The 57,671-nt window shown below is 63.8% G+C and carries 50 protein-coding genes (1 of these 50 running past the window's edge); 23 read left to right on the top strand and 27 right to left on the bottom strand.

Features of this window, described 5'->3' with window-relative positions; all coding sequences use genetic code 11:
* From F3H41_RS12315 to F3H41_RS12280, 8 genes are all read left to right on the top strand, one after another.
* Positions 1–779, top strand: partial view of an aldo/keto reductase gene (locus tag F3H41_RS12315; protein WP_149739185.1) — the 3' portion only. 241 nt of this gene lie to the left of the window's left edge; 779 of the gene's 1,020 nt are visible here — the last part of the coding sequence; its start codon lies beyond the left edge, outside the window; it ends in the stop codon at positions 777–779.
* Between the two features lie 317 nt (positions 780–1,096).
* A complete protein-coding gene (locus F3H41_RS12310; protein ID WP_149738988.1) occupies positions 1,097–2,086 on the top strand; it encodes an ABC transporter substrate-binding protein in 990 nt (329 codons plus the stop codon).
* Between the two features lie 221 nt (positions 2,087–2,307).
* Entirely contained in the window at positions 2,308–3,855 is a 1,548-nt protein-coding gene (locus F3H41_RS12305) for a sugar ABC transporter ATP-binding protein (protein ID WP_149738987.1), read from the top strand.
* A gap of 40 nt (positions 3,856–3,895) precedes the next feature.
* The gene (locus tag F3H41_RS12300) at positions 3,896–4,867 is read left to right on the top strand and encodes an ABC transporter permease (RefSeq protein ID WP_149738986.1); all 972 of its coding nucleotides are present in this window, start codon (positions 3,896–3,898) and stop codon (positions 4,865–4,867) included.
* Positions 4,868–4,972: 105 nt separating this feature from the next.
* Positions 4,973–5,971: a zinc-binding alcohol dehydrogenase family protein gene (locus F3H41_RS12295; RefSeq protein ID WP_149738985.1), complete on the top strand. Its 999-nt coding sequence runs from the start codon at positions 4,973–4,975 to the stop codon at positions 5,969–5,971.
* Positions 5,972–6,371: 400 nt separating this feature from the next.
* Positions 6,372–7,649, top strand: coding sequence for a polyhydroxyalkanoate depolymerase (gene phaZ / locus F3H41_RS12290; RefSeq protein WP_149738984.1), 1,278 nt, complete (start codon positions 6,372–6,374; stop codon positions 7,647–7,649).
* 112 nt (positions 7,650–7,761) lie between these two features.
* The gene (locus tag F3H41_RS12285) at positions 7,762–8,199 is read left to right on the top strand and encodes a DUF2852 domain-containing protein (protein ID WP_149738983.1); all 438 of its coding nucleotides are present in this window, start codon (positions 7,762–7,764) and stop codon (positions 8,197–8,199) included.
* A 168-nt stretch (positions 8,200–8,367) separates the two neighbouring features.
* Positions 8,368–9,141, top strand: coding sequence for a M48 family metallopeptidase (locus F3H41_RS12280; protein WP_149738982.1), 774 nt, complete (start codon positions 8,368–8,370; stop codon positions 9,139–9,141).
* 2 nt (positions 9,142–9,143) lie between these two features.
* On the opposite strand, the gene F3H41_RS12275 is transcribed toward F3H41_RS12280, so the two are convergent.
* Positions 9,144–9,338: a YqaE/Pmp3 family membrane protein gene (locus F3H41_RS12275; protein WP_149738981.1), complete on the bottom strand. Its 195-nt coding sequence runs from the start codon at positions 9,336–9,338 to the stop codon at positions 9,144–9,146.
* 124 nt (positions 9,339–9,462) lie between these two features.
* On the opposite strand from F3H41_RS12275, the gene F3H41_RS12270 reads away from it, so the two are divergent.
* Genes F3H41_RS12270 through F3H41_RS12250 form a run of 5 tightly spaced genes read left to right on the top strand, consistent with a single transcriptional unit; the run spans position 9,463 to position 14,518 of the window.
* Positions 9,463–10,137 carry a phosphoribosylanthranilate isomerase gene (locus F3H41_RS12270; protein WP_149738980.1) on the top strand — a complete coding sequence of 225 codons (675 nt, stop codon included), beginning with the start codon at positions 9,463–9,465 and terminating at the stop codon, positions 10,135–10,137.
* Entirely contained in the window at positions 10,134–11,354 is a 1,221-nt protein-coding gene (gene trpB / locus F3H41_RS12265; protein WP_149738979.1) for a tryptophan synthase subunit beta, read from the top strand. Before F3H41_RS12270 ends, trpB begins: the two co-directional genes overlap by 4 nt.
* Before the next feature lie 4 nt (positions 11,355–11,358).
* Positions 11,359–12,198, top strand: a complete 840-nt coding sequence (gene trpA, locus F3H41_RS12260; protein WP_149738978.1) for a tryptophan synthase subunit alpha — start codon at positions 11,359–11,361, stop codon at positions 12,196–12,198.
* Between the two features lie 51 nt (positions 12,199–12,249).
* Complete coding sequence (gene accD / locus F3H41_RS12255) at positions 12,250–13,173, top strand: acetyl-CoA carboxylase, carboxyltransferase subunit beta (protein WP_149738977.1); 924 nt, start codon at positions 12,250–12,252, stop codon at positions 13,171–13,173.
* Position 13,174: 1 nt separating this feature from the next.
* A complete protein-coding gene (locus F3H41_RS12250; protein ID WP_149738976.1) occupies positions 13,175–14,518 on the top strand; it encodes a folylpolyglutamate synthase/dihydrofolate synthase family protein in 1,344 nt (447 codons plus the stop codon).
* A gap of 64 nt (positions 14,519–14,582) precedes the next feature.
* On the opposite strand, the gene trxA is transcribed toward F3H41_RS12250, so the two are convergent.
* The 12 genes from trxA to F3H41_RS12190 form a co-directional block, all read right to left on the bottom strand.
* The gene (gene trxA / locus F3H41_RS12245) at positions 14,583–14,966 is read right to left on the bottom strand and encodes a thioredoxin (protein ID WP_348532493.1); all 384 of its coding nucleotides are present in this window, start codon (positions 14,964–14,966) and stop codon (positions 14,583–14,585) included.
* Positions 14,967–15,002: 36 nt separating this feature from the next.
* Positions 15,003–18,545, bottom strand: coding sequence for a double-strand break repair helicase AddA (gene addA / locus F3H41_RS12240; RefSeq protein ID WP_149738974.1), 3,543 nt, complete (start codon positions 18,543–18,545; stop codon positions 15,003–15,005).
* Positions 18,538–21,702 (bottom strand): double-strand break repair protein AddB, encoded by a 3,165-nt coding sequence (gene addB, locus F3H41_RS12235; protein WP_149738973.1) that lies wholly within the window; start codon positions 21,700–21,702, stop codon positions 18,538–18,540. The genes addA and addB overlap by 8 nt, the downstream gene beginning before the upstream one ends.
* Entirely contained in the window at positions 21,699–22,430 is a 732-nt protein-coding gene (locus tag F3H41_RS12230; RefSeq protein WP_149738972.1) for a nucleotidyltransferase family protein, read from the bottom strand. The genes addB and F3H41_RS12230 overlap by 4 nt, the downstream gene beginning before the upstream one ends.
* Before the next feature lie 9 nt (positions 22,431–22,439).
* Positions 22,440–23,939 carry a tRNA (adenosine(37)-N6)-threonylcarbamoyltransferase complex ATPase subunit type 1 TsaE gene (gene tsaE, locus F3H41_RS12225; RefSeq protein ID WP_244616179.1) on the bottom strand — a complete coding sequence of 500 codons (1,500 nt, stop codon included), beginning with the start codon at positions 23,937–23,939 and terminating at the stop codon, positions 22,440–22,442.
* Positions 23,939–26,437 carry a PAS domain-containing sensor histidine kinase gene (locus F3H41_RS12220; RefSeq protein ID WP_149738970.1) on the bottom strand — a complete coding sequence of 833 codons (2,499 nt, stop codon included), beginning with the start codon at positions 26,435–26,437 and terminating at the stop codon, positions 23,939–23,941. Before F3H41_RS12220 ends, tsaE begins: the two co-directional genes overlap by 1 nt.
* 381 nt (positions 26,438–26,818) lie before the next feature.
* Positions 26,819–28,216, bottom strand: a complete 1,398-nt coding sequence (ahcY, locus tag F3H41_RS12215; protein ID WP_149738969.1) for an adenosylhomocysteinase — start codon at positions 28,214–28,216, stop codon at positions 26,819–26,821.
* 246 nt (positions 28,217–28,462) lie between these two features.
* On the bottom strand, positions 28,463–28,735 hold the full coding sequence (locus F3H41_RS12210; RefSeq protein ID WP_149738968.1) for an HPr family phosphocarrier protein: 273 nt from the start codon (positions 28,733–28,735) through the stop codon (positions 28,463–28,465).
* 16 nt (positions 28,736–28,751) lie between these two features.
* A complete protein-coding gene (locus F3H41_RS12205) occupies positions 28,752–29,153 on the bottom strand; it encodes a PTS sugar transporter subunit IIA (protein WP_149738967.1) in 402 nt (133 codons plus the stop codon).
* A gap of 153 nt (positions 29,154–29,306) precedes the next feature.
* The gene (locus tag F3H41_RS12200; RefSeq protein ID WP_149738966.1) at positions 29,307–29,780 is read right to left on the bottom strand and encodes an HPr kinase/phosphorylase; all 474 of its coding nucleotides are present in this window, start codon (positions 29,778–29,780) and stop codon (positions 29,307–29,309) included.
* Positions 29,781–29,790: 10 nt separating this feature from the next.
* Positions 29,791–31,530 (bottom strand): sensor histidine kinase, encoded by a 1,740-nt coding sequence (locus tag F3H41_RS12195; protein WP_244616183.1) that lies wholly within the window; start codon positions 31,528–31,530, stop codon positions 29,791–29,793.
* A gap of 207 nt (positions 31,531–31,737) precedes the next feature.
* Positions 31,738–32,463, bottom strand: coding sequence for a response regulator transcription factor (locus tag F3H41_RS12190; RefSeq protein ID WP_149738964.1), 726 nt, complete (start codon positions 32,461–32,463; stop codon positions 31,738–31,740).
* Positions 32,464–32,793: 330 nt separating this feature from the next.
* Between F3H41_RS12190 and F3H41_RS12185 the strand changes: the two genes are divergently transcribed.
* The 3 genes from F3H41_RS12185 to F3H41_RS12175 all read left to right on the top strand — a co-directional run bounded on the left by F3H41_RS12185 (position 32,794) and on the right by F3H41_RS12175 (position 35,743).
* Positions 32,794–34,404 (top strand): phosphoenolpyruvate carboxykinase, encoded by a 1,611-nt coding sequence (locus tag F3H41_RS12185; protein WP_149738963.1) that lies wholly within the window; start codon positions 32,794–32,796, stop codon positions 34,402–34,404.
* Between the two features lie 144 nt (positions 34,405–34,548).
* Positions 34,549–34,983 (top strand): alternative ribosome rescue aminoacyl-tRNA hydrolase ArfB, encoded by a 435-nt coding sequence (arfB, locus tag F3H41_RS12180; RefSeq protein ID WP_149738962.1) that lies wholly within the window; start codon positions 34,549–34,551, stop codon positions 34,981–34,983.
* Between the two features lie 148 nt (positions 34,984–35,131).
* The gene (locus F3H41_RS12175; RefSeq protein WP_149738961.1) at positions 35,132–35,743 is read left to right on the top strand and encodes an alpha-ketoglutarate-dependent dioxygenase AlkB; all 612 of its coding nucleotides are present in this window, start codon (positions 35,132–35,134) and stop codon (positions 35,741–35,743) included.
* A gap of 9 nt (positions 35,744–35,752) precedes the next feature.
* Here F3H41_RS12175 and coaA read toward each other — a convergent pair whose 3' ends face one another.
* The 7 genes from coaA to hisB are packed head-to-tail and all read right to left on the bottom strand — an operon-like array spanning position 35,753 to position 40,366.
* Positions 35,753–36,742 (bottom strand): type I pantothenate kinase, encoded by a 990-nt coding sequence (gene coaA, locus F3H41_RS12170; protein WP_149738960.1) that lies wholly within the window; start codon positions 36,740–36,742, stop codon positions 35,753–35,755.
* A 7-nt stretch (positions 36,743–36,749) separates the two neighbouring features.
* On the bottom strand, positions 36,750–37,070 hold the full coding sequence (locus F3H41_RS12165) for a phosphoribosyl-ATP diphosphatase (RefSeq protein ID WP_149738959.1): 321 nt from the start codon (positions 37,068–37,070) through the stop codon (positions 36,750–36,752).
* Positions 37,071–37,083: 13 nt separating this feature from the next.
* A complete protein-coding gene (gene hisF, locus F3H41_RS12160; protein WP_149738958.1) occupies positions 37,084–37,860 on the bottom strand; it encodes an imidazole glycerol phosphate synthase subunit HisF in 777 nt (258 codons plus the stop codon).
* Positions 37,857–38,603 carry a 1-(5-phosphoribosyl)-5-[(5-phosphoribosylamino)methylideneamino]imidazole-4-carboxamide isomerase gene (gene hisA / locus F3H41_RS12155; protein WP_149738957.1) on the bottom strand — a complete coding sequence of 249 codons (747 nt, stop codon included), beginning with the start codon at positions 38,601–38,603 and terminating at the stop codon, positions 37,857–37,859. The genes hisF and hisA overlap by 4 nt, the downstream gene beginning before the upstream one ends.
* A gap of 1 nt (position 38,604) precedes the next feature.
* On the bottom strand, positions 38,605–39,255 hold the full coding sequence (gene hisH, locus F3H41_RS12150; RefSeq protein WP_149738956.1) for an imidazole glycerol phosphate synthase subunit HisH: 651 nt from the start codon (positions 39,253–39,255) through the stop codon (positions 38,605–38,607).
* The gene (locus F3H41_RS12145) at positions 39,255–39,746 is read right to left on the bottom strand and encodes a DUF2628 domain-containing protein (protein WP_149738955.1); all 492 of its coding nucleotides are present in this window, start codon (positions 39,744–39,746) and stop codon (positions 39,255–39,257) included. The genes hisH and F3H41_RS12145 overlap by 1 nt, the downstream gene beginning before the upstream one ends.
* Positions 39,747–39,760: 14 nt before the next feature.
* A complete protein-coding gene (hisB, locus tag F3H41_RS12140) occupies positions 39,761–40,366 on the bottom strand; it encodes an imidazoleglycerol-phosphate dehydratase HisB (RefSeq protein ID WP_149738954.1) in 606 nt (201 codons plus the stop codon).
* A 177-nt stretch (positions 40,367–40,543) separates the two neighbouring features.
* Between hisB and hslV the strand changes: the two genes are divergently transcribed.
* From hslV to F3H41_RS12120, 4 genes are all read left to right on the top strand, one after another.
* On the top strand, positions 40,544–41,101 hold the full coding sequence (gene hslV / locus F3H41_RS12135; RefSeq protein WP_149738953.1) for an ATP-dependent protease subunit HslV: 558 nt from the start codon (positions 40,544–40,546) through the stop codon (positions 41,099–41,101).
* Positions 41,102–41,185: 84 nt separating this feature from the next.
* On the top strand, positions 41,186–42,493 hold the full coding sequence (hslU, locus tag F3H41_RS12130) for an ATP-dependent protease ATPase subunit HslU (RefSeq protein ID WP_149738952.1): 1,308 nt from the start codon (positions 41,186–41,188) through the stop codon (positions 42,491–42,493).
* Between the two features lie 174 nt (positions 42,494–42,667).
* Positions 42,668–43,624, top strand: coding sequence for a DUF1402 family protein (locus F3H41_RS12125; protein WP_149738951.1), 957 nt, complete (start codon positions 42,668–42,670; stop codon positions 43,622–43,624).
* 53 nt (positions 43,625–43,677) lie between these two features.
* Complete coding sequence (locus tag F3H41_RS12120; RefSeq protein WP_149739184.1) at positions 43,678–45,096, top strand: cytochrome P450; 1,419 nt, start codon at positions 43,678–43,680, stop codon at positions 45,094–45,096.
* Here F3H41_RS12120 and F3H41_RS12115 read toward each other — a convergent pair.
* Positions 45,056–45,655: a hypothetical protein gene (locus F3H41_RS12115; protein WP_149738950.1), complete on the bottom strand. Its 600-nt coding sequence runs from the start codon at positions 45,653–45,655 to the stop codon at positions 45,056–45,058. The genes F3H41_RS12120 and F3H41_RS12115 overlap by 41 nt on opposite strands.
* A 154-nt stretch (positions 45,656–45,809) precedes the next feature.
* Here F3H41_RS12115 and F3H41_RS12110 point away from each other — a divergent pair, with 154 nt between their 5' ends.
* Positions 45,810–47,813 carry a hydantoinase/oxoprolinase family protein gene (locus F3H41_RS12110; RefSeq protein WP_149738949.1) on the top strand — a complete coding sequence of 668 codons (2,004 nt, stop codon included), beginning with the start codon at positions 45,810–45,812 and terminating at the stop codon, positions 47,811–47,813.
* A gap of 102 nt (positions 47,814–47,915) precedes the next feature.
* Positions 47,916–50,075 (top strand): malate synthase G, encoded by a 2,160-nt coding sequence (locus F3H41_RS12105; RefSeq protein WP_149738948.1) that lies wholly within the window; start codon positions 47,916–47,918, stop codon positions 50,073–50,075.
* Between the two features lie 112 nt (positions 50,076–50,187).
* Here F3H41_RS12105 and F3H41_RS12100 read toward each other — a convergent pair whose 3' ends face one another.
* The gene (locus F3H41_RS12100) at positions 50,188–50,862 is read right to left on the bottom strand and encodes a L,D-transpeptidase (RefSeq protein WP_149738947.1); all 675 of its coding nucleotides are present in this window, start codon (positions 50,860–50,862) and stop codon (positions 50,188–50,190) included.
* Positions 50,863–51,042: 180 nt separating this feature from the next.
* Between F3H41_RS12100 and F3H41_RS12095 the strand changes: the two genes are divergently transcribed.
* A complete protein-coding gene (locus tag F3H41_RS12095) occupies positions 51,043–51,582 on the top strand; it encodes an MmcB family DNA repair protein (protein ID WP_149738946.1) in 540 nt (179 codons plus the stop codon).
* Positions 51,583–51,597: 15 nt separating this feature from the next.
* On the opposite strand, the gene F3H41_RS12090 is transcribed toward F3H41_RS12095, so the two are convergent.
* From F3H41_RS12090 to F3H41_RS21435, 5 genes are all read right to left on the bottom strand, one after another.
* Positions 51,598–52,188: an ActR/PrrA/RegA family redox response regulator transcription factor gene (locus tag F3H41_RS12090; RefSeq protein ID WP_149738945.1), complete on the bottom strand. Its 591-nt coding sequence runs from the start codon at positions 52,186–52,188 to the stop codon at positions 51,598–51,600.
* 112 nt (positions 52,189–52,300) lie between these two features.
* Positions 52,301–53,602, bottom strand: a complete 1,302-nt coding sequence (locus F3H41_RS12085) for an ActS/PrrB/RegB family redox-sensitive histidine kinase (protein ID WP_149738944.1) — start codon at positions 53,600–53,602, stop codon at positions 52,301–52,303.
* A 120-nt stretch (positions 53,603–53,722) separates the two neighbouring features.
* Positions 53,723–56,221 (bottom strand): ATP-dependent helicase HrpB, encoded by a 2,499-nt coding sequence (gene hrpB / locus F3H41_RS12080; protein WP_149738943.1) that lies wholly within the window; start codon positions 56,219–56,221, stop codon positions 53,723–53,725.
* A gap of 14 nt (positions 56,222–56,235) precedes the next feature.
* Positions 56,236–57,177, bottom strand: coding sequence for an ornithine cyclodeaminase family protein (locus F3H41_RS12075; RefSeq protein WP_149738942.1), 942 nt, complete (start codon positions 57,175–57,177; stop codon positions 56,236–56,238).
* 281 nt (positions 57,178–57,458) lie between these two features.
* The coding region (locus F3H41_RS21435; protein WP_210246658.1) for a hypothetical protein at positions 57,459–57,671 on the bottom strand (213 nt) is incomplete at its 5' end.

Genomic DNA, 57,671 nt, shown 5'->3' with positions numbered 1-57,671 from the left:
CCAAGGTCGGACGACTGCTGCGGCCGGTGCCGGATGGTGCCGTCCCGGACTATTCCTACGTCAATCCGCTCTCCTTCGATGCGGACTATGATTACAGCTACGACGGCATCATGCGCTCGGTCGAGTTCAGCTATGCCCGCCTCGGTCTCAACCGTATCGATATTCTCTATGTGCACGATATCGGCGTCTATACCCACGGTGCGGAGCGCAATGCCCATCATCTACGCGCATTCCTCGACACGGGCCTAAAGGCTCTGGAGGAGCTCAAATCGTCGGGAGCGATCTCGGCCTACGGGCTCGGCGTGAACGAAGTCCCCGTTTGCCTCGACGTGCTGCGCAGTGGTGATCTCGACTGCATCCTTCTCGCCGGACGCTACACGCTGCTTGATCGCACCGCCGAAGCCGAGCTCATCCCGCTCTGCGAGAAGAAGGGCGTCTCTCTGGTGATTGGCGGGGTTTTCAATTCCGGCATCCTGGCAACCGGACCGGTCGCCGGTGCAAATTTCGACTATATGCCCGCCGAGCGTGAGGTCTTGGCGAAGGTTGAAGCGATGGAAGCCATCGCGCAGAGCCAAGGCATTACACTTGCGGCGCCCGCTCTCCAGTTTCCCCTGGGCCATCCGCTCGTTTCGACAGTGCTGTTAGGCACAGGCAATCCGCACAGCCTCAATCGCAACATGGCACTCATCAGGCCGGCTTTACCAACGAGCGCCTTCGCGGCCTACGCTGAACAAACGCTGATCGCAAAGCCGCTTGGGACAGAGGCAGTCCGGGTTTGAGAAAACGGATCGAATATTCCGATGTGATACAAAATAGAATGAAGAGATCATTTTTCTGTTGCAATTCCCCACGGCTGGGATAGCTTTCTCAGCGCCGCGGAGGAGTGAGGCTCGGTGGTCGCTTCGCGTTGATGGTCGCGCCGCCGTGGTCGGCAGTCGCAACAAACGCACGGAACGGGCGCTTGCAATCAGCCGGACGCTGGAGTAGCGTCGGACTTGGGAGTGTTTTTTATCGATAAAAACCTGAATAAGCCTGAGTGACGCGCCACAGTCAGGTTCTTGGGAGACCATCGGCGCTGTTGGAGGAGAACAACATCATGACCATCAAGACGCTTTCCGTGACCCGTCGCGCCTTTACGGCACTGGCTGGCGCCGCCATGTTCGCGACAATGTCGCCCGTCGCTTCCTTTGCGGCTGACGTCACCATCCCGATCATCGTCAAGGACACGACGTCCTTCTACTGGCAGATCGTGCTCGCCGGCGCCCGTGCCGCTGGCAAGGACCTCGGCGTGAACGTGCCGGAACTCGGCGCCCAGTCCGAAGCCGACATCAACGGCCAGATCAGCATCCTTGAAAACGCCGTTGCTGGCGCTCCGGCTGCCGTCGTCATCTCGCCGACCGAGTTCAAGGCACTCGGCAAGCCGATCGACGAAGCCGCCAAGTCCGTTCCGATCATCGGCATCGACTCCGGCGCCGATTCCAAGGCCTTCACCTCGTTCCTCACGACCGACAACGTCCAGGGTGGCCGCATCGCCGCCGATGGTCTTGCTGCCGCAATCAAGGAAGCGACCGGCAAGGAAGAAGGCGAAATCGCCATCATCACCAGCCTGCCGGGCGTCGGCTCGCTCGACCAGCGCCGCGAAGGCTTCATGGAAGAAATCAAGGCCAAATATCCCGGCCTGAAGATCGTCGCCGACAAGTATGCCGACGGTCAGGCCACCACCGGCCTCAACATGATGACCGACCTCATCACGGCCAATCCGAACCTCGTCGGCGTCTTCGCCTCGAACCTCATCATGGCGCAGGGCGTTGGCCAGGCGATCGCTGAAAACAAGCTCGGCGACAAGATCAAGGTTATCGGCTTCGACAGCGACGAAAAGACGGTGGGCTTCCTCAAGGAAGGCGTTCTTGCCGGTCTCGTCGTGCAGGACCCCTACCGCATGGGCTATGACGGCGTGAAGACGGCGCTCGCCGCATCGAAGGGCGAAAAGGTCGAAACCTTCGTGGACACGGGCGCAAACCTCGTGACCAAGGCCAACATGGCCGATCCGAAGATCGATGCCCTTCTGAACCCGAAGGTCAACTGATCCCGTCCTTGCCCGACGGTTCCGGTTCGGCGGAACCGTCGCGCAGGCAGCCCTTGGCTTGATCGACGCGAGGTCGATCGACCCATCGTGATTTCTAACCTAGCGCTTGAAGTGCGGATCGGTCCGTTGCGGTTGAACGGCACTCTCACGGACCGGACAGACTGTCCGGCACGGGCGATGCCGCGTGCCGGAGGGCATCTGAGGCAAGGAGTTTCGTCATCATGGCAATCGAGGCTAATCTTGAGCGCCCGTCGAAGGGAATCCGCATCGCGGCCCATCCCGTTCCCAAGGGGCAGCCGATCCTGGAGCTGAAAGGCCTTCAGAAGAAATACGGCGCCGTCGAGGCCCTGAAGCCAGCTTCCGTGACATTCCTCTCCGGTGAAATTCACGCCATCGTCGGCGAAAACGGCGCTGGCAAGTCCACGCTGATCAAGCTTCTGACAGGCGTCATCCGCCGTACGGCCGGCGAAATCGTCTGGTGTGGCGAGAGCGTGCCGCTCGCGTCTCCCACGGAGGCCATCGATCGCGGCATCAATGCCGTGCATCAGGAAGTGGTGCTCTGCCCACATCTGACGGTGGCCGCCAACATGTTCCTCGGTGATGAGATCGACCGAGGCGGGTTGATGCGCAAGGGGGCGATGAACACGCTCGCCCAGCGCGTTCTCGACGACCTCGGGTTCAACATCCCCTCCGATGTCCTGCTCTCCAGCCTCACCATCGGTCAGCAGCAACTGGTCGCGACTGCACGCGCCGCCATGCGCGGCACGCAATTCCTGATCTTCGACGAGCCGACCGCCTATCTCACCCGCCAGGAATCGGCGCAGCTCTTCCGCCTCATTCGCCGTCTTCAGGCCGATGGCGTGACGATCGTCTATATCTCGCACCGCATGGAAGAGGTCTTCGAACTCGCCGACCGCATTTCGGTTCTGCGCGACGGAACCCATGTCGGCACGCGCCTGACCGGCGAGACGAATGAAGCGGAACTGATCTCGATGATGATCAACCGCTCCATCGAGCAGGTCTATCACAAGGAAACCTTTACGCTTGGCGCGCCCATCGTTGAAACCCGTGGTCTCTCCGGACCCGGTTTCGAAGACGTCTCGATTACCGTGCGCGCCGGCGAAATCGTCGGTCTCTACGGTCTCATCGGCGCCGGCCGCAGTGAATTCGCCCTCGGGCTCTACGGTCGCCAGAAGGTGAAGTCAGGCGAGGTCTACTGGGAAGGCCAGAAGGTCACGATCGATACCGAGCGAAAGGCCATGGACCTCGGCATCGCGCTGGCGCCGGAAAGCCGACGCGACCAGGGCCTTTGCCTCAACATGCCGATCGGCTTCAACATCAACCTTCCCGTCTTCAAGCGGCTGAGTTCCGGCCTCGTGGTCAACAGGGGCCGCGAAGCCAAGAATGCAGAGCGTCAGATCGCCGATCTCAAGATCAAGACGCCCTCGCGCGCTGTCCTGGCCTCCGCCATGTCGGGCGGCAACCAGCAGAAGATCGTCATCGGCAAGTGGCTGAGCCACGGAGCCAGGCTCTTCATCTTTGATGAACCGACCGTTGGTGTCGATGTCGGCACCAAGGCCGAGATCTACCGGCTGTTTGCCCGGCTTCTGGAAAACGGCGCGGGTATCATCCTGATCTCATCCTATCTGCCGGAGGTCTACGAACTGGCTGACCGGCTCCATGTTTTCCGTCAGGGCCGGCTTGTCGCCAGCCACGACTATCGCGCCGCCTCGCATGAGGACGTGCTGTCCGAGGCGATCGGCGTCTGAGGCGCCGCGCGAAACCGCAGACTTTTCAGGGAGAAAGAACATGAGCGTCGAGACGACCGATACCGGCCCCGCTCCGAAAAAGGGAATGAACATACTTTTCGGCCTGACGTTGCTCGGGCTGCTGCTCTTCCTCTGGCTTCTCCTGGGCGTCTCCACCAACAGCTTCTGGACATCCAACAATATCAGCAACTTGCTCCGACAGGGTGCGATGACCGCAATCCTCGCCGTCGGGCAGACCTTCGTGATCATCACGGCAGGGATCGATCTGTCCGTTGGCGCCGTGGTTGGCTTCACCAGCGTCATTGTGGCCTGGCTGCTGCAGGCCGGTGTGCCGCTGTGTGCCGCCATCGTCATCACTTTGCTGATCGGGGTGGCCATCGGCGTCTTCCACGGCTTCGGTATCGTACGTATGGGTCTGCCGGCCTTCATCATCACGCTGGCGACGCTGACCTCGCTGCGCGGCATCGGTCTGCTCCTGACCAATGGCTCGACGATCTCGATCAGCAATGAGGCCTTCACGAATTTCTCGCGTGCCGATTTCCTTGGTATTCCCAGCCTGTTCTGGATGGTGATCGTCGTTGCGATTCCCGCCTACATCTTCCTGCACATGAGCCGCTGGGGCCGCTATCTCTTTGCGGTCGGCTCCAACAGCGAAGCGGCCCGCCTCTCCGGCGTCAACGTCAACCGCACCATCTACCTCGCCTATATCCTTTCCTCCACCTGCGCCGCCTTCGTCGGTCTGCTGCTCGCCTCGCGCATCGGCATCGGCAATGCCACGCAGGCCGAAGGATGGGAGCTTCAGGCGATTGCCTCTTCGGTCATCGGCGGCACCAGCCTGTTCGGGGCGGTTGGTTCGGTGCATGGCCCGCTGCTCGGCGCCTTCATTCTTGCGACGATCAACAACGGCGCCAACCTTTTGAACGTCAATTCCTTCTGGCAGCGCATCATCACAGGCGCGCTGATCATCATCATCGTCTACTTCGACCAGCTGCGTCGGCGTGGCACGCGCTGAGAATCCGGCTCAGGACCGCAGGGCGGCCGGTGAAGCGGCCGCCCGCTCTCTCCTTCCGAAGCACAGAAAGGCGCTTGGTTCGGGCGACCGGCCGGCGAAATGAACATGAAGTCGATCGTCTGTGTGGAGCCGGGCCGGCTCGTTCTGGAAGACCGCCCGAGGCCACAGCTCCCGGATGAAGATTGGGTCCGTATCCGAGTGACCCATGTCGGCATCTGCGGCACCGATTATCATATCTATCAGGGCAAACATCCCTTCCTGCAATATCCACGCGTCATGGGCCACGAAGTCTCCGGCGTCGTGATCGAAAATGCGGTGGCGGCGGGCCTGGAGGAGGGCACGCCCGTCATCATCAATCCCTACATTTCCTGCGGCGCCTGCCATGCCTGCAACATCGGCAAGCCCAATTGCTGCATGTCCATCAAAGTGCTGGGCGTCCATACGGACGGCGCCTTCTGCGAGGAGATCGTTCTGCCGGCCGGCAATGTTTCTCCGGCTATTGGCCTGTCGTCGGAGGCCTCTGCCACCGTCGAGTTTCTGGCCATCGGGGCGCACGCGGTTCGCCGCTCGCAGGCGACCTCAGGCAGTCGCGCGCTCGTCATCGGTGCCGGCCCCATCGGCCTCGGCGCAGCCTTGTTCGCCCGCATCGCCGGTCAGTCCGTGACCCTTCTGGATACCAGCCAAGAGCGCCTCGACATGGCTCGGGAACGGTTCGGCTTCGACGACGTCCGTCGTCTTGGCGGCGAGCGCCCGGTGGAATCGACGAGCTTCGATACCGTCTATGATGCGACCGGCAATGCCGCGTCGATGGAGTCGGCCTTCGCCTACGTCGCCCATGGCGGCGCGCTCGTTCTGGTCGGGCTGGTCAAGGACGACCTGCGCTTCTCGGATCCAGAGTTTCACAAGCGCGAGATGATGCTGATCGCCAGCCGCAATGCGGTGAAGGCGGATTTCGAACATGTGGCCGCCGCTCTCAGCGATGGCCGCGTCTCGGCCGATGCCCTCATCACTCACCGCACCAGCATCGATCGTCTGACGGACACTTTCCCCGGTTGGGCTGAGACCCGTTCGGGACTCATCAAGGCCATGGTCAGTCTGGGCTGATGGGCGTCGTCCGCCGATACAACCTAAAAACCTTCGATAACGGGCCTATCAGGCATCTGACTTTTGTCGACTCCAAAGGTGTTGTTTCCCGTGAAACAAAATGCGGCGGTTTTCCTTTACCGTTGCACAACATCCTTTTGTCAGACTACCGGCGAAAAGGCATGTGGTGGACGCACGCGCGTTCAAGCTCAAGCAAGCTTCAACGTTGAACTTCACATTGTTGTCAGCGCCGCGAGAGTTTAATGTCCGGCGGTGATGCAGAATGAGACGGCATTGAAATGCGCCGGCAAGCTCCCGGGACATCCGGTCCGGGATACCCCTGTCGGTAGAAGGGAAGTGAAAGCGGGAAAAAACACCAAGCGCCGCGCAGCAGCCGCGACCCCGCCCAAGGAGCCAGTTTATGTTCTACCAGTTGTACGAACTGAACCACGCAATGATGGCGCCCTACCGCGCCGCCTCCGAGGCCATGCGCCTTGCCTATTCCAATCCGATGAACCCCCTCTCCCACACTTCCTTCGGCCGGGCCGCCGCGGCCGGTTTAGAAGTCTTCGAACGAACGACACGCCGATACGGCAAGCCGGTCTTCGGCCTGGACGAGACCATGATCGATGGCCGCGCCGTGCCGGTGGCCGAGCGGATCGTCTGGCGCCAGCCCTTCTGCAATCTCATCCATTTCAAGCGCGAATTGCCCAAGGGGCGTCCTGCCGATCCGAAAGTCCTCGTCGTCGCGCCCATGTCAGGCCACTATGCAACGCTGTTGCGCGGCACTGTCGAGACGCTCCTGCCGAACTCGGAAATCTACATTACCGACTGGATCGATGCGCGCATGGTGCCGCTCTCCGAAGGTGGTTTCGATCTCGACGACTACATCGACTACGTGATCGAGATGCTGCGCTTTATCGGCCCGAACACCCATGTGATCGCCGTCTGTCAGCCGGCCGTGCCGGTTCTGGCCGCCGTTGCCGTCATGGAAGGGCGCAAGGACGCAAATGCGCCCGCCTCCATGACGCTCATGGGCGGGCCGATCGACACGCGTATCAACCCGACCGCGGTCAACCAGCTTGCCAAAGAAAAGCCCCTCAGCTGGTTCCGCGACAATGTCATCATGCCGGTGCCGTGGCCGCAGCCGGGCTTCATGCGCCAAGTCTATCCAGGCTTCCTGCAGCTCTCCGGCTTCATGTCGATGAACCTCGACCGCCACGTGGTCGCCCATCGTGAGTTCTTCCAACACCTCGTCAAGAACGATGGCGATGCGGCCGAAAAGCACCGCGAATTCTACGACGAGTACCTCGCCGTGATGGACCTGACCGCAGAATTCTACCTGCAGACGGTGGAAGTCGTTTTCATGCGCCATGATCTGCCGAAGGGCGAGATGATGCACCGCGGCGAACGCGTCGACACCAGCGCCATCCGCACGGTGGCGCTTTTGACCGTCGAGGGCGAAAACGACGACATTTCCGGCGTTGGTCAGACCGAGGCGGCGCAGACCATCTGCCCGAACATTCCCGACACGATGCGCATGCATTACGTCCAGCCGGATGTCGGTCATTACGGCGTCTTCAACGGCTCCCGCTTCCGCCGCGAAATCGCCCCGCGCATTCTCGCCTTCCAGCGCGAACATGCCGTGCGCAAGACCGGCCCGGTGAAGCAGGTCATCCGCGGCGGCAAGACAGGCTGAGACAGCCTGTCCGATTTTGAGGCATCCGCGTCTTGTGCTGGGCGGGTGCCGTTCCCACCTTGTTCGCAAGGGGCCGCATGAGGCGGCCCCCTCGAAACGAGGTAAACCAATCATGAATCAATCCGCCTTGATCCGTCCGGACTGGACGCCGGCGACCGTTGCGCTGATGGTGCTCGGCTTCGTCCTGTTCTGGCCACTCGGCCTTGCCATGCTGGCCTACATCCTGTTCGGCGAGCGCTTCAAAGGCTTCAAGTCGCAGGCCAATGAAACCGTCGACGGCGTCATGCGAGGCTTCCGCGGCTTCGGTCGCCGCGGCGACTTCAAGCCGGGAACGTGGCAGGCCCGCACCGGCAACGTCGCCTTCGACGACTGGCGTGAAGCCGAACTCGCCCGCCTGGACGAGGAACGCCGCAAGCTGGACGAAATGCGCGCCGACTTTGACGCCTATGTTCGTGAACTGCGCCGCGCCAAGGACCAGGAAGACTTCGACCGCTTCATGCGCGAGCGTCGCTCCGGGGGCAACACGCCGCCGGCGCCCTATGAGGCCTGATATCAGGGTTTGGCCGGTTCGACCGGAGCCGGACAGGCGCTGAGGGAGATGGCGGCCGAGAGGCCGCCGTCTTCATCTATGTCCCCGCCACCGCTGATCGGTGTTGCCTTTGCCGTCCGGCAGGACGCCAAGGTGCCCTTCCCTCTCGAATCGGCTAGAACGAAGTCCATGTTCTTCGCCCTTCCCAAGCGCCGTCGCACGGCAGACCGAACGGCCACGGGTCCCTCGACGCGCATGCTGGACATCGCAGGCCGCCAGTTGCCGCTGACGATTCACCAGAACCCCCGCTCAACGCGCATCACCCTTCGCCTCGAGCCCGGCGGCCGCTCGGCGCGCCTTACCGTGCCGAAAAGCGTCTCGCATGCGGAGATCGAGAATTTCCTGGAGCGGCATCGCGGCTGGCTGGCGGGACGCCTGTCTCGCTTTTCCGGCGAGGCGCAGATCGAACCCGGCGGCATGCTGCCCATTCGGGGCGTGGCGCACCGCATCGTTCCGACAGGAAAGGTCCGAGGTGTGACGGAAACCGGGATGGAGGGCGAGGACGCCGTTCTCTATGTCGGCGGTGCGCCCGAGCACCTGGCGCGGCGCATTTCCGACTTCCTGAAGCGGGAGGCGAAGCGCGATCTCGATGCCTTGGCCGTACGCCATGCCGGCACCATCGGGGCGCGGATAAAGGCGATCCGCTACAAGGACACGCGTAGCCGCTGGGGCTCCTGCACCTCGGATGGCACGTTGAGCTTTTCCTGGCGCATCGTTATGGCCCCGCCCTCGGTGGTCGATTATCTCGCCGCCCATGAGGTCGCTCATCTCAAGGAGATGAACCACGGCCCGAAATTCTGGGCCATCTGCGGCGATCTGTGTCCCGGAATGGAAGAGGCACGCCGCTGGCTGAAGCGCAACGGCACCATGCTGCACGCCATCGATTTTCGCAGCGCGCGATAATCTCAGCGGCGGCTGCCGAGCGCGTCACGGATCTTCTGGTCCGTCTTGTACTGGCTGAGCGCATAGACCGACCAGATGGCGGCCGGAATCCAGCCGATCAGCGTCAGCTGAAGGATCAGGCAGATAATGCCGGCGATCGGGCGACCGATCGTGAAGAACTGCAGCCAGGGCAGGATGAGGGCGAGAAGCAGGCGCATCGACAAATCTCCGTGTTGAGACGGATATGGGATGGCAGCCGCCCGGCCGCAAGGTCGCTCTTGGAGCACTGAAATGACAGAATTCGGCTCGACTCCGTCACACTTTCATGTCACTTCCCCTCCCATGAAGCTGGATGTGAAAATCTGCGGTCTGCGAACGACGGACGCGGCTGAGAAGGCCGTCGCGCTCGGTGCAACCCATGTCGGCTTCATCTTCTTCCCAAAGAGCCCGCGCAACATCGAGCCGGACGATGCCGCTCGCATCGCAGACGCGGTGCGCGGCCGGGCAAAGATCGTCGCCGTCACCGTTGATGCCGACAATGATTTCCTTGACGAGATCGTCTATTCCCTGAAGCCGGACATCCTCCAGCTTCATGGCAAGGAAAGCCCCGACCGTGTGCTGACGGTCAAGGCGGTCTACGGCCTGCCGGTGATAAAGGCGCTTGCCATTCGCGAAGCAGACGATCTGGAAAAGATCGACCTCTATATCGGCATCGTCGATCGCTTTCTGTTCGATGCCAAGCCGCCGGCCGGTTCGGAACTGCCGGGCGGCAACGGGGTCAGCTTCGACTGGACCATCCTCGAGCGCCTTGACGCCGGCGTGAATTACATGCTTTCCGGTGGTCTCAACAGGGACAATGTCGCCGAAGCACTCCGCGTGACGCGGGCCCGCGCGATCGACCTCTCCTCGGCTGTGGAAAGCGCACCCGGCGTGAAGGACCTCGATCTCATGCAGCAATTTTTCGATGCGGTACGGCAGGCCGAGAAGGCGCCGGTTCCGTCAGGGAGCAGGACGTGAACGAGACAGTGAAGCCCAATTCCTTCCGAAGCGGTCCCGATCAGGACGGCCGCTTCGGCATTTTCGGCGGCCGCTTCGTGGCGGAAACGCTGATGCCGTTGATCCTCGACCTTGAGGACAAGTGGAACACCGCCAAGACCGACCCGGAATTCCAGGCGGAACTCCAGCACCTCAATACCCACTATACTGGCCGTCCCAGCCCGCTCTATTTCGCCGAGCGTCTGACGGCCGAGCTGGGCGGCGCGAAGATCTATTTCAAGCGCGACGAGCTGAACCATACGGGTTCGCACAAGATCAACAATTGCCTCGGCCAGATCCTGCTCGCCAAGCGCATGGGCAAGACCCGCATCATTGCCGAAACCGGTGCCGGTCAGCACGGTGTGGCCTCTGCCACCGTCGCCGCCCGCTTCGGCCTGCCCTGCGTGGTCTACATGGGCGCAACGGACGTCGAGCGCCAGGCGCCGAATGTCTTCCGCATGAAGCTGCTCGGCGCAGAGGTCAAGCCGGTGACTTCCGGTCAGGGCACGCTGAAGGACGCCATGAACGAGGCGCTGCGCGACTGGGTCACCAATGTCGATGACACCTATTACATGATCGGCACCGCCGCCGGCCCGCATCCCTATCCGGAGATGGTCCGGGACTTCCAGTCCGTCATCGGCCGTGAGGCGCGCGAGCAGATGCTGGCCGCTGAAGGACGCCTGCCGGATATGATCATCGCGGCCGTCGGTGGCGGCTCCAATGCCATCGGCCTCTTCCACCCCTTCCTCGATGATCCCGGCGTGAAGATCGTCGGCGTGGAAGCCGGCGGCAAGGGTCTCGACGGCGAGGAGCACTGCGCATCGCTGACGGCAGGCTCGCCGGGCGTGCTGCACGGTAACCGCACCTATCTGCTGCAGGATGGCGACGGCCAGATCAAGGAAGGTCACTCCATCTCGGCCGGCCTCGACTATCCCGGCATCGGCCCGGAACATTCCTGGCTGAAGGATGCCGGCCGTGTCGAATATGTGCCGATCATGGATGACGAAGCTCTGGCCGCCTTCCAGATGCTGACCCGCGTTGAAGGCATCATCCCGGCGCTGGAGCCGAGCCATGCGCTCGCTGAGGTCATCAAGCGCGCGCCGAAAATGGACAAGGACCAGATCATCGTGATGAACCTGTGTGGCCGCGGCGACAAGGACATCTTCACCGTCGGCAAGATTCTCGGAATGGGGCTGTAAGCACATGACCGCTCGCATGGACCAACGCTTCCGCGACGTGGCTGCCGAAGGTCGCCCCGTCCTCGTCACCTATTTCATGGGCGGCGACCCCGAATTCGACACCTCGGTCGAGATCATGCGCACGCTGGCGCATGCAGGCGCCGACATCATCGAACTTGGCATGCCCTTTTCGGACCCGATGGCCGACGGCCCGGCGATCCAGCTTGCCGGCCAGCGCGCGCTGAAAGCCGGCCAGACGCTGGCGCGCACGCTCGACATGGCCCGCGAATTCCGCAAGACGGATGCAGACACCCCGATCGTCATGATGGGCTATTACAACCCGATCTACATTTACGGCGTCGATCGTTTCGTGACGGACGCGCTGGAGGCCGGCATTGACGGCCTGATCGTGGTCGATCTGCCACCGGAAATGGACGACGAACTCTGCATCCCCGCCATCGCGAAGGGATTGAACTTCATTCGTCTGGCGACACCGACCACGGACGACAAGCGTCTGCCGACGGTGCTGAAGAACACTTCTGGCTTCGTCTACTATGTGTCGATGAACGGCATTACCGGATCGGCCCTGCCGGATCCCTCCCGCATCGGCGAAGCAGTGGCCCGCATCAAGCGGCACACGCCCCTCCCGGTCTGCGTCGGTTTCGGTGTCAAGACGGCCGAGCATGCCCGGGCGATCGGTGCTTCCGCGGACGGCGTCGTCGTTGGTACGGCCATCATCAACCAGGTCGCCTCCAGCCTCGATGCTGAGGGCCGGGCGACGGAAGCGACGGTGCCGGGCGTCGAGGCGCTTGTCAGGGGTCTCGCCACGGGCGTTCGGACCTCAAGGCTTGCAGCCGCCGAATAAATACCCACATCCTGATGCACTGTACGGCATCAGGCCTCAGGAGTGTTTCACGTGAACTGGATTACCAATTACGTTCGTCCGAAGATCAATTCGATGCTGGGTCGTCCGGATCGGGATGTGCCGGAGAACCTTTGGATCAAGTGCCCGGAAACGGGCGAGATGGTGTTTCATCGCGATCTCGAGGAAAACAAGTGGGTCGTGCCGCAGTCCGGCTACCACATGAAGATGCCGGCCAAGGCGCGCCTGAAGGATCTCTTCGACGACGGCGAATACGAAGCCTTGCCGCAGCCGAAGGTCACGCAAGATCCGCTGCGCTTCCGCGATTCCAAGAAATATACCGATCGGCTGCGCGATAGCCGCGCCAAGACGGAACTGGAAGACACGATCGTGGCGGGCCTCGGCCGCGTCAAAGGTGTCAAGCTCGTCGGCGTGGTGCATGAGTTCAACTTCATGGGCGGCTCGCTCGGCATGGCCGCCGGCGAAGCGATCATCAAGGCCTTCGAAAAGGCGATCGCGGAGAAATGCCCGCTCGTCATCTTCCCCGCCTCCGGTGGCGCACGCATGCAGGAAGGCATTCTTTCGCTGATGCAACTGCCGCGCACGACAGTTGCCGTGCAGATGCTGAAGGAAGCCGGCCTTCCATACATCGTCGTGCTGACAAACCCCACGACGGGCGGGGTTACGGCCTCCTACGCCATGCTGGGTGATGTGCATCTGGCCGAGCCTGGCGCTGAAATCTGCTTTGCCGGCAAACGCGTCATCGAGCAGACGATCCGCGAGAAACTGCCCGAAGGCTTTCAGACCGCCGAATATCTTCTGGAGCACGGCATGGTCGATATGGTGGTCAAGCGTCACGATATCCCGGAGACTTTGGCGCGGATGCTGAAAATCCTCATGAAGAAGCCGGTCGAGGCCAAAAAGATCGGCCCTACACCGGCTGCTGCGGCACCGGCTGCCGTCGCTGCAAGCCTCTGAGATGGCAGAACTGACCACCGGCAGTCTGGCCGAGGCGGAAATCAACAGGCTGCTAGGACTGCATCCAAAGGGCTTCGATCTGTCGCTCGACCGCATCAGACGGTTGCTCGATGCGCTCGGCAATCCCGAGCATCGCCTGCCGCCGGTCATTCATGTGGCCGGCACGAACGGCAAGGGCTCTGTGACGGCCTTTTGCCGTTCCATCCTGGAAGCCGCCGGCCTCAGCGTTCACGTTCACACCTCCCCCCATCTCGTCAACTGGCATGAGCGCTATCGTCTCGGCCGTCCCGGCGGCGGCGTTCTGGTGGATGATGCGACGTTGGCGGATGCAGTCAGGCGGGTCGCGGAGGCCAATGGCGGTCAGAAGATCACCGTCTTCGAAATCCTCAGCGCCGTGACCTTCCTGCTGTTTTCCGAGCAGCCCGCCGATGTCGCAGTGATCGAAGTTGGGCTCGGTGGCCGCTTTGACGCGACGAACGTCATCGACACCCCGGCCGTGTCCGTCATCATGCCGATCTCGCTCGATCATCAGGCCTATCTGGGCGATCGCGTCGAACTGATTGCGGCGGAGAAGGCGGGCATCATGAAGCGCGGTCGCCCCGTGGTCATCGGCCACCAGGAAGAGGCGGGCGCGCGGGAGGTTCTGGTGACGACGGCGGAACGGCTTGGCTGCCCGCTCTCTGTCTACGGGCAGGATTATCTTGCCTACGAAGAGCTTGGCCGGCTCATCTATCAGGATGAATCCGGCTTGATGGATCTTCCCCTGCCGCGCCTGCCGGGCCGACATCAATATGGGAACGCCGCTGCGGCCATCCGTGCCGTGCGGGCTGCCGGTTTCAACGTCGACGAAAAGGCGATCGAAAACGGCCTTACCTCGGTTCGATGGCCGGGCCGTCTTCAGCGGCTGAAGGCCGGGCCGCTGTTCGATATCGCGCCCGAGGGCAGCGAGCTGTGGGTGGATGGGGGCCACAATCCCGGCGCCGGTGTGGTGATCGCGGAAACGCTCGCCAATCTGGAAGACCGTGATCCGCGCCCTCTGTTCCTGATCATCGGCATGATCAACACCAAGGAGCCCGTCGGCTATTTCGCCGCCTTCAAGGGGCTAGCGGAGCAGGTCTTTACCGTGCCGATCCGCGACTCGGATGCCGGCATTGATCCGGTCAATCTGGCGCTCGATGCGGAAGCGGCAGGACTCACGGCTTTTCCAGCCGCCAGCGTCGGGGAAGCGCTTGAGGTCATCGACGCCATCGTCCATGACGATGAAACTCCGCCGCGCATTCTGATCGGCGGATCTCTCTACCTCGTCGGCAATGTGCTCGCCGACAACAAGACGCCTCCGACCTAAGACCGCGAACCAAAACGCCCGGCGGTGAGGCCGGGCGTTGAACGATCGATCGGGTGGGCGCGCTTTAAGCGGCGCCGGCGATCCAGGAACTTAGCGCGGTCTTCGGCAGCGCGCCGACCTTAACGTCGGAGACTTCACCAGCTTTGAAGACGGCAAGCGTCGGAATGGAGCGTACGCCATACTGGGCAGCGAGCTCCGGGTTTTCATCGATGTTAAGCTTCGCGACCTTCACCTTGCCGGCCATTTCGGAGGAGATTTCCTCGAGGCTCGGGGCGATCATCTTGCAAGGGCCACACCATTCGGCCCAGAAGTCCACCACGACCGGCTCAGCCGCGTTCAGCACTTCTTCCTGAAAATTGTTCTTGTCGACCTTAACGGTTGCCATGATGCGCTCCTTGATTTCGCGTTCGCCGGCGGGCCCGGCGTGTTTCGGTAACCTGACACTCATGTGATGCCCCGTCAGCCGAAATTCAATCTTTCTATCTCACTTTGTCGCAAGACCATCAAGGCTGCGGGCGAGCCGCTCCGGCGAAAGCCGGAAGGTCCGGGGTCCGCCGGTATAGACCAGCACGCAATCGATCACCTTATCCGGATAGAGCGGCGCAAGCAGTTCCCTGTAGATGGCGAGCTGTGCGATGTAGCCGGGCGAGATTTCCGTTTCGTCGGAGGGGATGTCCCGATTGGTCTTGAAGTCCGCGATGACGACGCGGTTTCCGTCTACCGCCAGCCGGTCCAGCCGTCCCGAAACCGCATAGTCGCGCCGCCCGAGGCGAAGCGTGCCGATCACCGAGACCTCCGCCCGGCTGCCATCTGAAAAGAGTCCGGACGATGCGGGATCCGTCAGCACCGCGAGCACCTGTTCGACTGTTCGCTGCCGCACCGCGAGCGGCCATTGTGGCACGGCGCGTTCCAGATAGCGCGTCGCGGCCACCAGTCGTTCATCCGGCTCGAAATCCGGCAGCGTCTGCAGCAACCGGTGCAGGATCGCACCGCGCAGCAAGCCAGCCGCAGCGCCCTTCTGCGGCGCGGAGAAAAGCGAGGTTGCGACCAGCGGTGGCTCGTGCCCGGCATCGACGGCGATTCCGGCGCCGGAGGGCGCCAGCGGCCGCGGCAGGCGTGTGCGGGCCGCTGGCGGCCGGAAGAGCGCTTCGGGTAGCACGGTCACGTCGCGCGCGGTGACGATCTCCGCTCCCGACGTTGCTATGGAAGGGGAAGCTGCCGCCATCCAGCGAACGCCTTCCCAGCTCTCGCCACCAGCTGTAAAGGTCGTCGCTGCCGCGCGGGGATCGGCGCCAAGCGCATCGCGCACCATCATGTGCCAGGTATCGGGAAACGCCTTCTTGCCTCGATAGCCGCACACGATCAGGCGGTCCGCCGCGCGCGTCATCCCGACATAGAGAAGCCGGCGATATTCCTGCTCGGCCGCATCCTTGAGCCGCTCGCGGTCCTCGCCCAACACCGTATGCTTGAGGCCCGGCGCCTGCCAGATCGGCACGGTCGGCGCGTCGGGTCCGTCTGCGGAGGGAAAAAGGCGAAGCGCCGGCGCATGCTGGCTGCTCATCACCTGCGCACCGCTATCGACCAGAAACACTACCGGCGCCTCGAGCCCCTTGGCGGCATGGACGGTCATGATGCGCACTTCGTTGCGCCCCTTGTCCAGCTCGCGCTTGACGGTCGGCGCCTCGCGCTCGAGCGTCGAGAGAAAAAGCTGAAGGCTGGCCGGCAGGCTCTTTTCCGTGTCGAGTGCAAAGGCCAGGAATTCGTCCAGCACGTCGCTCGCTTCGGAGCCGAGCCGGGCAAGGAAGGCGGCGCGCCCGCCCAAGGGGCCGAGAATCCGGGCAAAGAAGTCGAACGGCGTGCAGGCCCGGGCTTCCTCGATCAGCGTCTCCAGCCGTTGGCGGATCACCTCCAGGGCATCGTCATTCACGGCCATGGCGATGAGTCGCTGCCACAGGCTTTCGCCCTCTTCCCGCATCGTGGCGACGGCGGCAAGTTTATCCTCGTCGAAATTGAAGAGCGGGCTTTTCAGGAGCGCGGCGAGCGAGAGGTCGTCCGATGGCAGCAGCGCGAAGCGGCCGAGTGCCACCAGATCCTGCACCGCGATATGTTCCGTCAATACCAGGCGGTCCGCACCCGCTACGGGGATGGCCCGATCCGAACGCTTCAGCGCGCGCGTCAGGGCGGCAACGAAGGCGTCACGCTTGCGCACGAGAACGATGATGTCGCCCGGCTCCATCGGCCGGGTGACACCCTTGATCGTCACGGTTTCGCGTCCGATCCAGGCGGCCAGGCTGTTTGCCACGCGGCGTGCCAGCACATTCACCGGCGCCGTTTCCGGTGTCGCGTCGAAGGCCGCCGTCCAGTCCGCGTCCGTCTCGCCGGGTGCGGGTACCAACTGGTCCCAGACCTCGACGACACCCGGCTGGCCGATCCGGTTGGACGCATGCACCACGGGATCGCCCTGCGCCGCCAGCCCGCGCGCATTGGCGCTCGCGGCGAAAACGGTGTCCACGGCGCTCAGCACAGCCTCCGTTGAGCGAAAAGAAAGTTGCAGGCGAATGGCGCTGAAGGCCCCGCCGGCCGCGTCAATCTGGTCGGACACATCCCGCCTCTCGGCCGAGAAGCGTTCGGGCCGCGCGCCCTGGAAAGAATAGATCGACTGCTTCTCGTCGCCCACGACGAAGAGCGTCCGGTCGATGCCGCGCTGGCTGGCACCGGCAAAGAATTCGTCGGTCAGCGAGCGGATGATTTCCCATTGCCGCGGGCTCGTATCCTGCGCCTCGTCGACGAGAACATGGTCGATGCCCTGGTCGAGCTTGTAGTGAACCCAGGCGTGGATATGGCTGCGCGTCAGCAGTGTGCGGGTGCGGTTGACGAGATCCTCGAAGTCCAGAAGCCCGCGCCGCTTTTTGAGGCTCTCGTAATCGGCAATCAGATATCTGCCGAGCGAGAGCGCGGCCATAGTGGCCGCACCGAGCGAGAGCAGCGAAATCCTCTGGCCTGCCTCGACGAACCGATCGCGCAGGGACAAGAAGGCGGCGGAAAGCAAAGGATCCGCCTTCTCCATTGGCTTGGCGACGAAGCTGCCGTCGGCGCGCTTTTCGCCATCGTCCTTGGCAAAGACGGACAGCAGCGCACCGAAGCGGGCGCGCCCGATCGGCAAGGCAAGTGCTGCGACCAGCGCGGCCGCTGTTGCCTGCGGCTTGCTGCCGCCCCGCTCGCGCGCCAGATCGATCATCGCTCCGATGCGATGCGGCAGAAGCTCGGGATCAGCGAGCGCGGTATCGAAAATCTCGTCTTCGCACTCGCCGGGCAGGATGCCGAGGCTGGCACGCACAGCATCTTCAACGCCGCCGTGCCGCTCGGCATAGGCAAAGAATTCCGAAAGTGCCGTTCGTTGTCCGACGAAGGATTGCAACAGCTTGTCGAGCCCCGTTTCATCGGCAAGCCGCATCACCGTTGCAAAGACATCCGCCAGCGGCCCGTCCCGTCGCCGCGAACCGGCCAGCAGCAAGCTGCGCCGCGCCTGTTCCATCAACTCGCCCGCGGCCCGGTCGTCCAAGACGGAAAAGTGCCCGGCTACATTGGCTTCCAGCGGAAACTGGTGCAGCAACGCCTCGCAGAAGGCGTGGATCGTCTGGATCTTCAATCCGCCCGGTGTTTCCAGCGCGCGGGCAAAGAGGCGGCGCGCTTCCTTGAGCTGGATGACATCGGGCCTGCGCCGCTCGATCTCCTCGATCCGGCGTGAAAGCTCTGTGTCATCAAGGATCGCCCATTCGGCCAGCCGCTCGAAGACGCGGTTCGACATTTCCGAGGCCGCCGCCTTTGTATAGGTGAGGCAGAGAATGGCCGAGGGGCGGCAGCCGGCCAGAAGAAGGCGGATGACGCGCTGGGTCAGCACATGCGTCTTGCCGGAACCGGCATTGGCCGACACCCAGGCCGAGCGGGCGGGGTCGGAGGCAAGCCCCTGCTGCGTGCTCGTCCAGTCCAGCCAGTCCTTCGGTGCCATGCGTTCGGTTTCACTCATCGCCGCCACCCTCCCCGGGTTCGGCCGTCGACCACTCGGCAACACGCGCCAGATGGTCGTAGGGGCCGCTGCGGTCGCCCTGCATCTGCACCACGAGGCGCGATGCGAAGCCGACCTTGCCGGATCGTAGCGCCAGCACGAAGCGGCGCAACTCTCCGACCGCATCGCGCGCCAGATCTTCCGTCGTCGGCAGCGTCTCGCCCGCACGGCTCAGGCCGGGATCATTGTCGATGCGCTCCACCTCGAAGCGTTCGCCGGGTTTCAGTCGGACATAATAAAGGGAGCGCACCCTTGGCGATCCTAGACCGCGAAAGCCGCCCGCTTCCACGCCCGCGGCTTCCAGCGGCAGCTGCGGGTCGAGCAGGCTCTGCGCCTCCTTCTTCGATGGCGACGCGCCGGTCTTATAGTCGATGAGATCGACGCGGCCGTCGGCGAGAAGATCGATCCGGTCGGCAACGCCAGTAATCGCCACATCGGCTGCGCCGAGATCGAAACGGGCTCGGACTTCGGTCAGGCTGCGGGTGATACCGGGCGCGCGCCTGACCTGCCAGTCGAGAAAAGCATCACCCACCGCCCGCAGGCGCTCCCGCCAGAGGTCTTCGAGATGCGTCGGGAGGGCCGCTTCGGAAACGGCCTCCTCGATGATGGCAGACAGCTTCAGTCGCGCATCCGGTTGGCCGGCGTCGATGGTCTCGCGCACGGCGCGGTCGAAGACGGCGTGATAGAGCACGCCCCGTTCCCGCGCATCCGGCTCGTTGGCGAAGGGGTCGACGGGATGAAGACGCAGGATCCGCCGGGCATAGATGGCATAGGGATCGCGCCGAAGCGTCGAGACCTCGCTGAAGCTGAAGCTTTGCGGCTGCAGGTCGGCGGCCGGCCGGGGCTGTGGCCGCTCGGCTGGCGGTTGGCGGGGGCGCTGGTCGAGGGCGGTCGCAAAGGCTTGCCACTCGGCACCCTGGCGGCGCATCTGCGCCTCAAGCCGCTCGCCCCCCAGCGCCAGCAGCCGTTGCAGCCAGCGGGAGGCGACCGTCGGGGCAGAGCCGCTGCGCAGCGCGCGGGTCAGCATCAGCCGCGGCGCGCCGGCGGCCATCACCAGATCGTGGGCAAGCTGACCGATCCGCCGTTCCGGCGGTTCGAGGCCAATCGCGGTTTTCATCACACGCGAAAGGAAGGGGTCGTTGCGAGTCTGACCTGGCCATGCGCCCTCGTTGAGGCCGCCAAGCACGAAGAGGTCGGCGTCCTGCAGGCGCGACTCCATCGCCCCGAAAATGAAGATATGCGGATCGCGCATCGACCGCGGCTTGACCATCAACCCGGCCAGGAGGGCGTCCAGCGCATCGGCCCATTGCGCCGCGTCCGCTTCCAGCGTGCCATCCGTCTCGAAGGTCTCGCGCAAAAGGTTCGCCAGTTCTTCGCCGGCTTCCGTACCCCAGAGCGGTGTCAGCCCGGCTGTGGGGTCGGCAGCGAGGGCTTCCAGCACTTCGCTGGTCGCAACGGACCAGTCGGCAATGCTGCGCTGGTCAGCGTCGGAAAGAAGTGGCATCAGGGCGGCGGAAAGATCGCCGGCCAGCGCGTGCGCGGCGGCCATGTCCTCATCCGTCATCCCCTGCCGCCACGCGGGCGGATGGGTGTCGCGCTTGTGGTCGGCAATCGCCTGCTCGACACACCCGGCCAGTGCGGCGAACGAGAGGGGACCACGGCGATTGCGCAGCGCCAGCCGCTCCAGCGTGTCAGCCGCGCGCGCAAAGGCTTCGGCGTCGCGACCGAGACGGCAGAGCGGGTGCTTGAGGAGCGCGGCGAGGCCAGCCCGGTCCCTCCGCCGCAGGGCAAGATCGGTCACGAGCCGGATCAGGCTGCCCGGTTCCGACAAGACCAGCGGCCGGCCGCCGGAATCGTCGGCGTCAATGCCGAAGCGCTTCAGCTCGGCCGTGACGCGGCGCGCAAGGTCGCGGTCCGGCGTGATGAGGGCCGCGCGCCGATCTTCGCCCTCTTCCAGCGCGAGCCGCAGAGCCATGGCAATCACGAGCGCTTCTTCCCGCTCGTTCGCAAGCTCGACCAATGAGACATCGGCAAAGGCAGTCGCCACGGACTCCGGCTCAAGATCGGCCCGCAACGCGGTCCAGCGCTCCGTTGCCTCGACCGGCAGCATGGCGCGCGACAGGATGCGCCCGCGCATGTCGAGATGCGCCGGCGGGCGCGAGAGCACCTCGATTTCGGCGCGGGAAACGCCGAGCCGCTCGATCAGCCGCGCCAGCCCGTATTGCGGGTGGCTGCGCTCGCCAATCTGGCGTGGAGTAGACGATGCCGTTGCGGAAGAGCCGGCGGTCAGCAAAAGCCAGTCCGCATCCTCCATCTCCTGGTCGAGGCCGGGCAGAACGATCGCCCCGCGCGGGCATTGCCGCACAGCCGCGATCATGTCGGCCGTTGCAGGAATGGAGCCCGTGGATCCTGCCACGATGATGGGACCGGTCAGGCGCCCCTGCGCGATTCGCCTGGCTTCGGCGGCGAGGATCGCGTTGCGGTGGGCGGCCGAGGATGAGCGGTTCAGCTCCTTCAGCCGTTCCGGCCAGTAGAGACGGGCAATCTTTAGAAATTCCAGTGTCAGCTGCCACCAAGTCGCGTGGTCGGCGGCATCGAGCGTGTCGAGGGCCGCCCAGTCGCAACGCTCCGTTTCCATTGCATCGATCAGCGCCACGAGATCCTTCGCAAGCCACAGCGCATCGGCGGGGCTGACGGGAGCGATCAGTGGACTCTCGTCGTGTATATCGAGAATCCGGCTCGGCAGGCCGTTTCGCCAGGCAAGGATCAGCCGTGCCAGCTCGATCAGTCGCGTCGCGCCGCCAACAGGCGGCGCAAGGTCGAACGTATCGGGCAGGTCAGCATCGAAATAACCCGCATCATCGTCGGTTTCACCGAGCGCCCGGATGGTGGGCAGGATGGCGGAGCGACCGCCGAGAAGATCGACGAACTCCGATCGCAGGACGCGCACCGCGCGCCGCGTCGGCAAGAAGATCGTCGCCTCCGCCAGATCAAGCGGCTGGTCCGGGTCGTAGACAAAATCCGGGACGATGGCACCGTCCAGCAGGCGCGCCGCGAAGGTTTTCAGGAAAGGAAGGCCGGGCGGGATCGTGAAGATGTTTCCCGCTTGCGAGCTCATGCCAGCGCCTCGAAGCGTGCAATCGTCTCTTCCGCGGGGCCGATGGCATCCGGCGTGCCGACGGTGATCCATTCGCCGCTCATCTCGATTCCGTAAAGCCGGCCGGCCGCAATGGCCCTGTCGAAGTAGCGGTTGAGATTGAAAGGGGTCTGCGGCGCATCATCAAACAGGCCGGTCAGCATCGCAAGGGCGCCGGCATAGACGACCGGTCCGGCCATGCCGTCGCTGTAGCGCGACAGCCGCCCGTCCAGTCCGAGCGCAAAGTCCTTCTTGCCATTGTGGCCGGTGGTGCGCGCAAGCGGCACGCACAGCAGCAGCATGTCCATGCGAGCAGGGTCGAAGGCTGCGGCAAGGCGCGACAGATTGGAGGGCTGCCCGGAGGGCTCGCCGACCCAGAAGAGATCGGCATTCATCACGAGCACAGGTCCGGGCTCCAGCAAGGCAAGACCCTTGGCAAGTCCGCCGCCCGAATCCATCAGCTGGGCGCGTTCGTCCGAGATGAGGATATGCGGGCGCGTTCGACCGGCAAGATGCGCTTCCATCTGCTCGGGGTGATGATGGACATTGACGGCTGCCGTCTCCACACCAGCCTGGGTGAGAAGGTCAAGCACACGATCGAGCATCGGCCGGCCGCCGACGGGTACAAGCGGCTTCGGCATGCGGTCGGTGAGCGGCCGCAGGCGCGTTCCCAGTCCTGCGGCCAGGACCATGGCTTGGCGTATCGTCATCATTCCTCGTCAGCGATCTGATTCGCCGCCGAGAATAGCAGTTCGCGTCAGCCAGTCACGCAGGGGCGCGAGGACGGGATGGCGCGTTGCCGCCTCGAGATAGATGAGCGTGCGGGGCATGTGGCGCATATAGCCGGGCTTTCCGTCCCGCTGCATCAGACGAATCCAGATGCCAAGCAGCTTGCAATTGCGCTGCGCCGCCATGATCGCGATATCCCGCCGAAAGCGGCAGGTGTCGAAATCTGCCGCCGCCTGCCGTGTCTCGATATAGGTGGCAAGAAGCCGCTCGCCCATCTCCTCCGGCACGCTCACGCGTGCATCCTGCACCAGCGAGGCCACATCATAGGCGGTCGGCCCGATCATCGCATCCTGGAAGTCGAGGAGGCCGACGCGGCGGGTGAGCTGCGGCCCCGGTTGCCAGATGATGTTCGGCGAATGCACATCCCGCAACAGCAGATGCCGTTCGCCGTCCTCAAGCGTATCGATGAGATCGTCCCAGATGCCGACAAATGCCCGGATATCGTCGGGCTTGGCCGCACCGCCTTGTCTAAAGGGTAGGAACCAGTCCGTCAGAAGGCTGACCTCGATCTGCATGGCCGTGCGATCAAAAGGCGGCACCGCATGGGTGGGGCCGCCGGGAACGGGCAGATCGGTTTCCAGCGGTGCGGCATGGACGGCTGCAAGCGTGCGCGCGACGTCCGCATAGCGCGCTTCGACCGGCGCACCGTCCTCGTCCAGAATGGAACCCGTGCCGAGGTCTTCAAGCAGCAGAGTACCCTGATCGAGATCGGCCGCCAGAACATCCGGGGCGCGAAACCCCTGCCGGCGCAGATAGCCGGCGACCGCGACGAAGGGCACGACGTCCTCGGCGATATGGGCAAGCTGCTGGTAGTATTTGCCATCCCGCAGGATCGGGCCCGGTTTCGAGCGCGGTGCGTCCATCAGGATGCAAGTCGCCCCGGAAGAGGGATCGACGTAATTGTAGCCGCGCGCGGAGGCATCGCCGCCAAGCGGCCGACGGCGCGCCGTCGCCATATCGTTCGCAACGAGAAAGTCACGCAGGGCAAGCGTGCGCAAAATGCGCTCCATCGCCGGTCCTTTGCCGCTGACCGATAGATCGCGGCCGGTGCCCGCAGGCGTCAGCGTCAGCGTCACCGTGCTCTTCGGCAGCATCCCCTCCGCCCGCTCGGGCCACTCGATGAGGCAGGCGCCGTGCGCGAGCATGTCGTCGAGGCCGAGTTCGTGGAGTTCGTCGGGATCGGAGATGCGGTAGAGATCGAAATGCCCGATCGGCAGGGAAAGGGCATATTCCTGCACCAGCGTGAAGGTCGGGCTTGGAACCTCCAGGTCTGGATCGCCGGCCAAAGCGCGGATCAACGCGCGCGCCAGTGTCGATTTGCCGGCGCCGAGATCGCCAACGAGCGCCAGGCAGTCACCGGGCCTCAGCGCAAGGGCGAGATCTTCGCCGAGCCTCTGCGTCGCCTGCTCGTCTGCAAGATGGCGCGGCATCATTCGGCGGCAATGAAGCGTGAATGGAGGGATGGGCCGTTCGGAATGCGGCAGGTGACCTCCGTGCCGCGGCCTTCCTCGCTTCGGATGGATACGGTGCCGTGGTGGAGTTTGACGAAGCTCTGGACGATGGAGAGGCCGAGACCGGCCCCACCGGCAGCGCCGTGGCTTTCAAAACGGTCGAAGACGACATCCAGCACGTCCTTCGGAATGCCGGGACCGGAATCGGAGACGCGGAAGACGAAATCGGAGCCGTCGCGGGCGCAACCAAGGCGGATGACGCTCCCCTCGGGCGCGAAATTGGCGGCATTGGCGAGGAGCTTGAGCAGGATCTGCTTCAGACGGCCGTGATCGGCAATGATGCTCCCAAGCGCGCCGGGCGCCTCAATGCTGAGGGTCAGTCCACCCTCCTGCAGCCGGTCCGCCACCTGCTGACCGACATCCTCCAGCAGATCGGCAAGGTCGATCTCGCTATAGTCGAGCTCCACGATCCCCGCATCGACGGTCGCAAGATCCAGAATATCGTTGACGATGGTCAGCACCAGCGAGGACGAGGTGGAAATGTGATCGACATACTCCGCCTGCCGCTCGGACAACGTCCCGAAGGCGGGCGTCTTTAGAAGCTCGGCGAAGCCGATGATGTTGGTCAGCGGCGAGCGCAGCTCGTAGGAGACGTGCTGCACGAAGTCGTTCTTCAGCGAATCCGCAAGGCGCAGCGCCTCGTTCTTCTCCGTCAGAGCGCGCTCGACCCGCACGCTGTCGGTGGTGTTGACGAATGTCAGCATGGTCTGCGCATTGGGCAGCGGGATGATCGCGAAGTCGAGAATGAGATTGGTACGCAGCTCCAGCCGCCCCTTGCACTCCTGCCGCTCGTCATCGAAGCTGGTGATGATCGTGTTGAAGCGCTTCCAGCCGTCGGGCTGGTCATAGGCGATGGCGCAGGCCTTTTCGATCGCCTTGATGTGCGTGCCCGGCTCCACCTGCTCTTTTGTGACGCCCCAGATCGCGCGGAAGGCGGGGTTGGATAGCGTGATGCGTCCATCCGCCCCAAAGACCGCGACGCCTTCCGAGAGGTGGTCAATCGTCTCGCCTTGGACATGCAGAAGCGTGTTGTAGCGGGTTTCGAGGCTGACCTTTTCCGTCAGGTTCTCGAACACCCAGGTCACGCCACCTTGCGGGCGGGCCGTGGCGAAGGCACGCAGCGTCTGACCGTTCGGCAGGTGCCATTCGTCCGAGCGCGTGTCGATCGCCTGATAGACCGACAGCGCGTTGTCCTTCCACTGCTTCCAGTTCAAAAGCTCCGGCAACTGGCCCTCGGCGCGCAGCCGCTCGAAAACCTCGCCATTGGTCGGCTTGCGCTCAAGAAAGCCCATGTCGAGGTTCCACAGAACCTGGAAGGCCTGATTGTAGAATTGCAGGCGCTGCTCGCCGTCGAAGATCGCCACGGGTGTTGCCAGATGGTCGAGCGTCTCCGCATGGCTTTTGAGCGTGCGCTTCAGCTCCTCGCGAATCGCCTCGATCGCGGAGACATCGAGCGCAAGGCCGGCCGTGCCGTTTTTCGAGCGTGCATCCACCACGTCGTAGAAGGTGCGGTTGCCTTTCACCACAGTCGACAGCGTGCCGCGGAACGGTGTGTCATAGGTTGCTGCAGCGCGGATCTTTTCGCGGGCCACCGTGGCCAGAAGCTCGCGTCCCTCGCTGACAGCGGCCTGCGGTGTTGCCGCTTCGACGGCGTCGCTGAAGGCCTGGTTGACCCAGACGAGACGATCCTCGCGGTCCCGCTGCCACATGGGTAGGTCGATGGCGTCGCAAAGCGTGCGCAGCGTCGTCAGGGCCGCATGCAGGCTTTCCCGCTCGATCTTCAGCCCGGCCAGTTCCTCGCGCAGGTTCGTCAGCGCCACAAAGCGCACGAAGGCCTGTGATCCGGACACACGGCCCTGCGCTTCGAGGATCTGCCCGCGGCCCGTCTCGATGGCGATATCGAAACTCTGCGCCGAACTGCGCAGGCGCTCGATCGCATGTTCGAGTTCGCTGGCCGACTGCGGCTTCACCCAGCGGCCAAAGGCCAGAAAATCCGCATTCTCCTGCGGGGCGCCCGTCTCGATCGGTAGCTGGCCGAGAAATTCGGCGCGGCTGCCCTGCCCTTCCCACACGACGATGCGGCGGTTCTTGTCGCTGATCAGCGCCTCGAACCGCGATATCTGGTGATTGGCATCGGAAAGCGCGGCGCGAAGCTCGCGATTGTCCGTTTCCATGTTGCCACGCTGGCGGATCATCCAGATGGCCGAAAGCATCGCGGCGGAAATGACGCCGATCAGCACCGAAAAGATCACGATTTCTGTGGACTGGAACATGGTGGCGCGGGTTGCGGCATCGGCAGCCATCGCATCGGCTGCTAAGAGCGAACTCAGACATGTTCCAGACGCCAGGCGTCGCGTGACCGGGGCCAGATGGCCGAAGAAAAGCCGGCGTAAAGCCTTGGAAATGCCGCTCGCCATAATGTCGTCGTCCCCGTGTTCGGGTTGCGCGCCTGTTGGCACAGGTCAGCGCCGGAAAGCCTCCCCGCCGCTCGAGGTCGCTCCCGTCCCGCTTCTTCCGCCGTGCGAACGCAGCTTCTTCCACAGAAGACCCGCGCCCGCGTCTCTCCAGGGGCGAAGCGCCACGTGCAAGGCACGCCGGTGATTCGCCGTCTCGGTGACCGTTTTGCCGCATCTCGGTCGCCCGGACCTGACCATGACGTTCGTTTCCGCACCTGTCACGAATCAGCCCTCAAAACATACTTCCTCGGGCATTGAGCGGGAAGGTCGGACGCCAAAAAAGCAAACCGCGGCCCCTTTTGGAGGCCGCGGCACAAGATGTTGGGTTCGCCGTTGGACGAATTAGTAGCGGTAGTGTTCGGCCTTGAACGGACCCTCGGCGGTGACGCCGATATAGGCGGCCTGCTCGTCCGAAAGCGTCGTCAGCTTGGCGCCGAGCTTGGCGAGATGCAGGCGGGCGACCTTCTCGTCGAGGTGCTTGGGCAGCACGTAGACGTCGTTTTTGTAGGCGCCGGTGTTGGCGAAGAGTTCGATCTGCGCCAGAACCTGGTTCGAGAAGGAGGCCGACATCACGAAGGACGGGTGGCCGGTGGCGTTGCCGAGATTCAGCAGGCGGCCTTCCGAGAGCAGGATCATGCGATTGCCCTTCGGGAATTCGATCATGTCGACCTGCGGCTTGATGTTGGTCCACTTGAGATTGCGCAGCGATGCGACCTGGATCTCGTTGTCGAAGTGGCCGATGTTGCCGACGATAGCCATGTCCTTCATCTCGCGCATATGCTCGATGCGGATGACGTCCTTGTTGCCCGTCGTCGTGATGAAGATGTCGGCGGTGGAAACGACGTCCTCGAGCTGCACGACCTCAAAGCCGTCCATGGCGGCCTGAAGCGCGCAGATCGGATCGACTTCCGTGACCTTGACGCGGGCGCCGGCGCCGCGCAGCGACGCGGACGACCCCTTGCCGACGTCGCCATAGCCGCAGACGACGGCGACCTTGCCGGCCATCATCACGTCGGTGCCGCGGCGGATGCCGTCCACCAGCGATTCCTTACAGCCGTACTTGTTGTCGAATTTCGACTTGGTGACGCTGTCGTTGACGTTGATGGCCGGGAAGGGCAGCAGGCCCTTCTTGGAGAGTTCATAAAGACGGTGCACGCCGGTGGTGGTCTCTTCGGTGACGCCCTTGATGGCGTCGCGCTGCTTGGTGAACCAGCCGGGCGAGGCCTTGAGACGCTTCTTGATCTGCGCGATCAGGATCTCTTCTTCTTCCGAACCGGGGTTCGACAGCACGTCCTCGCCGGCTTCGGCGCGGGCGCCGAGCAGGATATACATGGTGGCATCGCCGCCATCATCGAGGATCATGTTGGAGAAGCCGCCATCGGCCCACTGGAAGATCTTGTCGGTGTATTCCCAATACTGCTCCAGCGTTTCGCCCTTGACGGCGAAGACCGGGATGCCGCTGGCGGCAATCGCGGCGGCGGCGTGGTCCTGGGTCGAGAAGATGTTGCACGACGCCCAGCGGACTTCGGCGCCGAGCGCCACGAGCGTCTCGATCAGCACAGCGGTCTGGATCGTCATGTGCAGCGAACCGGTGATGCGCGCACCCTTCAGTGGCTGAGCGGCGCCGAATTCCTCGCGGCAGGCCATCAGGCCCGGCATTTCCGTTTCGGCGATGGCGATTTCCTTGCGGCCGAAGTCTGCAAGGCCGATGTCGGCGACGATGTAGTCAGTGGTGCTCATTGTGATCTCCAGATCCGGATGTTGGCGGCGGTCTCACGGGATCATCATGCCCGCCGCCGATCTCTTTTGCCGGCCGGCAACCGCCGCGCTCAGCCTCGTGCCCGCTCCGGAACACCGGACAACAGGACATCGTAGGCGCTCCTCTATCAGGAAAAGCGCAAGCTGGCAATCAGGACATAAAGAGGTCTTTATATGGTTATGTGATCGTGAAGACGCGGCACTGGCTCGGCCAGTCGTCCCAGCCTCTTACATCTCCTCGCCAAAGCGATTGGCGATTAACGCCTCGAGCGCCTCGAGCGCTTCCGTCGCCTGCGGACCGCTGGCAACGACATGCACAGTGCAGCCGGGGCTCGCTGCCAACATCATCAGACCCATGATGGAGGTACCGCCGACGCTCATGCCGTCCTTGGAGACCGTGATCTCGGCATCGAACGTCTCCACGGTCTGCACGAATTTCGCCGAGGCGCGGGCATGCAGGCCGCGCTTGTTGATGATGAGAAGATCGCGCGACAAGCTCATGGGATGGGGGATGGCCTTACTTTCCGCTCAGCACGCGGCTGGCGACGTTGATATACTTGCGGCCGGCCTCGGAAGCCTCGACGAGCGCGCGCTCCATGTCGCCATCGCCGCGAACGCCTGCGAGCTTGATCAGCATGGGAAGGTTCACCCCGGCAATCACCTCGACCTCGCCGGCACGCATCACAGAGATGGCGAGGTTCGAGGGGGTTCCGCCGAACATGTCGGTGAGAACGATGACGCCCTTGCCGAGATTGGCTTCGGCCACGGCATCCAGAATATCCTTGCGCCGCTGGTCCATATCGTCCTCGGGACCGATACAGACGGTCACGATCGCCTTTTGCGGGCCAACGACATGCTCCAGCGCATGACGGAACTCCTCAGCCAGCTTGCCATGGGTGACAAGCACCAGTCCGATCATGATCCGTTTGCTCCAACTGCGACAACAAAATGACGGCGGGCCAATATCGCAATGCTGCATGCGCGTCCACCGTCAGGGCGGCCATCTTGGCAAGGAAAAGGCGAAGTGCAAGGCATAAAATGCGCGAAAGTAACGACCCGTCGCGAATCAGCGTCAGATTTGATGCCTCTGTCGCGCCAGATCGAAGATAAGTGAAAGCGGCTCGCACATTGTTCTGGGCACGCGAATGAGCGGCCGGCTAAGCCCCCCGCCGAGATCGAAACGTTCGTCATCCGGCGGCAGCCGATCGTCGCGGGCGGGGTCCACGGGCCGTACAACGAGGTCGATCCTCGCTTCATGGATGGTCTCATGGCGCAGGATGCCGGCGCCGCGAATCTCCAGCAATCCGGCGATCGCGCTCGGACCGCGCATGATCGCGGCATCTCCGGTGATGGCGATATCGAGCCGGTCGTCGCCCACCAGCGCGCTGAAGAGACCCGCGCGCCGTGCCGCCACCAGGCAGGCATAGGCAAGGGCAGACTTGCCGCTGCCGGAGGGCCCCACGATCATGATGCCGGTCTCGCCCGTGACGATGCCCGTGGCGTGGGTGTTGAAGCGTGTGGCGCTGTCGTCGGCAACCGCCGTCATGATCGCCTCCTCACGCTGGTGCGTCGAGCGGCAGCGAGAGGGTAAAGCGGGCGCCGCTAGCTTCGCCCGTCTTCTCGTCCTTCAGGTTCTCCGCCTTCAGGCTGCCGCCATGGGCCTCGGCGATCTGCCGGGAAATGGAAAGGCCGAGTCCCGAATTCTGCCCGAAATCCTCGCCGTCCGGTCGATCCGTATAAAAGCGCTCGAAGATACGATCGATGTTTTCGGCCTGGATGCCCGGCCCATTGTCGTCCACTTGCACGATGCAACGGTTTTTCGAACGCATGAGGCGGATGACGATGCGTCCGCCGGTTTCCGGCACGAAAGAACGCGCGTTCTCGATCAGGTTGGTGATGATCTGGCCGATGCGCAGTTCGTAGCCGCTGACGAGGAAGCGGGCCTTCGGATCATTTTTGCGATCGACGACGAAGTCGAGCAGCACCGGCTTTTTGTGGTTGCGGATCTGGCGGGAGATGTCGATGAGGTTCGACAGGAGGGTTTCCATGTCGAGGCTACGGGCATCGCTACGGGCCAGTTCCGCATCGAGGCGCGAGGCATCCGAAATGTCGCTGATGAGGCGGTCGAGACGGCGCACATCATGCTGGATGATGTCGAGCAGGCGCTTCTTCGATTCGTCCGAGCGCGCTAGCGGCAGCGTTTCCACGGCGCTGCGCAGCGAGGTCAGGGGGTTCTTCAACTCATGGCTGACATCGGCCGCGAAACTCTCGATCGCGTCGATCCGGTCATAGAGCGCGCTCGTCATGTCGCGCAGCGCGATGGAGAGGTTGCCGATCTCGTCCTGGCGGACGGAAAAATCCGGGATCTCTTCGCGCACCTTGGCCCCTCCACGCCGCACCCGGATCGCCGCGGCCGAGAGGCGGCGCAGCGGATTGGCGATCGTGCTCGAGAGAAGTAGCGAAAGAATGACGTTGACGAGGGCCGCTACGCCGAAGACGCGAATGATGGCGAGGCGCTCGGCATGGACAATCTTGTCGATGTCGCCGGCCTGGGTGGAGAGCAGCAGCACGCCGAGCACGGCGCGGAATCGCTGCACGGGCACGGCGACGGAAACGATCAACTCGCCTTTCTCCGTTACGCGCACGACCGCGCCGCGCACGCCAGTCAATGCATTCATCACTTCCGGATAGATCGCGCCGCTGCCCCCCGGCGGCTCACGGTAAAGCGGCAGGTTGCCCGGCTGCAGAAGACGGTTGAACCACGTGTTGAAGCGCTCGACAAGGCTTTCCGATTCCGGCTCGACGGGCGGCAGGTCGAAGCGCAGTACCTGACCGCCGCTGTAGAGGTGGCGGGAGTCGAGCAGGAGATCCGCATCGGCATCAAAGAGACGGGCGCGCGTGCGGGTCGGCGAGATCAGCCGCCGCAGGACCGGGGCCACGCGCTCCTGGATGATCGGGAAATCGAGGTCTTCATCGCGTGGCAGCGGCGTGATGCTTTGTCCGGCCTGTAGCTCCAGCAGCTTTTCGGGATCGATGGTGATCGAATTGGTGTCCACCGACGCGGAGGCGGCAATCGCGCCCGCGATGATCTCTCCCTGCGTCAGGAGGCTTTCGACGCGCGCATCGATCAGCCCCTCGCGGAACTGGTTGAGATACATGATGCCGCCGACGAGAACGACCAGTGCGACGAGATTGAAGAAGACAATGCGGCGCGTCAGGCTCGAGAAGACGGCGTTGCCGAAGATGCGGCGGATCAGGGTGAAAGGGTGCGTCCAGCGACGGCCACGGCCAAGCACGCCGCTGCGGCTTGCCGTTTCTTCCCCGTCATTGAGCTGAATGCTGTCCACCACCCGCTACTCAGCGCGAAATCAGGCTTTCGCGCCCTCTCATTCTGTTGTCGTGCTATGCCGCGCCCCTGGTGATGGGCGTTCGCGCGCCAAAAGGCAAGGCCGCGACGGGCGTCCTGCCCGGAGCGATCCCTGCCCTTGCCGGCGCGGTGCGCCTCAGGCGGCTTCCCGGAAGCGGTAACCGACACCGTAGAGCGTTTCGATCATGTCGAAGTCAGTATCGACCATCTTGAACTTCTTGCGCAGTCGCTTGATGTGGCTGTCGATGGTGCGGTCATCAACATAAACCTGTTCGTCATAGGCCGCATCCATCAGCGCGTCACGGCTTTTGACGACGCCGGGACGTTGCGCCAGCGAATGCAGAATGAGAAATTCGGTGACGGTCAGAGTCACCGGCTCGTTCTTCCAGGTGCAGGTGTGGCGCTCCTGATCCATCACGAGTTGGCCGCGCTCCAGCGAACGGGCCTGAATATCCGCCGATTTTGCGCTGCCGGCCGGCGCTGCCGCGGCAGCCTCGCGGTTGGCGGAGCGGCGCAGGATCGCCTTGACGCGCTCCACCAGCAGGCGCTGCGAAAAGGGCTTGGTGATGAAATCGTCGGCACCCATTTTCAGGCCGAAGAGTTCGTCGATTTCCTCATCCTTTGAGGTGAGGAAGATGACCGGAATATCCGACTTCTGGCGCAGGCGGCGCAGAAGCTCCATCCCGTCCATGCGCGGCATCTTGATGTCGAAGATCGCAAGGTGCGGCGGCCGGGCCAGAAGACCGTCGAGCGCTGAAGCGCCGTCGGTATAGGTCTCCACCTTGTACCCCTCCGCTTCAAGCGCGATCGATACCGATGCGAGAATGTTGCGGTCGTCGTCAACGAGGGCGATGGTCTGCATCTTTCCGGGCTCCATTCATTGTCGTTTGCCGCGCCCTGTCGTTGACGGACCCGGGCTCGTCCCTCAACGCGGCGCGTGGCGTGACGGTTACATGAGGATAAAGGTGGAACAAATTGTGGCAAGTGGCCAGAGGGATCCGGCTGTGTCTTCTGGGTGTCACCACGAAACAGCAGGCTCAAACGATTTAAAAAATACGACTATTTTATTAAATCGATTAATATACTGATATCATTCGTCTTTTAACCAAATCAAGCTTGCGGATTTAAAAAAGCCTTTCTATAGTCCTCGCAGAATTCAACGTGTTTACCTGATCGGAAGGACAAGGGGACCATGGAGGAAATCGGCATCCGCAACCCGGCGCTCGCACTCGAGGCCATCGGTTTCAGCGACCTTTCGACCGTGCGCTACAATTTTGCAGCCGCCGAGCTCTACGAGGAAGCGATCCGCAACGGCGAAGGCAAGGTTACCGCACACGGTGCCTTCAGCGCCGTCACCGGTCAGCACACGGGCCGTTCCCCCAAGGACAAGTTCGTCGTTCGCACCGCCGAGACGGAAGACCAGATCTGGTGGGACAACAACAAGCCCATGTCGCCCGAGTACTTCGAGGTGCTGCGGCAGGACATGCTGGCCCACGCCCGGGGCATGAACCTTTACGTGCAGGATCTCGTCGGCGGCGCCGATGCGGACAATGCCCTGCCGACCCGCGTCGTCACGGAATTTGCCTGGCACTCGCTCTTCATCCGCAATCTGCTGATCCGTCCGGAGCGCTCTGCGCTCGCAGCCTTCGTTCCGAAGCTGACGATCATCGACCTGCCGAGCTTCAAGGCCGATCCTGCGCGCCACGGCTGCCGCACGGAAACGGTCATCGCCTGCGACCTCGTCAATGGAATCGTCCTCATCGGCGGCACGTCCTATGCCGGCGAAATGAAGAAGTCGGTCTTCACGGTTCTGAACTACCTTCTGCCCGCCAAGGGCGTCATGCCCATGCATTGCTCGGCCAATGTCGGCCCCGATGGCGACAGCGCCGTTTTCTTCGGCCTTTCCGGCACCGGCAAGACCACGCTCTCGGCCGACCCGAAGCGCACGCTGATCGGCGATGACGAGCATGGTTGGGGCGAGCACGGCATCTTCAACTTCGAAGGTGGTTGCTACGCCAAGGCGATCCGTCTCTCGGCCGAAGCCGAACCGGAAATCTTCTCCACGACCCGCCGTTTCGGCACCGTCATGGAAAACGTCATCCTCGACGAAAACCGCGTGCCGGATTTCGACGATGGCTCTCTGACGGAAAACACCCGCTGCGCCTATCCGCTGGACTTCATCCCGAACGCCAGCGAAACGGGCACGGCCGGCCATCCTAAGACCATCATCATGCTGACCGCTGATGCCTTCGGCGTCATGCCGCCGATCGCGGAACTGACGCCCGAGCAGGCCATGTATCACTTCCTCTCCGGCTACACCGCCAAGGTCGCCGGAACGGAAAAGGGTGTGACCGAGCCCGAGGCCACGTTCTCGACCTGCTTCGGCGCGCCGTTCATGCCGCGCCATCCGGCCGAATACGGCAACCTGCTCAAAGCGCTGATCGCCCAGCACGGCGTCAAGTGCTGGCTCGTCAACACCGGCTGGACCGGTGGCGCCTATGGCGTCGGTCGCCGCATGCCCATCAAGGCCACGCGCGCCCTTCTGACCGCAGCGCTGGACGGCTCGCTCGCCTCGGCCGAATTCCGCGCCGACCCGAACTTCGGCTTCCGCGTTCCGGTTTCGGTTCCGGGCGTCGATACGGCCATCCTTGATCCACGTTCGACTTGGGCCGACAAAGGCGCCTACGACGCCCAGGCCAGGAAACTGGTCGACATGTTCGTGCGCAACTTCGAGAAGTTCGAAAGCCACGTCGATGGTTCGGTCCGCGACGCTGCTCCCGGTCTGAAGATGGCCGCAGAATAAAGTCCTCGGTGGGAGGATTCACGTGAAACCCGGTGCGCCCTCTGGCGTGCCGGGTTTTGCGTTTTCTGCCGCTCCAGCCTCACCATGCGCGACGGGTCTTTCTCCGGCGGCCGTTCCGTGGCAAGGAACCGCAAGGAGACACCGATGGCCAGCCAACCGCTGTATGTGACAGAGACAATCGTGCTTGCGGGCTGGGAACTGACCGAGCAATTCGTGCTGGCCGGGGGCCCCGGCGGTCAGAACGTCAACAAGGTCTCCACGGCAGTCCAGCTTTTCTTCAACATTCTCGCCTCTCCGGCCCTGACCGACCGGGTGAAGCGAAACGCCATCAGACTTGGCGGGCGTCGCGTGTCCAATGACGGCGTGCTGATGATCGAGGCGAGCCGCTTTCGCAGCCAGGAGCGCAATCGGGAAGATGCACGCGAACGGCTGAAGGAGCTGCTGCTCGAAGCCGCCGCCCCACCTCCGCCGCCGCGCAAGAAAACGCGCCCCACCCGTGGCTCCGTGGAACGGCGCCTGAAGGAAAAGGCAGGGCGCGGCGAGATCAAGCGCCTGCGCGGCAAATCCGACGGGGACTGATCCCGGAACCTTCGCGCCCCGTAGGGATTGGGCTGCCTGAGGTGACGCGCCTGATCCCCGCCTGACCTTGGCAAATCGCCGTAAAATGCGCACTGCCCGCGCAAACAAGCGCGGCGGGTACGCGAAACCGCCTCAACAAGGAAAATCCATGCTCGTTCTGCCCAAGGGCGTCCGTCACCTCCCAGGATATTTCGACCGCACCCAGCAGGAAGCGCTGGTCGAGGAGATCAGGTCCGTGGTCGCCGCCGCACCCCTCTATGTTCCGGAAATGCCGAAGACCGGGAAGCCCATGTCGGTGCGCATGACCAATTGCGGGACGCTTGGCTGGGTGACGGACAAGGCGCGCGGCTATCGGTATCAGCCGCTGCACCCGGCAACGGGCGAGCCCTGGCCGGCCATCCCCGCCTCGCTGATGGCGCTATGGGAGACGGTGAGTGGGGCGGAAAAAGCGCCCGAGGCGTGCCTCATCAATTTCTATGGCGAAACCGCCAAAATGGGCCTGCATCAGGACCGCGACGAAGCCGACCTCAGCTGTCCGGTTGTCTCGGTCTCGCTAGGGGATGACTGCCTGTTCCGCATCGGTGGCACCGAGCGCGGCGGGCGCACCGTCTCCTTGCGGTTGATGAGCGGCGATGTGCTCGTATTCGGGGGAGAAAGCCGCCTCGCCTTCCACGGCGTCGACCGCATCTATCCCGGCACCTCGACGCTTTTGAAGAACACCGGGCGCATCAATCTGACGCTGCGCCGCGTTACCGTGTAGCCCCGCTCGCTAAAGTTTGCGCAGCGCCACTGTCTCGGTCAGGTGATTCGGGCCCTTCTCGATGATCAAATCGGCGCGCGGCCGGGTCGGCAGGATGTTCTGCCGCAGGTTCTTCAGGTTGATGTTCGACCAGAGCCCCTCGGCAATGGCGAGCGCTGCTTCTTCCGAAATGGTCGCATAGCGATTGAAGAAGGACTCCGGGTTGCGGAACGCCGTCTCGCGCAGGTGCATGAAACGGTTGACGTACCAGCTGTGGATCAGCGTCTCGTCCGCGTCGATGTAGATCGAGAAATCGAAGAAGTCCGACACCATCGGCACGATCTTGCCATCTTCCGGCAGGTTGCGGGACTGCAGAACGTTGATGCCCTCGAAAATGAGGATGTCCGGCCGGTCGATCGTGCGGAACTGATCGGGCACCACATCATAAGTCAGGTGCGAATAGGTGGGCGCCTGCACATTCGGTTGCCCGGCCTTGATGGCGGAGAGGAAGCGCAGCAGCGCGCCGATGTCATAGCTTTCCGGAAAGCCCTTCCGGTCCATCATGTTCTGGCTCTGCAGCACCGCATTTGGATAGAGAAAGCCGTCCGTGGTGACGAGATCGACCTTCGGACTGGACGGCCAGCGCGACAGAAGCTCGGCGAGGATACGCGCCGTCGTCGATTTTCCCACCGCCACCGACCCGGCAATCCCGATCACGAACGGCGTCTTTGTCTCGTTGGGCATGTTGAGAAAGCGCTTGCGCTGCTCGTAGAGTCCCTGCGACGAGACGACATGGGCCGAGAGAAGACGCGACAGCGACAGATAGATGCGACGAACCTCTTCCAGATCGATCGGGTCGTTCAGCGATCGCAGCCGCCGCACCTCGTCTTCCGTCAGCGTCAGCGGCGTGTCGGCACGAAAGCGGGCCCATTCCTCGGCCGAAAAGAACCGAAACGGCGAATAAGTGCCGTTGTCGTAACGATCGGGAATATCAGCCGGAGCGGGATCTTTGGCCAGCATTGTCGTATCAGCTTTTCCGGCTCGCTTTTTCGTCTATGCCGGAACGGCCCGTGCGGCGCTCCAGTTCGTCATAGACATCCTGCAACGCAATTCCTGAAATTTTCAATACGACCATGAGATGATAGAGGAGATCGGCACTCTCGCTGACGATTTCGTCACGATTGCCGCCAATGGCCGCGATCACCGTTTCGACGGCTTCTTCGCCGAGCTTTTTCGCCGCGCGCCCCTGTCCCTGCGAGACGAGCTTCGCCGTCCAGGATTCCTCCGGCGACGCCTTGGCCCGGTCGGCGACGATGCTTTCGAGATGTTCGAGCGTAAAATCCGTCATGGCGCGGCCTTTCTCAGTCGAGCCGCATCGCGATACCGGCGGCTGCCATGTGCCGCTTCGCTTCGCCAATGCTGTAGGTGCCGAAATGGAAGATGGAGGCAGCAAGAACGCCCGTCGCGTGGCCCAGCTTCACACCATCCACGAGATGGTCGAGCGTGCCTACGCCACCGGATGCGATGACCGGCGCACGGACCGCATCGGCAACGGCCCGCGTCAGCGCGATATCGTAGCCGATCTTGGAGCCGTCCCGGTCCATCGAGGTCAGAAGGATTTCGCCCGCGCCGAGATCCACCACCTTGCGGGCAAAGTCGATCGCATCGATCCCGGTCGGCTGGCGCCCGCCATGGGTGAAGATCTCCCAGCGATCCGCTTCGCCCTCACCGGACACGCGCTTGGCGTCGATGGCGACGACGATGCACTGGTTGCCGAACTTGTCGGCGGCTTCGGCAATGAAGTCGGGATTTTTCACCGCCGCCGTGTTGATCGACACCTTGTCGGCACCGGCCAGCAGCAGCTTTCTGATGTCGCCGACCGCCCGCACGCCCCCGCCCACCGTCAGCGGCATGAAACACTGCTCGGCGGTCCGCGCCACGACATCAAAAATCGTCTCGCGATTGTCGGAAGATGCGGTGATATCGAGAAAGCAGAGTTCGTCCGCCCCCGCCGCATCATAGGCCCGGGCCGCTTCGACCGGATCGCCGGCATCGATGAGATCGACGAAGTTGACCCCCTTCACCACCCGTCCGTCCTTGACGTCGAGGCAGGGGATGACACGTGCCTTGAGGCTCATGACGCGTCTCCTTCGCGGGCTGCGCGGATCAGGCTGAGCGCCTCGGCCGGATCGATGCGGCCGTCATAAAGGGCGCGGCCGGAAATGGCGCCTTCCAGCTTGCGCGCGTCGGGTGCCGTGAGGCGGCGGATGTCGTCGATGGAGGCAAGGCCGCCCGAGGCGATGACGGGGATGGAGACCGCGTCGGCGAGCGCGAGCGTCGAATCCCAGTTGATGCCGGCGAGAATGCCGTCGCGGTCGATATCGGTGTAGATGATCGCTGCCACACCGGCGCCCTCGAATTTTTTCGCCAGCTCGATGACGCCGAGTTCGGAGGCTTCCGCCCAGCCTTCCACCGCCACCTTGCCGCCCTTGGCGTCGATGCCGACGGCGACCTTGCCCGGGAAGGCCTTGCAGGCCTCGATCACCAGGTCCGGCTGACGCACGGCAACGGTGCCAAGAATGACGCGGGCCAAGCCGCGCGACAGCCAGCTTTCGATATGGTCGAGCGTGCGGATGCCGCCGCCGAGCTGCACCGGGTTCTTTGTCGCCTTGAGGATCGCATCGACGGCCGCGCCGTTGACGCTTTCGCCTGCGAAGGCGCCGTTGAGATCCACCACATGCAGCCACTCGAAACCCTGCTCTTCGAAGGCGAGTGCCTGGGCGGCCGGGTCGGTGTTGTAGACGGTTGCCTGCTCCATGTCGCCGAGCTTGAGGCGCACGCACTGGCCGTCCTTGAGGTCGATGGCGGGAAAAAGGATCATGTCAGGGCTTCCAGCGCAGGAAATTCGAAATGAGGGCGAGGCCGAGCGTCTGGCTCTTTTCCGGATGGAACTGCGAGCCGGCCTTGTTGCCGCTGGCAACGAAGGCGGTCACCGGCCCGCCGTAGTCGGCGGTGGCGACCACGTCGCCGGGCCGCGTGGCCGCGAGATGATAGGAATGCACGAAATAGGCATGCAACCCGTCCGGCCCGGTCGGGATACCCTCGAACAGCGGATGCGGCTGTGCCAGCGTCAGCGTGTTCCAGCCAATCTGCGGGATTTTGAGGGCGGGATCGGTGGGCGTCATCTCCACGACATCGCCTGCGATCCAGTCGAGACCCGCCGTCACGTTCTTTTCCAATCCGCGCGAGGACATCAGTTGCATGCCGACGCAGATGCCGAGGAAGGGCCGGCCAGCGGCTTCAACCGCGTCGCGCAGCGCCTCGACCATGCCCGGCACCGCATCCAGCCCGCGCCGGCAATCGGCATAGGCGCCGACGCCCGGCAGTACGATCCGGTCGGCGCTCGCAACGCGCTCGGCCTTGTCGGTGAGCTCGATTTCGGCTGCAAGACCCGCTTCGCGGGCAGCCCGTTCGAAGGCTTTGGTGGCCGAGCGCAGATTGCCGGAGCCGTAATCAATGATGGCGACGCGCATCAGCGTTCCCCGTAATGTCCGAACAGGCCGAAGCCCGGTGTTGAAGAGGAGGGCGCCTTCCCGCCGGATGCAGCCGGCAGGACGATCGCAGTCTGGGTGCCCTGCCCTGCCGTGGCGACCGGATGCCGGCCGGCGAAGTAAAGGCTTTCCGCCGCATCGCGGCTGACATCGGCAAAGGCGGCCCGCAGGGTCCAGCCCCGTGCCTCAAGCTGCCGGGCCATCAGCGTGCGTCCCTCGAAGGCGACGAGAAGGCCGAGGGCGAGGCCGCCGAACAGCCCGATCTCGGGCCGTTGCAGTCCGGCTGCGATCCCCCAGAGGCCGAACTGAAGCAGGGCGGCGGCGATGCCGAACACCCATGCGCGCTGGCACAGAAGCCAGATGGCCGGAAAGAGAAAGGCGAGCGGCGCAAAGCCATCCTTGATGAAGACGGCATGCTCATCCCGGTCTGCGGCGCCCGGCGGGGTGAGGACGAGATAGCGGCCCATGATCATGCCCTTCCTTGGGCTCAGGCGAGCGTGCCCTTCGTGGAGGGAACGCGTCCGGCCTGGCGAGGATCGATTTCCGTCGCGGTGCGCAGCACGCGGGCGACGGCCTTGAAGCAGGTCTCGGCTATATGATGGTTGTTGGCGCCGTAGATGTTCTGCACATGCAGCGTGATGCCGGCATGCTGGGCGAGCGCCTGGAAGAATTCGCGTACCAGTTCCGTGTCGAAAGTGCCGATCTTCGGCGAGGAGAATGTAACGTTCCAGACGAGGAAGGGCCGGCCGGAGACATCCACCGCCGCCTTCGTCATCGTCTCGTCCATGGCAAGATCGAGCGAGGCATAGCGCGTGATACCCTTGCGGTCGCCAAGCGCTTTTGCGAGCGCCTGGCCGATGGCGATGCCGGTGTCCTCGACCGTGTGGTGGTCGTCCACATGCAGGTCGCCCTTGGTGCGGATCTCCATGTCGATCAGGGAATGGCGTGACAGCTGGTCGAGCATGTGGTCGAAGAAACCGACCCCCGTCTCGATCGTCGAGGTACCGGTGCCGTCGATGTTGATCGACACGGACACATCGGTCTCGTTCGTGCGGCGCGAAATGCTCGCCGTTCTCTTGTCAGCGTCCGACATCGTCTTCCCTTCCGTCAAACCTGCCGCTCCTTAACAGGGCATATCGCAAATATCCAGCCGGTTGAGGGGGCAATGGCGCGGCGGCGTCCCATGCATTGCATTCCCTGCCGCCCTGCTTACATGTGCAGCAGCACTGAAAAGAGCGGGCTGCTCCAACAAGGCCCGCAAGGAAAGACGATGAGCGAACACAATCCCTACGGAACCATGCATGCCACGACCATCATCACCGTGCGCAAGGGTGGCAAGGTTGTCATGGCCGGCGATGGCCAGGTCAGCCTTGGCCAGACCGTCATGAAGGGCAATGCCCGCAAGGTGCGCCGCATCGGCAAGGGCGACGTCATCGCCGGTTTTGCCGGCGCCACAGCAGATGCCTTCACGCTGCTCGAGCGCCTGGAAGCCAAGCTCGAGCAGTACCCCGACCAGCTGATGCGCGCGGCCGTGGAGCTGGCCAAGGACTGGCGCACCAACAAGTACCTGCGCAATCTGGAGGCCATGATGCTGGTCGCCGACAAGTCGATCACCCTGGCGATCACCGGCAATGGCGACGTTCTGGAGCCGGAACACGGCACGCTCGCCATCGGCTCGGGCGGAAACTACGCCTATGCCGCGGCCCGCGCCCTGATGGATACGGACAAGTCGGCCGAGGAGGTGGCGCGCCGCGCCATGGAAATCGCCGGCGACATCTGCGTCTACACCAACGGCAATATCGTGATGGAAGTGCTCGACGCGGCCTGAGGGAGCGACGGCACGACCGGTGAAAGTTCTGCCGCCGGATGCCAGCCTCTCCAAGGTGGCGCCAGCGGTGACGAAAGGAACGACATGAGCAATTTTTCCCCCCGCGAGATCGTGTCCGAGCTGGACCGTTTCATCATCGGCCAGAAGGATGCCAAGCGCGCGGTCGCGATTGCGCTGCGCAATCGCTGGCGTCGCCAGCAGCTGGACGACAGCCTGCGCGATGAAGTGATGCCGAAGAACATCCTGATGATCGGCCCGACCGGCGTCGGCAAGACAGAGATTTCCCGCCGCCTTGCCAAGCTCGCCGGCGCGCCCTTCATCAAGGTCGAGGCCACCAAGTTTACCGAAGTCGGCTATGTCGGCCGCGATGTGGAGCAGATCGTGCGCGATCTCGTCGAGGTCGGCATCGGCCTCGTGCGCGAGAAGAAGCGCGCCGAGGTGAAGGCGAAGGCCCATCAGAACGCCGAGGAGCGCGTTCTGGACGCGCTGGTTGGCGCCACCGCGTCGCCCGCGACCCGCGAAAGCTTCCGCAAGAAACTGCGCGCCAACGAGTTGGACGACAAGGAAATCGACGTCGAGGTCGCCGAGAACGCCTCGCCTTCCGGTGGCTTCGAGATCCCCGGCATGCCCGGCGCCAATATCGGCATCCTGAACCTCTCGGAAATGTTTGGAAAGGCCATGGGCGGTCGCACCAAGAAGGTGCGCACCACCGTGAAGGAAAGCTACCAGGTTCTTATCAACGACGAATCCGACAAGCTGCTCGACAATGAGCAGATCCAGCGCGAAGCTGTGCGTGCCGCCGAAAACGACGGCATCGTCTTCCTGGACGAGATCGACAAGATTGCCGCGCGTGACGGCGGGGTTGGTGCCGGTGTTTCACGTGAAGGCGTGCAGCGCGACCTGCTGCCGCTGGTCGAAGGCACCACGGTCGCGACAAAGTACGGCCCGGTGAAGACCGACCATATCCTCTTCATCGCGTCGGGCGCCTTCCATGTGTCGAAGCCGTCCGATCTCCTGCCGGAGCTTCAGGGCCGCCTACCGATCCGTGTCGAGCTGAAGGCGCTGACCAAGGATGATTTCCGCCGCATCCTGACGGAAACCGAGGCGAGCCTCATCCGTCAGTACAAGGCGCTGCTCGAAACCGAGGAGGTCACCCTCGACTTTACAGATGATGCCATCGACGAGCTGGCAGCCGTTGCCGTGCAGCTCAACGCCAATGTCGAAAACATCGGCGCACGGCGTCTGCAGACGGTGATGGAGCGGGTGCTGGACGAAATCTCCTTCGTTGCGCCCGACCAGCCCGGCCAGTCGGTGACGATCGATGCGGCCTATGTGAAGGCCCATGTCGGCGATCTCGCTGCCAACACCGATCTGTCGCGCTTCATCCTGTGACATTTCCGCGACCGGCGGCGGCCAAAACGCTGCCGGTCACGGAATTCTTAACCGCGACTTCCTCGACTTTGCCGCCTTTTGGGACTACCTCCCTGCGCAGTGATTGCGCCGTGCGGAACCTCCCAGAGATGGCGCGCCAGGCGCGCATGCGCCCAGACTGCCAACGGGAAGATCATGCTTCATCGCCTCAAGGCCTTCATTGCTGTCGCTGCCATCTGCCTCCTGCCCTTCGGCGCCGCTGCCGAAGGCGTGCTGAAGGTGCCGGATGGAAATCGCAATGCGGAGCAGCCGGCCATCCCGGGCGCATCGAAGCGCCGCACCAAGGCCGGCCGCACGACATTTGACGCGAAATACGACAAGGTCCATGATCTCCTGGCGAACGACAAGCGACTGATGTCGAAGATCAAGTCGACGGCGGGCGCCTATGGAATCGACCCGATCCATATCATCGGCGCCATCGTCGGCGAGCACACCTATAACGTGGACGCGTATGACCGCCTTCAATCCTATTACGTGAAGGCCGCCGCCTATGCTGGCGACAGCTTCCGCTTCGATTATGACGGCGAGAAGATCGACGAATTCGTTGATCGCCCCCAGTTTGCCGATTGCGACCGTGCCAAAGGTTCCTACCTCCTCTGGAGTTGCCGCGAACGAGTGTGGGAGACCACCTTCCGCGGCCGTGTGGTCGGCGGCAAGTCTTTCCCGGACAATCGTTTCAGCGCCGTCTTCTTCCAGCCATTCTTTGCTGGTCAAACCTTCGGGCTCGGCCAGATCAACCCGCTGACGGCCTTGATGATGACCGACGATGTCGCGCGCGTCTCCGGCTATCCGCGCCTTGATGAAAATGACGCGTCCGGCGTCTACAACGCGATCATGGATCCGGATATCTCGCTGGCCTACATGGCCGCCTCGATCCGGCGTTCCATCGACGCGTATAGACGCATTGCGCACATGGACATCTCCGGCAATCCTGGGATTACGTCCACGCTGTACAACATCGGCAATCCCGATCAGCGCGCAGCCGCCCTTGCCGCGCGCAATCGCGGTGCGGCAAACCCGGTCTGGCCGGAAGAGAATTATTACGGCTGGCTTGTCAACGATCGCATCCGGGAGCTTCGCGCGCTCCTTTGAGACCGGGTCAGACAGGGCGCCGATGGCAGGAGAGAGAAGCGCCCTTGACCAGCATGACACTGACCAGCACCGCCACGGACATAGGCGGTTTCAGCTTCGAGCCCCCGGCGCCGGTGCCGCGCACGGTGCCACCGTCTTCGCTTGAAATCCTGCGCACGGTCTGGCGCAATCCGCTGGAGTTGTGGGGCGAGCCGTCCTACACGTTGCCCTGGATTCACACCCGCTTCGTCACGCAGCGCACCATCATCGTCAATGATCCCGGCCTCATTCGCTATATCCTCGTCGAGAACGTCGCCAATTACGAAATGTCGGCCGTCCGCCGACTGATCCTCCGCCCCATCCTGCGCGACGGCCTTCTGACCGCCGAGGGCGAGATCTGGAAACGCTCGCGCAAAGCCATGGCGCCGATCTTTGCGCCGCGCCACGCCCATGGCTTTGCCGACCAGATGCTGGAGCGCAGCGAAAATTTCATCGCGCGCTATGCCGACGCGAAACGCGGTCCGCTGGAGGTCAACATTGCCGAGGACATGACCGTCCTCACCTATGAAATCCTCTCCGAAACGCTCTTCTCCGGCGAGATTGCCACCGAGACCGAAGGTTTTGCCGACGCGATCGAGGAATTGCTGCATCGCATGGGCCGAGTCGATCCCATGGATGTGCTGCTGGCACCCTCCTGGGTGCCGCGCTTTACCCGTGTCGGCGGCAAGCGTGTCATGAAGCGCTTCCAGGGCATCGTCGAGGACACGATGGAGATGCGTCGCAAGCGCCTGCGTGACGATCCCGCCGGAGCGCCGCAGGACTTCCTGACCTTCCTGATGCAGCAGGAGGGGCCGGAGGGCCTGTCCCGCGAGGAGATCGCCGACAACATCCTTACCTTCATCGGCGCCGGCCACGAAACGACGGCAAGGGCGCTTGCCTGGACGCTCTATTGTCTTGCCAACACACCCGCCTACCGTGCCCGCATGGAGGCTGAGATCGATGCCGTTCTCGCCGAAGGCGCCGCTCCCGTAACGTGGCTGGAGCGCATGCCCCAGACCCGCGCCGCCTTCGAGGAGGCGCTGCGGCTCTATCCGCCGGCACCCTCCATCAACCGCGCCGCCATTGCCGCCGATCGCTGGGTCTCGCCTACGGGCGAAGTGGTGGAGATCGATGCGGGCGTGAATGTGCTGGTCATGCCCTGGACACTGCACCGGCACGCGCTTTTGTGGGATCAGCCGCGCGTCTTTCGTCCCGAGCGCTTTCTGCCCGAAAACCGCGATCGCATTCACCGGTTCCAGTATCTTCCTTTCGGGGCCGGCCCGCGCATTTGCATCGGCGCGACCTTCGCGCTTCAGGAGGCCGTCATCGCGCTCGCCGTCCTCATGCACCGCTTCCGTTTCGACCTGTCGCCGAAGACCGAGGCCTGGCCGGTGCAGCGGCTGACCACCCAGCCTAGGGGCGGCCTGTACCTGCAGGTGACGGCCCGCCCGTGATGCGCCCGCCCGTTCCGCCCTGCACGGCATCGACGGGCGAGGCCGCCGCGCCCGGCTCCAGCGTCGGCCGCGCCGGCTTCTTGATCGTCTTGATGGCCGCGCAGGTCGCCTCTCCCACGCCCTCGCAAGGCTTGTAGATCACGATCTCGCTGCCCGCACCGTCGTCCCAGACGGCCTGCACCGCGATCGTCTCGACCGTACCGGCCGGAAAAGTCGTGTAGACGTAATCGACCGAGTCGGTCTCCGGGATCGAGAAGGGAATGTGGGGATTGCATTTGCCAAGCGGGAAGCGCTTGTCCAGCGCGTCCGAATTGATCGAGTAGCGGATTTCCGACAGCCGGCAATGCATCGTCTGCAATGGAGTGAAGTAGATGAGCTGCTTGCCCGAAAAGTTGCGGAACTGCACCCACCCCGTCGTCTTGTTCGCATCCAGCATCGCCTTGTAGATCGCGACATCGGGAAGCTGGACCTTGTACTCTTCCTCGCTGCCCTCCTGCGCAAGGACCGCAGACGCAAACAGGCTGATAATGGCAGCAAAGGCAGATGCAAGACGCAACATCGGCAGTTCCTCGCAAATCGGCGCATGGACGACGCGTCCGGCCATGGCATTTCGGTCGGGCTTGTCATATCACCGGGACCGCCCGGCAGAAAGCCGGACCGATTTTCCCGTTGCCGGCTCTTTGCGAAGGGCCGGCGCTCCAGTGGACTGAGACGTGACCGAACAGCTTCTTCTCGGCATCGATACCGGCGGCACCTATACGGATGCCGTTCTCTTCAGCGAAGCGCGCGGCGTGATTGCCAAGGCCAAGGCGTTGACCACCCGGCATGACCTGTCGGTGGGGATTGCCGGTGCCGTTGATGCGGTGCTGGCGCAGACCGAGGTTGCCGCCTCGGCCATCTCCCTCGTCTCACTCTCCACCACGCTCGCTACCAATGCGCTGGTCGAGGGACAGGGCGGCCGCGCCGGCCTCATCATGATCGGTTTCGACCCGCAGGATCTGGCCCGCGACGGCCTTGCCGAAGCGCTTGGCACCGATCCGGTCCTGTTCATCGCCGGCGGCCATAATGTGCATGGTCATGAAACGCCGCTCGACATCGACGCTCTCGATGCTGCCTTGCCGGCACTCGCCGGAACCGTCTCCTCCTTCGCTGTCGCCGGCTATTTCGCGGTCCGCAATCCCTCCCATGAGCAGCGCGTGCGCGAGCGCATCCGTGCGCTTTCGCACCTGCCCGTCACCTGCAGCCATGAACTCTCGTCGAAGCTCGGCGGCCCACGCCGGGCGCTGACGACGCTTCTGAACGCCCGGCTGGTCTCGATGATCGACCGGCTGATTGCCGCCTGCGAGGGCTTCATGGCCGCGCGCGGCATCGCGGCACCGATGATGGTGGTGCGCGGCGACGGTGCGCTGATGGCGGCCGGCCAGGCGCGGCTGCGGCCCATCGAGACCATCCTGTCCGGCCCCGCCGCTAGCCTCGTCGGCGCCCGTTACCTGACAGGCCTCGACAATGCCGTCGTCTCCGATATCGGCGGCACTACCACGGATGTCGCGGTTCTCGATGCCGGCCTGCCGCGGCTTGATGCCGAAGGTGCCGTGGTTGGCGGTTTTCGCACCATGGTCGAGGCAGTCGCCATGCGCACCTTCGGCCTTGGCGGTGATTCGGAGGTGCGCATTGATGCGCGCGGCCTTGCGGCCCGCATCGATCTCGGCCCACGTCGCCTTCTGCCGCTCAGCCTTCTGGCCCACCAGCATGGCGCCGTCGTGATCGGAGTGCTGGATCGCCAGCTGAAGGCCGCCTTTCCGGGCCGCCATGACGGACGCTTTGCGGTGCGCACCGGCCTGCCGGACAGCTTCGCCGCCGGCCTTAACGCGCAGGAGCAGACGCTCTATGCCCGCATCGGCTCCGCACCCCTGCCGCTTGGCGATCTTCTGACGACCACGCCGCAGAAGGCGACCCTGGACCGTTTGGTGGCGCGCGGCCTCGTCCACATTGCCGGCTTTACGCCCTCCGATGCCATGCACGTGCTGGGGCGCCAGGGACAGTGGGATACGACAGCTGCCTGTCTGGGCGCTTCCCTTCTGGCTCGCATCCGCGATGGCCGCGGTCAGCCCATCGCAATAAGGGAGGAAGAACTGGCGCTCGCCGTCGCCGCGCGCATGACGCGCCAGTCTTGCGATGTCATCCTTGCCTCCTGCCTTGCCGAAGACGGTGTTCCCGGTGTCGATCCGGCCCAATCGCCGGCAATTGATCGGGCTCTGGTTCACGCGCCGGGCATCGTTCGCTTTTCGCTGTCGCTCGATCGTCCGCTCGTCGGCCTCGGGGCCTCGGCGCCCGTTTATTACCCTGCGATCGCCGCTGGCCTTGGCGCAGAAGCCGCAATCCCGGCCGAGGCCGATGTCGCCAACGCCGTGGGCGCGGTGGTGGGGCAGGTCCGCGTCTCCATGACCGTCTTCGTGACGGCGCCTGAGGAAGGCCTCTTCGTCATCAATGGCGGCGGCGAGAGCCATATGCGCAACCGGGAGGACGAGGCCTTCGAGACGGCAAGGGTTCTGGCACAGGCAAAGGCACGTGCCGCCGCCATCGCCAACGGCGCCGACGAGCCTGTTGTCCATCTCGTCGAAGAGATCGACGCGCCCGAGATCGAGGGGCGGCCGAAGCTGGTCGAGGCCCGCTTCATCGCGACCGGCAGCGGGCGGCCGCGCGCCGCCCGAAATTGATTGTTTCCTATCTGGAGATAATTTTTCGCATTTTCGCACGGTTGACTGGTCATCGATCCGTGACACACTCCGCGCCACATCAGTTTGGCTCGGGAGTTCGCCATGGCATCCATCGAAAAACACGGTCTGCGGTTTGACGCAGCCCTCCATGATTTTCTTGTCTCGGAGGCGCTTCCGGGCACGGGCGTGGATCCTGAGGCCTATTTCGAAGTCTTCGGCCGGCTGGTGGCGGATCTTTCGCCGAAGAACCGCGCCCTTCTCGCGCGTCGTGATGATCTGCAGGCGCAGATCGATGCCTGGCACCGCGAGAACGGCGCGCCCAGTGACCTTGCCGCCTACGAAGCCTTCCTGCGCGAGATCGGCTACCTCCTGCCCGAGGGGCCGGCTTTCACCGTGTCCACCGACAAGGTCGATGCGGAAATCGCCACCATTGCCGGCCCGCAGCTGGTCGTGCCCGTCATGAATGCGCGGTATGCGCTGAATGCCGCCAATGCGCGCTGGGGTTCGCTCTACGACGCCCTCTACGGCACCGATGCGCTGGGTGACCTGCCCGCCGGCAAGGGCTACGACACGGCACGCGGCGCCCGCGTTGTCGCCTGGGCAAAGTCCTTCCTCGACAAGAGTCTGCCGCTCGCTGGCGGTAAGTGGGCCGACGCCACGGGCTTCGAGTTCGAAAATGGCGCGCTCTTTGTCGATACGGCCGCCGGCCGCACCGGCCTTGCCGATCCCGGCCAATATGTCGGCTTCAAGCGGGAAAGCGACACGGCCTACCGCCTCTATTTCCGCACCAACGGTTTGCACACGCTCGTCTTCATCGATCCCGACAGCCTGATCGGCAAGGACGATCCGGCCGGGATCGCCGATGTCGCGCTGGAATCGGCGATCACCGCCATCATGGACTGCGAGGATTCCGTCGCCGCCGTCGATGCCGAGGACAAGGTCACCGTCTATCGCAACTGGCTCGGCCTGATGAAGGGTGACCTGACGGAAGAAGTCACCAAGAACGGCAAGACCTTCACCCGCAAGCTCAGCGGCGATCCGACCCTCACCGGTCCGGACGGCAAGGGTGTCACCCTGCCCGGCCGCTCGCTGATGCTGGTGCGCAATGTCGGCCACCTCATGACCAATCCGGCCATTCAGGACGCCGATGGCAAGGATGTGCCGGAAGGAATCATGGATGCTATGATCACCGGCCTCATCGCCCTGCATGACATCGGGCCGAACGGTCGCCGGATGAATTCGCGCGCCGGCTCCATGTATGTCGTCAAGCCGAAGATGCACGGCCCGGAAGAGGTAGCCTTTGCCTGCGAGATCTTCACCCGCGTCGAAGAGGCCCTCGGAATGGCGCAGAACACCATCAAGATGGGCATCATGGACGAGGAGCGCCGCACCACGGTCAACCTCAAGGAATGCATCCGGCAGGCCCGCGAGCGCGTCGTCTTCATCAACACCGGCTTCCTCGACCGGACCGGCGACGAGATCCATACCTCCATGGAAGCCGGCCCGATGATCCGCAAGGGCGACATGAAGCAGGCCGCCTGGATTGCGGCCTACGAAAACTGGAACGTCGATACGGGCCTCGAATGCGGCCTTTCCGGCCATGCGCAGATCGGCAAGGGCATGTGGGCCATGCCCGACCTGATGGCGGCGATGCTGGAACAGAAGATCGCCCACCCGAAGGCCGGCGCCAACACGGCCTGGGTCCCCTCGCCCACCGCCGCGACGTTGCATGCCACCCACTACCACGCGATCAACGTCGCCGCCGTGCAGGCCGAGCTCAAGACGCGCCCGCGCGCCAAGCTCGCCGACATCCTCTCCGTCCCGGTCGCCGAGCGGCCGAACTGGACGCCGGAGGAAATCCAGCGCGAGCTCGACAACAATGCACAGGGGATCCTCGGTTATGTCGTGCGCTGGATTGATCAGGGCGTCGGCTGCTCCAAGGTGCCCGACATCAACAATGTCGGCCTGATGGAAGACCGCGCCACGCTGCGCATCTCCGCCCAGCACATGGCCAACTGGCTGCACCATGGCATCGTGACGGAGGCGCAGGTCGTCGAGACCATGAAGCGCATGGCTGCCGTCGTCGACGGCCAGAATGCCGGCGATGCGGTCTACCGTCCCATGGCCGGCCATTTCAAGGATTCGGTCGCCTTCCAGGCCGCGCTCGAACTCGTCTTGAAGGGACGCGAGCAGCCCAATGGCTATACCGAGCCGGTCCTGCACCGCCGGCGCCTGGAGCGCAAGGCAAAGCACGCCCTCTGAAGCCGGATGAGAGGCGCCGGCGGATCGTCCCGCCGGCGTCTCGCTTGGGCACAAACAAAAAGGCCGCCGGAAGCGATCCAGGCGGCCTTTGCGTGTCTGCGATATCGTTCGCTTACTGCTGGACGATGACCTTGGTATTGCGACCCGGGCGAACGCGCGCATAGAGGTCGATGATGTCCTGGTTCATCAGGCGGATGCAGCCCGAAGAGGCGGCGGTGCCGATCGAGGACCATTCCGGCGTGCCATGCAGGCGGAACAGCGTGTCCTTGCCCTCGGCATTGAAGAGATACATGGCGCGCGCACCGAGTGGGTTGCGAATGCCCGGCTCCATGCCCTTCTCGACGTACTTGGCCACTTCCGGCTTGCGCGCGGCCATTTCCTTCGGCGGATGCCAGGTCGGCCATTCCTGCTTCCAGGCGACGTAGGCCTCGCCCTGCCAGGCAAAGCCCTGCTTGCCGACGCCGATACCGTAGCGCACGGCCTTGCCGCCCGGCAGAACGTAATAGAGGAAGCGGTTGGGCGTGTTGACGATGATCGTGCCGGGACGTTCGCTGGTCGGGTATTCGACGATCTGGCGGTGGTACTTCTCGTTCACCTTGCTGATCGGGATCGCCGGCAGGGCGTAGCCATGGTCCTCAACGGCGCCATAATTGCTGGTGAAGATCTGGTTCGTGGCGATCTTCTGCCCGTCAGCGACGGAAGGGGAGGAGTTGGATGAAGTCGAGCAGCCGGCGAGGGAGATGCTGGCCGCCAGGCCGCACAGGAGCAGTGCATTGCGGAAGCGCATGGGTGTCTCTTAAAGAAGGATGAAGTCTGTCCGGGATCGCCCCGACCTTCGACGATTATGGTTTATTTTCGATTAACCCCCGGAATGCAAGGAATTGCGGGGATGCCGCCGATGTCGAAGCCGCAAAAACGAGCGGGCTTGCTTTTTTGCAACAAGCCCCCTGCCCAGCAAGGGAAAGCCGTGACTATCCTTAATGTCCACAGCGACAATCCCCTTAACGACGGTCGCCAGTCCGAGCGCGCACTGATGGTGCGCCGCGGCGTGCAGCGTCTCCTGTCGGAAGCGCGCCATGCCCTTCTGCCGGAGTTGACGCTGCCGACGGGCCGGCGCGCCGACCTCATCACGATGACGCCGAAGGGTGAAATCTGGATCATAGAGATCAAGACCTCGGTTGAGGACTTCCGCACGGATCGAAAATGGCCGGAGTATCGCCTCCACTGCGACCGGCTGTTCTTCGCCACCCATGCCGGTGTTCCCGCCGACCTTTTTCCCGAGGAATGCGGGCTGATCCTGTCCGACGGTTACGAGGCCCACATTCTGCGTGATGCACCGGAGCACCGGTTGCCGCCGGCAACCCGCAAGAAGATTGTGACGATGTTTGCCCGTGTGGCGGCGCAGCGCCTGATGATGGCGGAATGGGCCGCCGGCCGCTCGGATCACGACCGCGCTGCCTTGTCCTCCATCCTGTCCGGCGACCGTGATAGCCCCGCTCAGGAATAGCCGCTGGCCAAGCGATTACTTCGGCGCGCGCTTGGCAAGGATGCGCTGCAGGGTGCGCCGATGCATGTTCAGGCGCCGTGCCGTTTCCGACACGTTGCGCTCGCACATTTCATAGACGCGCTGGATGTGCTCCCAGCGCACGCGGTCGGCCGACATGGGATTTTCCGGCAGTTCCGGCCGCTCACCGGTCCGCTGCAGAAGGGCGTTATAGACGTCGTCGGCATCCGCGGGCTTGGCCAGATAGTCGATCGCGCCCAGCTTTACCGCATTCACCGCCGTGGCAATATTCCCGTAGCCGGTCAGCATGATGATGCGCGTGTCGTCGCGGCGCGCGCGGATCGCCTCGATCACGTCCAGCCCGCTGCCATCGCCCAGCCGCAGGTCCACCACCGCATGACGAGGCGGGTTGCTCTTGGCGCGTGCAATGCCCTCCGCCACGGATTCGGCAGCCTCGACGATAAAGCCACGCGCTTCCATGGCACGGGCAATACGCCGCAGAAACGGACCGTCATCATCGACGATCAGCAGGGAGCGGTCTTCACCGATCGGATCGTCGTGGTCGGAGCCTGTTGCATCGTGTGTGGCATGGTTGGGCGTGTCGGTCATGGCTGTCTTCCGCCGTGGTCCGGCGGGCCTTTCTTCATATGCAAGATGAGATGTATCCATGCTTTCAGTCCTGCGCAACCAAAGGCCGGGTCTTGGCATTCTTGCTGCCGTCTCATAGAAGTCGGCCGCTATCCATCAGAGCGCGCGGCCAGCGGATGCTGACCTGTGCTCCGCCGGCCCCTGCAATCTTGTTTTCGAAGGCAAGGCGTGCACCGGAGCGTTCAAGAAGCGTCTTGGCGATGAAAAGGCCAAGGCCCAGCCCGCCGGCACTGTCGTCCTTTTGCCGCTTTGTTACGTAGGGGTCACCGATACGGATCAGGATGTCAGGCGCAAAGCCCGGCCCATCATCCTCGATGGTCACGCGCACCATTTCCTGATCGTGCTCCACCGTTACCAAAACCTTAGAGGCTGCATAGTCGACGGCGTTCTCGATGAGGTTGCCAAGACCGTAGAGAATGCCGGCATTGCGCAGCCCGACCGGTTCGCTGGCACGGTCTCCGCGCTCCACCACCTCGATTTGGATTCCGAATTCGCGATGCGGTGCCAGCACCTCCTCGATCAGCGAGGACAGTGGCAGGATGCGCATATGTTCCTCGCTTTCCGAGGACAGCGTTGTCAGCCGCCTCAGAATGTCGCGGCAGCGCTCGCTCTGGCTGCGCAGGAGGTGCACATCCTCGCCGTAGCGCGGATCGGCACCCAGTTCGCGCTCCATCTCGCGTGCCACGACGCTGATCGTGGCGAGCGGCGTGCCGAGCTCATGCGCGGCCGCGGCCGCAAGCCCGTCGAGCTGCGACAGATGCTTCTCCCGTTCGAGGATCAGCTCCGTCGCCGCCAGCGCTTCGGCGAGCTGGCTGGCTTCAAGAGAAACGCGGTAAGTATAGAAGGCCGCAAATCCGGTGGTGCAGACCACCGAAAGCCAGGAGCCCGCCGTCAGTTCGAGGGGGATCTTGAGTTCCGTGCCGGGATACCAGGGAAGCGGGTAGGGGGTGAAGGCCAGCGCTGTCACGCCGATGATGGCGAGCGACGCCAGCACGATGCTGTGCGGCTTCGGCTGCAGCGCCGAGGAAATGATGACCGGGACGCAGACAAGCGGCGCGAAGGGATTGGCAAGCCCGCCGGTGATGAAGAGCAGCGCCGTCACCTGTACCAGATCGGTCAGGAGAAGCGCAAAAGCTGTGCCCGGCTTCAGCCGGTGGGCGGAGGGAAAGCGGAAGGTCAGGAAGAGGTTCAGCCAGACGAGCGCGCCGATCAAGAGCGCGCAGGCGCTGACGGGCAGGGGAAAGCTCAGCCACAGATGCACGAAGAGCACGGCCACGGTCTGGCCGGCCACCGCCAGCCAGCGCAGTCGGATGAGCGTCTGCAGGCGAAGCGTGCGCCCGCGGCTTCGCCCGCCGATCGTCTCCAGAAACGCCATGGCCGGTCTCCCCGTTTGGCAAGGATCAGGCCCCGACATGCGGGATTTCAGCCGGTCCGTAAAGGGGCGAGCTGTCGCATCCCCGTCACGCGGCGGTCGGCGCTGAGCCTCCCGCCAGCCTCAAGTGCCGCGCGGCTTGGCCCGATGGGTGGGTGCCGCCTGGGCCGGGTCGTCCGGCCAGGGATGCTTGGGATAGCGCCCGCGCATCTCCGAACGCACATCCTTCCAGGATCCCGCCCAGAATCCCGGCAGATCCCGCGTCATCTGGATCGGCCTCTGGCCGGGCGACAGAAGTTCGAGCAGCAGCGGGATGCGGCCGGCAATGACCGGATGCCGTGTCAGCCCGAACAGCTCCTGCACACGGATCGCCAGCACCGGCTCGTCCCCGTCATAGCGGATCGGATGGCGTTGGCCGGTCGGCGCTTCGAAATGCGTCGGTGCCTGCCGCTCGAGCTCCCGCTCGGCGCCGGGCGGCAGCAATGAGACGAGCGCCTGCCGCAAGGTGGATGCGCCGATGTCGCCAAGCCCGGTGACATCCTGCAGGAAGGGGGCAAGCCACGTCTCGAGCTCTTCGATGAGCGCCGTATCGGACACATCCGGCCAACCATCCGGTGCGGCGCGGTGCAGAAAGGCGATCCGGTCGCGCAGCTGCGCGATTTCCCGCGAGAAGGGCAGGGCCCCGAGCCCGATCTGGCGAATGCCGGCGACAAGCGCGCCTGCCGCAGCCTCTCCCTTTGGCTTCGGTAGGGGGGATTCGTCGAGCACGATGGCACCCAGCCGCCGCTGGCGGCGCCCGCGCGCGCTGCGGCTTGCCGGCTCGAATTCTACCACATCCTCCGTCGTGATTGCCTCTGCCCGCTCCGCTTCCACGAGGCTGCGCGACACGGCTGCGGCTGAGAGAATGCGCTGGCGCCCGGCCCGACCCGTGAGATCGGCAATCACCAGCATCTCCGCACCCGCCAGCCGCTCCGTCTCCTCGATTTCCGCGCCGCGCCCATTTGCCATCACGAAGCGGCCCCGTCCGCCGCGTTGCAGGGCGATCCGATCGGGAAAGGCAAGGAGAAGAAGCGCGCCGGCGCCGGCAGCTGGGGACGAGGATGGACCCGTGGCCTGCCTCATGCGGTTTTCCGCCCTGATGTCGGCGGCCATGCGGCGAGCCAGCGCCCTTGCCCGCTCGGCCCGGTCACCGCCCTCGCGCCGGGCCCGTTGCAATCGTTCGTCCAGATCAAGCGTGGTGCCGCCAAGGCCCTGCTCGCCGATCAGGGTCGCCAGCAGGCAGGCCTCCTCCAAGGAAGCTGCCGGCGCAGACAGCACCATCGCTGCCAGACGCGGCGGCAGCGCAAGATCCTGCATGCGCCGCCCCATGGGTGTCAGCGCGGTGTCCGGCGTCAGCGCTCCGAGGGCCTTGAGCAGCGCAATCGCCTCCGCCCAGCCTGCTTCCGGGGGCGGATCGATGAAGGAGAGGCTGGAGGGATCGTTGACGCCCCAGGCTATCATGTCGAGTGCAAGGGACGAAAGGTCGCTCGCGAGAATCTCCGGCGGCGTATGGGCGGGCATCGCCGCCGTCTGTCCCGAATGCCACAGGCGGATCGCGATACCCGGTTCCGTTCGCCCGGCACGTCCCGCCCGCTGATCGGCCGAGGCGCGCGACACCCGAACTGTCTCCAGCCGCGTGATCCCCGTCGCCGCCTCGTGCACCGGTAGCCGTTGCAGGCCGGAATCGATGACGATGCGGACGCCGTCGATGGTGATCGAAGTCTCCGCAATGGAGGTCGCCAGCACGATCTTGCGGGTGCCCGGTGCCGCCGGCCGGATGGCGGCATCCTGCGCCTTCATGTCGAGATTGCCGTAGAGCGGCACGACCTGCTCGCCGGCACGGGTGCGCGTCGCAAGCCGCTCGGCCACCCGCTCGATCTCCGCGCGCCCGGGAAGAAAGGCGAGGATGGAGCCGGTCTCTTCGTCCAGCGCATCCATGATCGCCTTGGCCACGGCATCCTCGATCCGCTCAAGGCCACTGCGATCCCGGTAACGGATGTCGACCGGATGGCTGCGCCCCAGGCTTTCGATCACCGGCGGCTGTCCAAGAAGCGCCGAGACGCGCTGCACATCCAATGTCGCCGACATCACGAGGATCCTGAGATCGTCCCTGAGCGCGCTCTGCACATCGAGCGCCAGCGCCAGTCCGAAGTCACCGTCCAGCGAGCGCTCGTGGAATTCGTCGAAAATGACGGCGCCGATTCCCGACAGCTCGGGGTCGTCGAGGATCATCCGCGCAAAGACGCCTTCCGTCACCACCTCGATGCGGGTGCGCGCCGAAACGCGCGTGTCGAGCCGCATGCGATAGCCGACGGTCTCGCCGATCGCTTCTGACAGAAGCAATGCCATGCGCCCCGCAGCCGCCCGTGCTGCCAGCCGGCGCGGCTCGAGGAGAATGATCTTCTGGTCCCCCAGCCACTCCGCGTCCAGAAGATGCAGGGGCACCAGCGTCGTCTTGCCCGCGCCGGGCGGCGCGGAAAGAACGGCTCGCCCCCGCGCGCCAAGCGCTTCGCCGACAGCGTCAAGCACGGCACTGACGGGAAGCTCAGGCAGGGAAGGGCGCGCATGGCTCTTGCTCGACATCGGTGCTTGCCCCGTCACCCCTTGACGGTCTCATAGGCGAGGATCGCAGCGGCGAGATCCTCGAGCGCCGCGCCGACCGACTTGAAGAGCGTGATTTCCTGATCGTCCCGCCGCCCGCCATGCCGCTTCGTCACGAGATCGGCCAGCTCGGCCGCAATCGCTGTCCGGTCGATCGCGCCGCTGGCGATCGCCTGCAGAATGTCGCCGCCTTCGCCGAGGACGCCGTCGCGCGTATCGACAAACACCGTGCTTGCCGCAACCGCCGCATCGTCCGTTTCCCGCATGTCCCGCTTGAAGGCGCCGACGAGATCCACATGGGCCCCGGGCTTCAGCCAGCCCCCCCGGATCAGCGGCGTCGTGGAGAGCGTTGCCGCACTGATGATGTCGGCATCGCGAACCGCCGCTTCGAGATCGGTCGCGACCGTCACGGTTACGCCGTGGAGCGAAATCGAACGTGCCGTCTCTTCGGCCTTTATGGGATCGCGCGCCCAGATTGCCACGTCGGTCAGCGCATGTTCGCCGGCATGGGCTGCGACCAGATGTGCAGCCAGCCGTCCGGCTCCGACCATCACCATCTTTCGCGCGCCCGCCCGCACGAGATAGCGGCCGGCGAGGGCCGATGCCGCGGCCGTGCGGCGCGCCGTCAGTTCGCCGCCGTCGAGAATGGCGAGAAGCGCACCGGTCCGGCCATCGGACAGAAGATAGGTGCCAGCAACCGCTGGCAGTCCGCGCGCGCCGTTGCCTGGAAAGACCGAGACCATCTTCAGCCCCATATAGGAACCGGGCACCCAGGCCGGCATCAGAAGAAGGGTCGCTTCCGGCTCACCGGGCACCTCGACGCCATGATGATGGCGCACGGGCATGACGCAGTCGCCACCAAACATCGCAGCCAGCGCATCGATCAGTGGACGATAGGCGAGCGCTGCGCGGGTCTGGGCTTCGTCGAGATACAGCATGGGATCACCTTCATGTGCGGATTGAACCCAAAGCCATATCGCAGCGGCCAAGGGGCGGACAAGACGAGAGAGCGGTGTTGGCACGCCAAGCGTGGCGATCCCGGTCCACAGGCGTGCGGAGAGCCTGAAACAGCGCAGCCAAGGGCCCAAAAGCCGGTCAAAAATCTTGACCATTCGATAAAGATTAGAATTACAACAATAGAATCAACCACTTCCAATTTTCTGTCATTTTTCTGAGATGTTTGCGTTGACAGGTTGGGGTGGGGTGAGTAGAAACCGCCTCACAGAACGAGGGCGGCGGCGCTGCTAGCGACGGACTTCTTCGTTTCTAAGGTTTCACGGAAAACCTGACATGATTGGCCCTGAGGTGATTGGGGCGACGGTTTGGTTTTGCCTGGGATTGACGGTTTGTTCCGTCTGTTTTTTGACAAGTTTGGATAGAGAGAAAGAGAGACGTGGCCGGCGTGGTCTGCGGGAACCGAAAGGTTCTTGGA

The sequence above is a fragment of the Rhizobium sp. RU20A genome (genome assembly GCF_900155885.1).
Classification (GTDB): Bacteria; Pseudomonadota; Alphaproteobacteria; order Rhizobiales; family Rhizobiaceae; genus RU20A.
Note: the sequence above shows the minus strand (reverse complement) of the source record. Positions and strands in the feature narration are given on the sequence as shown.

Coding starts and splice junctions, on each gene's coding strand:
- F3H41_RS12115 (WP_149738950.1), bottom strand. CDS start 45,655: ATGTTGCGTCTTGCATCTGCCTTTGCTGCCATTATCAGCCTGTTTGCG.
- F3H41_RS12220 (WP_149738970.1), bottom strand. CDS start 26,437: ATGGCGAGCGGCATTTCCAAGGCTTTACGCCGGCTTTTCTTCGGCCAT.
- F3H41_RS12295 (WP_149738985.1), top strand. CDS start 4,973: ATGAAGTCGATCGTCTGTGTGGAGCCGGGCCGGCTCGTTCTGGAAGAC.
- tsaE (WP_244616179.1), bottom strand. CDS start 23,939: ATGCCGCGCCATCTTGCAGACGAGCAGGCGACGCAGAGGCTCGGCGAA.
- trpA (WP_149738978.1), top strand. CDS start 11,359: ATGACCGCTCGCATGGACCAACGCTTCCGCGACGTGGCTGCCGAAGGT.
- F3H41_RS12280 (WP_149738982.1), top strand. CDS start 8,368: ATGTTCTTCGCCCTTCCCAAGCGCCGTCGCACGGCAGACCGAACGGCC.
- addB (WP_149738973.1), bottom strand. CDS start 21,702: ATGAGCTCGCAAGCGGGAAACATCTTCACGATCCCGCCCGGCCTTCCT.
- F3H41_RS12075 (WP_149738942.1), bottom strand. CDS start 57,177: ATGCTGTATCTCGACGAAGCCCAGACCCGCGCAGCGCTCGCCTATCGT.
- F3H41_RS12285 (WP_149738983.1), top strand. CDS start 7,762: ATGAATCAATCCGCCTTGATCCGTCCGGACTGGACGCCGGCGACCGTT.
- F3H41_RS12145 (WP_149738955.1), bottom strand. CDS start 39,746: ATGATCATGGGCCGCTATCTCGTCCTCACCCCGCCGGGCGCCGCAGAC.
- F3H41_RS12175 (WP_149738961.1), top strand. CDS start 35,132: ATGCTCGTTCTGCCCAAGGGCGTCCGTCACCTCCCAGGATATTTCGAC.
- hisB (WP_149738954.1), bottom strand. CDS start 40,366: ATGTCGGACGCTGACAAGAGAACGGCGAGCATTTCGCGCCGCACGAAC.
- ahcY (WP_149738969.1), bottom strand. CDS start 28,216: ATGAGCACCACTGACTACATCGTCGCCGACATCGGCCTTGCAGACTTC.
- F3H41_RS12105 (WP_149738948.1), top strand. CDS start 47,916: ATGGCATCCATCGAAAAACACGGTCTGCGGTTTGACGCAGCCCTCCAT.
- F3H41_RS12270 (WP_149738980.1), top strand. CDS start 9,463: ATGAAGCTGGATGTGAAAATCTGCGGTCTGCGAACGACGGACGCGGCT.
- hslU (WP_149738952.1), top strand. CDS start 41,186: ATGAGCAATTTTTCCCCCCGCGAGATCGTGTCCGAGCTGGACCGTTTC.
- F3H41_RS12210 (WP_149738968.1), bottom strand. CDS start 28,735: ATGAGCTTGTCGCGCGATCTTCTCATCATCAACAAGCGCGGCCTGCAT.
- hisA (WP_149738957.1), bottom strand. CDS start 38,603: ATGATCCTTTTTCCCGCCATCGACCTCAAGGACGGCCAGTGCGTGCGC.
- F3H41_RS12305 (WP_149738987.1), top strand. CDS start 2,308: ATGGCAATCGAGGCTAATCTTGAGCGCCCGTCGAAGGGAATCCGCATC.
- hslV (WP_149738953.1), top strand. CDS start 40,544: ATGAGCGAACACAATCCCTACGGAACCATGCATGCCACGACCATCATC.
- hisF (WP_149738958.1), bottom strand. CDS start 37,860: ATGAGCCTCAAGGCACGTGTCATCCCCTGCCTCGACGTCAAGGACGGA.
- F3H41_RS12190 (WP_149738964.1), bottom strand. CDS start 32,463: ATGCAGACCATCGCCCTCGTTGACGACGACCGCAACATTCTCGCATCG.
- coaA (WP_149738960.1), bottom strand. CDS start 36,742: ATGCTGGCCAAAGATCCCGCTCCGGCTGATATTCCCGATCGTTACGAC.
- F3H41_RS12300 (WP_149738986.1), top strand. CDS start 3,896: ATGAGCGTCGAGACGACCGATACCGGCCCCGCTCCGAAAAAGGGAATG.
- F3H41_RS12165 (WP_149738959.1), bottom strand. CDS start 37,070: ATGACGGATTTTACGCTCGAACATCTCGAAAGCATCGTCGCCGACCGG.
- F3H41_RS12200 (WP_149738966.1), bottom strand. CDS start 29,780: ATGACGGCGGTTGCCGACGACAGCGCCACACGCTTCAACACCCACGCC.
- F3H41_RS12310 (WP_149738988.1), top strand. CDS start 1,097: ATGACCATCAAGACGCTTTCCGTGACCCGTCGCGCCTTTACGGCACTG.
- F3H41_RS12185 (WP_149738963.1), top strand. CDS start 32,794: ATGGAGGAAATCGGCATCCGCAACCCGGCGCTCGCACTCGAGGCCATC.
- F3H41_RS12205 (WP_149738967.1), bottom strand. CDS start 29,153: ATGATCGGACTGGTGCTTGTCACCCATGGCAAGCTGGCTGAGGAGTTC.
- F3H41_RS12275 (WP_149738981.1), bottom strand. CDS start 9,338: ATGCGCCTGCTTCTCGCCCTCATCCTGCCCTGGCTGCAGTTCTTCACG.
- F3H41_RS12100 (WP_149738947.1), bottom strand. CDS start 50,862: ATGCGCTTCCGCAATGCACTGCTCCTGTGCGGCCTGGCGGCCAGCATC.
- hisH (WP_149738956.1), bottom strand. CDS start 39,255: ATGCGCGTCGCCATCATTGATTACGGCTCCGGCAATCTGCGCTCGGCC.
- addA (WP_149738974.1), bottom strand. CDS start 18,545: ATGAGTGAAACCGAACGCATGGCACCGAAGGACTGGCTGGACTGGACG.
- arfB (WP_149738962.1), top strand. CDS start 34,549: ATGGCCAGCCAACCGCTGTATGTGACAGAGACAATCGTGCTTGCGGGC.
- F3H41_RS12090 (WP_149738945.1), bottom strand. CDS start 52,188: ATGACCGACACGCCCAACCATGCCACACACGATGCAACAGGCTCCGAC.
- phaZ (WP_149738984.1), top strand. CDS start 6,372: ATGTTCTACCAGTTGTACGAACTGAACCACGCAATGATGGCGCCCTAC.
- F3H41_RS12125 (WP_149738951.1), top strand. CDS start 42,668: ATGCTTCATCGCCTCAAGGCCTTCATTGCTGTCGCTGCCATCTGCCTC.
- hrpB (WP_149738943.1), bottom strand. CDS start 56,221: ATGTCGAGCAAGAGCCATGCGCGCCCTTCCCTGCCTGAGCTTCCCGTC.
- F3H41_RS12120 (WP_149739184.1), top strand. CDS start 43,678: ATGACACTGACCAGCACCGCCACGGACATAGGCGGTTTCAGCTTCGAG.
- trxA (WP_348532493.1), bottom strand. CDS start 14,966: ATGAGTGTCAGGTTACCGAAACACGCCGGGCCCGCCGGCGAACGCGAA.
- F3H41_RS12230 (WP_149738972.1), bottom strand. CDS start 22,430: ATGACGATACGCCAAGCCATGGTCCTGGCCGCAGGACTGGGAACGCGC.
- F3H41_RS12085 (WP_149738944.1), bottom strand. CDS start 53,602: ATGGCGTTTCTGGAGACGATCGGCGGGCGAAGCCGCGGGCGCACGCTT.
- F3H41_RS12250 (WP_149738976.1), top strand. CDS start 13,175: ATGGCAGAACTGACCACCGGCAGTCTGGCCGAGGCGGAAATCAACAGG.